47 protein-coding genes and 1 tRNA gene are annotated in these 57,671 nt (G+C 63.8%); 22 read left to right on the top strand and 26 right to left on the bottom strand.

The genetic code is table 11. The features are described 5' to 3' along the window. Nucleotides 1-77 precede the first annotated feature (77 nt). The 4 genes from HMPREF3157_RS04260 to HMPREF3157_RS04245 form a co-directional block, all read right to left on the bottom strand. The gene (locus HMPREF3157_RS04260) at nt 78-2,042 is read right to left on the bottom strand and encodes an NAD(P)/FAD-dependent oxidoreductase (RefSeq protein ID WP_070435605.1); all 1,965 of its coding nucleotides are present in this window, start codon (nt 2,040-2,042) and stop codon (nt 78-80) included. A gap of 198 nt (nt 2,043-2,240) precedes the next feature. Then, nucleotides 2,241-2,316, bottom strand: a tRNA-Thr gene (locus HMPREF3157_RS04255). Nucleotides 2,317-2,354: 38 nt separating this feature from the next. After that, on the bottom strand, nt 2,355-3,167 hold the full coding sequence (locus HMPREF3157_RS04250) for a DsbA family protein (RefSeq protein WP_070435604.1): 813 nt from the start codon (nt 3,165-3,167) through the stop codon (nt 2,355-2,357). A 76-nt stretch (nt 3,168-3,243) separates the two neighbouring features. Then, on the bottom strand, nt 3,244-5,304 hold the full coding sequence (locus HMPREF3157_RS04245; RefSeq protein ID WP_070435619.1) for a protein kinase domain-containing protein: 2,061 nt from the start codon (nt 5,302-5,304) through the stop codon (nt 3,244-3,246). Nucleotides 5,305-5,448: 144 nt separating this feature from the next. On the opposite strand from HMPREF3157_RS04245, the gene HMPREF3157_RS04240 reads away from it, so the two are divergent. The 4 genes from HMPREF3157_RS04240 (at nt 5,449) to HMPREF3157_RS04225 (ending at nt 10,470) form a co-directional block, all read left to right on the top strand. Then, nucleotides 5,449-5,670, top strand: coding sequence for a heavy-metal-associated domain-containing protein (locus tag HMPREF3157_RS04240; RefSeq protein ID WP_016663815.1), 222 nt, complete (start codon nt 5,449-5,451; stop codon nt 5,668-5,670). Between the two features lie 46 nt (nt 5,671-5,716). Then, nucleotides 5,717-8,050, top strand: a complete 2,334-nt coding sequence (locus HMPREF3157_RS04235; RefSeq protein ID WP_070435603.1) for a heavy metal translocating P-type ATPase — start codon at nt 5,717-5,719, stop codon at nt 8,048-8,050. A 61-nt stretch (nt 8,051-8,111) separates the two neighbouring features. Next, nucleotides 8,112-8,777, top strand: coding sequence for an AIM24 family protein (locus HMPREF3157_RS04230; RefSeq protein ID WP_016663813.1), 666 nt, complete (start codon nt 8,112-8,114; stop codon nt 8,775-8,777). Between the two features lie 241 nt (nt 8,778-9,018). Next, on the top strand, nt 9,019-10,470 hold the full coding sequence (locus tag HMPREF3157_RS04225) for an FAD-dependent oxidoreductase (protein WP_016663812.1): 1,452 nt from the start codon (nt 9,019-9,021) through the stop codon (nt 10,468-10,470). Between the two features lie 18 nt (nt 10,471-10,488). Here the strand turns inward: HMPREF3157_RS04225 and HMPREF3157_RS04220 are convergent, their stop codons facing one another. Then, a complete protein-coding gene (locus HMPREF3157_RS04220; protein ID WP_034371851.1) occupies nt 10,489-11,700 on the bottom strand; it encodes a pyridoxal phosphate-dependent aminotransferase in 1,212 nt (403 codons plus the stop codon). A gap of 196 nt (nt 11,701-11,896) precedes the next feature. Here HMPREF3157_RS04220 and HMPREF3157_RS04215 point away from each other — a divergent pair, with 196 nt between their 5' ends. Next, the gene (locus HMPREF3157_RS04215; protein WP_083288050.1) at nt 11,897-14,215 is read left to right on the top strand and encodes an alpha-galactosidase; all 2,319 of its coding nucleotides are present in this window, start codon (nt 11,897-11,899) and stop codon (nt 14,213-14,215) included. 130 nt (nt 14,216-14,345) lie between these two features. Then, nucleotides 14,346-16,391: a M3 family metallopeptidase gene (locus tag HMPREF3157_RS04210; RefSeq protein WP_034371848.1), complete on the top strand. Its 2,046-nt coding sequence runs from the start codon at nt 14,346-14,348 to the stop codon at nt 16,389-16,391. Nucleotides 16,392-16,394: 3 nt separating this feature from the next. On the opposite strand, the gene HMPREF3157_RS04205 is transcribed toward HMPREF3157_RS04210, so the two are convergent. Continuing rightward, nucleotides 16,395-17,003 (bottom strand): DUF4126 domain-containing protein, encoded by a 609-nt coding sequence (locus HMPREF3157_RS04205; RefSeq protein ID WP_070435602.1) that lies wholly within the window; start codon nt 17,001-17,003, stop codon nt 16,395-16,397. Nucleotides 17,004-17,111: 108 nt separating this feature from the next. Here HMPREF3157_RS04205 and HMPREF3157_RS04200 point away from each other — a divergent pair, with 108 nt between their 5' ends. From HMPREF3157_RS04200 to HMPREF3157_RS10395, 6 genes are all read left to right on the top strand, one after another. Further along, nucleotides 17,112-17,759, top strand: coding sequence for a hypothetical protein (locus HMPREF3157_RS04200; RefSeq protein ID WP_016663807.1), 648 nt, complete (start codon nt 17,112-17,114; stop codon nt 17,757-17,759). A gap of 209 nt (nt 17,760-17,968) precedes the next feature. After that, a complete protein-coding gene (locus HMPREF3157_RS10515) occupies nt 17,969-18,598 on the top strand; it encodes a DUF47 domain-containing protein (protein WP_034371845.1) in 630 nt (209 codons plus the stop codon). Continuing rightward, on the top strand, nt 18,598-19,665 hold the full coding sequence (locus HMPREF3157_RS04190; RefSeq protein WP_034371842.1) for an inorganic phosphate transporter: 1,068 nt from the start codon (nt 18,598-18,600) through the stop codon (nt 19,663-19,665). The genes HMPREF3157_RS10515 and HMPREF3157_RS04190 overlap by 1 nt, the downstream gene beginning before the upstream one ends. Nucleotides 19,666-19,768: 103 nt before the next feature. Further along, on the top strand, nt 19,769-20,617 hold the full coding sequence (locus HMPREF3157_RS04185) for a hypothetical protein (protein ID WP_034371841.1): 849 nt from the start codon (nt 19,769-19,771) through the stop codon (nt 20,615-20,617). A gap of 39 nt (nt 20,618-20,656) precedes the next feature. After that, a complete protein-coding gene (gene pgm / locus HMPREF3157_RS04180) occupies nt 20,657-22,297 on the top strand; it encodes a phosphoglucomutase (alpha-D-glucose-1,6-bisphosphate-dependent) (protein ID WP_070435601.1) in 1,641 nt (546 codons plus the stop codon). A 227-nt stretch (nt 22,298-22,524) separates the two neighbouring features. After that, on the top strand, nt 22,525-23,814 hold the full coding sequence (locus tag HMPREF3157_RS10395; RefSeq protein WP_141740615.1) for a hypothetical protein: 1,290 nt from the start codon (nt 22,525-22,527) through the stop codon (nt 23,812-23,814). Nucleotides 23,815-23,866: 52 nt separating this feature from the next. On the opposite strand, the gene HMPREF3157_RS04170 is transcribed toward HMPREF3157_RS10395, so the two are convergent. Further along, a complete protein-coding gene (locus HMPREF3157_RS04170; RefSeq protein ID WP_101686629.1) occupies nt 23,867-24,394 on the bottom strand; it encodes an arsenate reductase/protein-tyrosine-phosphatase family protein in 528 nt (175 codons plus the stop codon). Nucleotides 24,395-24,513: 119 nt separating this feature from the next. Here HMPREF3157_RS04170 and HMPREF3157_RS04165 point away from each other — a divergent pair, with 119 nt between their 5' ends. Both HMPREF3157_RS04165 and HMPREF3157_RS04160 read left to right on the top strand, forming a co-directional pair. Further along, nucleotides 24,514-25,758 (top strand): App1 family protein, encoded by a 1,245-nt coding sequence (locus HMPREF3157_RS04165; RefSeq protein WP_016663800.1) that lies wholly within the window; start codon nt 24,514-24,516, stop codon nt 25,756-25,758. A 25-nt stretch (nt 25,759-25,783) separates the two neighbouring features. Then, nucleotides 25,784-26,383: a hypothetical protein gene (locus tag HMPREF3157_RS04160; RefSeq protein WP_016663799.1), complete on the top strand. Its 600-nt coding sequence runs from the start codon at nt 25,784-25,786 to the stop codon at nt 26,381-26,383. A gap of 53 nt (nt 26,384-26,436) precedes the next feature. On the opposite strand, the gene HMPREF3157_RS04155 is transcribed toward HMPREF3157_RS04160, so the two are convergent. Genes HMPREF3157_RS04155 through HMPREF3157_RS04145 form a run of 3 tightly spaced genes read right to left on the bottom strand, consistent with a single transcriptional unit; the run spans nt 26,437 to nt 29,182 of the window. After that, complete coding sequence (locus HMPREF3157_RS04155) at nt 26,437-27,219, bottom strand: amino acid ABC transporter ATP-binding protein (protein ID WP_034371826.1); 783 nt, start codon at nt 27,217-27,219, stop codon at nt 26,437-26,439. A gap of 50 nt (nt 27,220-27,269) precedes the next feature. Further along, nucleotides 27,270-28,223: an amino acid ABC transporter permease gene (locus HMPREF3157_RS04150; protein WP_070435599.1), complete on the bottom strand. Its 954-nt coding sequence runs from the start codon at nt 28,221-28,223 to the stop codon at nt 27,270-27,272. Then, entirely contained in the window at nt 28,220-29,182 is a 963-nt protein-coding gene (locus HMPREF3157_RS04145; protein WP_070435598.1) for an ABC transporter substrate-binding protein, read from the bottom strand. Before HMPREF3157_RS04145 ends, HMPREF3157_RS04150 begins: the two co-directional genes overlap by 4 nt. 127 nt (nt 29,183-29,309) lie before the next feature. Between HMPREF3157_RS04145 and HMPREF3157_RS04140 the strand changes: the two genes are divergently transcribed. Next, on the top strand, nt 29,310-30,431 hold the full coding sequence (locus HMPREF3157_RS04140; protein WP_070435597.1) for an aldo/keto reductase: 1,122 nt from the start codon (nt 29,310-29,312) through the stop codon (nt 30,429-30,431). A 4-nt stretch (nt 30,432-30,435) separates the two neighbouring features. Here the strand turns inward: HMPREF3157_RS04140 and HMPREF3157_RS04135 are convergent, their stop codons facing one another. Both HMPREF3157_RS04135 and HMPREF3157_RS04130 read right to left on the bottom strand, forming a co-directional pair. Next, nucleotides 30,436-32,430, bottom strand: coding sequence for an ABC transporter ATP-binding protein (locus tag HMPREF3157_RS04135; protein ID WP_070435596.1), 1,995 nt, complete (start codon nt 32,428-32,430; stop codon nt 30,436-30,438). Continuing rightward, entirely contained in the window at nt 32,427-34,160 is a 1,734-nt protein-coding gene (locus tag HMPREF3157_RS04130; RefSeq protein ID WP_070435617.1) for an ABC transporter ATP-binding protein, read from the bottom strand. The genes HMPREF3157_RS04135 and HMPREF3157_RS04130 overlap by 4 nt, the downstream gene beginning before the upstream one ends. A 199-nt stretch (nt 34,161-34,359) precedes the next feature. Between HMPREF3157_RS04130 and HMPREF3157_RS04125 the strand changes: the two genes are divergently transcribed. Next, nucleotides 34,360-34,989, top strand: coding sequence for a DUF6318 family protein (locus HMPREF3157_RS04125; protein WP_016663792.1), 630 nt, complete (start codon nt 34,360-34,362; stop codon nt 34,987-34,989). 9 nt (nt 34,990-34,998) lie between these two features. Here the strand turns inward: HMPREF3157_RS04125 and HMPREF3157_RS04120 are convergent, their stop codons facing one another. Together HMPREF3157_RS04120 and HMPREF3157_RS04115 are read right to left on the bottom strand one after the other, a co-directional pair. Next, complete coding sequence (locus tag HMPREF3157_RS04120) at nt 34,999-35,832, bottom strand: class I SAM-dependent methyltransferase (RefSeq protein ID WP_040386444.1); 834 nt, start codon at nt 35,830-35,832, stop codon at nt 34,999-35,001. Nucleotides 35,833-35,963: 131 nt separating this feature from the next. Further along, nucleotides 35,964-36,329: a VOC family protein gene (locus HMPREF3157_RS04115; protein WP_016663790.1), complete on the bottom strand. Its 366-nt coding sequence runs from the start codon at nt 36,327-36,329 to the stop codon at nt 35,964-35,966. Between the two features lie 88 nt (nt 36,330-36,417). Here HMPREF3157_RS04115 and HMPREF3157_RS04110 point away from each other — a divergent pair, with 88 nt between their 5' ends. After that, nucleotides 36,418-37,401 carry a helix-turn-helix transcriptional regulator gene (locus HMPREF3157_RS04110; RefSeq protein WP_016663789.1) on the top strand — a complete coding sequence of 328 codons (984 nt, stop codon included), beginning with the start codon at nt 36,418-36,420 and terminating at the stop codon, nt 37,399-37,401. Here HMPREF3157_RS04110 and HMPREF3157_RS04105 read toward each other — a convergent pair. From HMPREF3157_RS04105 to HMPREF3157_RS04095, 3 genes are all read right to left on the bottom strand, one after another. Beyond that, the gene (locus HMPREF3157_RS04105) at nt 37,398-37,904 is read right to left on the bottom strand and encodes a DUF456 domain-containing protein (protein WP_016663788.1); all 507 of its coding nucleotides are present in this window, start codon (nt 37,902-37,904) and stop codon (nt 37,398-37,400) included. The genes HMPREF3157_RS04110 and HMPREF3157_RS04105 overlap by 4 nt on opposite strands. Nucleotides 37,905-37,995: 91 nt before the next feature. Continuing rightward, the gene (locus HMPREF3157_RS04100; protein ID WP_070435616.1) at nt 37,996-41,109 is read right to left on the bottom strand and encodes an AAA family ATPase; all 3,114 of its coding nucleotides are present in this window, start codon (nt 41,107-41,109) and stop codon (nt 37,996-37,998) included. A 4-nt stretch (nt 41,110-41,113) separates the two neighbouring features. Then, complete coding sequence (locus HMPREF3157_RS04095; RefSeq protein WP_016663786.1) at nt 41,114-42,307, bottom strand: exonuclease SbcCD subunit D; 1,194 nt, start codon at nt 42,305-42,307, stop codon at nt 41,114-41,116. A 42-nt stretch (nt 42,308-42,349) separates the two neighbouring features. Between HMPREF3157_RS04095 and HMPREF3157_RS04090 the strand changes: the two genes are divergently transcribed. From HMPREF3157_RS04090 to HMPREF3157_RS10510, 3 genes are all read left to right on the top strand, one after another. Further along, on the top strand, nt 42,350-42,820 hold the full coding sequence (locus tag HMPREF3157_RS04090; RefSeq protein ID WP_016663785.1) for a VanZ family protein: 471 nt from the start codon (nt 42,350-42,352) through the stop codon (nt 42,818-42,820). Nucleotides 42,821-42,950: 130 nt separating this feature from the next. After that, nucleotides 42,951-44,360 (top strand): NAD(P)/FAD-dependent oxidoreductase, encoded by a 1,410-nt coding sequence (locus tag HMPREF3157_RS04085; RefSeq protein WP_016663784.1) that lies wholly within the window; start codon nt 42,951-42,953, stop codon nt 44,358-44,360. A 137-nt stretch (nt 44,361-44,497) separates the two neighbouring features. Next, nucleotides 44,498-45,697 carry a hypothetical protein gene (locus tag HMPREF3157_RS10510; protein ID WP_016663783.1) on the top strand — a complete coding sequence of 400 codons (1,200 nt, stop codon included), beginning with the start codon at nt 44,498-44,500 and terminating at the stop codon, nt 45,695-45,697. Here HMPREF3157_RS10510 and HMPREF3157_RS04075 read toward each other — a convergent pair. The 9 genes from HMPREF3157_RS04075 to recR all read right to left on the bottom strand — a co-directional run bounded on the left by HMPREF3157_RS04075 (nt 45,694) and on the right by recR (nt 55,270). Beyond that, nucleotides 45,694-46,599, bottom strand: a complete 906-nt coding sequence (locus HMPREF3157_RS04075; RefSeq protein ID WP_016663782.1) for an SDR family oxidoreductase — start codon at nt 46,597-46,599, stop codon at nt 45,694-45,696. The genes HMPREF3157_RS10510 and HMPREF3157_RS04075 overlap by 4 nt on opposite strands. A 9-nt stretch (nt 46,600-46,608) precedes the next feature. Further along, nucleotides 46,609-47,628: a dTDP-glucose 4,6-dehydratase gene (gene rfbB, locus HMPREF3157_RS04070; RefSeq protein WP_016663781.1), complete on the bottom strand. Its 1,020-nt coding sequence runs from the start codon at nt 47,626-47,628 to the stop codon at nt 46,609-46,611. A gap of 36 nt (nt 47,629-47,664) precedes the next feature. Further along, complete coding sequence (locus HMPREF3157_RS04065; RefSeq protein WP_016663780.1) at nt 47,665-48,999, bottom strand: UDP-glucose dehydrogenase family protein; 1,335 nt, start codon at nt 48,997-48,999, stop codon at nt 47,665-47,667. Nucleotides 49,000-49,190: 191 nt separating this feature from the next. Next, complete coding sequence (locus HMPREF3157_RS04060) at nt 49,191-49,535, bottom strand: PRC-barrel domain-containing protein (RefSeq protein WP_070435595.1); 345 nt, start codon at nt 49,533-49,535, stop codon at nt 49,191-49,193. A 5-nt stretch (nt 49,536-49,540) separates the two neighbouring features. Further along, on the bottom strand, nt 49,541-50,209 hold the full coding sequence (locus tag HMPREF3157_RS04055; protein WP_070435594.1) for a TetR/AcrR family transcriptional regulator: 669 nt from the start codon (nt 50,207-50,209) through the stop codon (nt 49,541-49,543). Nucleotides 50,210-50,394: 185 nt separating this feature from the next. Then, nucleotides 50,395-51,465, bottom strand: a complete 1,071-nt coding sequence (locus HMPREF3157_RS04050) for an aspartate-semialdehyde dehydrogenase (protein WP_083288048.1) — start codon at nt 51,463-51,465, stop codon at nt 50,395-50,397. Between the two features lie 22 nt (nt 51,466-51,487). Further along, nucleotides 51,488-52,852, bottom strand: a complete 1,365-nt coding sequence (locus tag HMPREF3157_RS04045; RefSeq protein WP_070435593.1) for an aspartate kinase — start codon at nt 52,850-52,852, stop codon at nt 51,488-51,490. A 111-nt stretch (nt 52,853-52,963) separates the two neighbouring features. Beyond that, complete coding sequence (locus HMPREF3157_RS04040) at nt 52,964-54,667, bottom strand: hypothetical protein (protein WP_016663775.1); 1,704 nt, start codon at nt 54,665-54,667, stop codon at nt 52,964-52,966. Nucleotides 54,668-54,676: 9 nt separating this feature from the next. Next, complete coding sequence (gene recR / locus HMPREF3157_RS04035; RefSeq protein ID WP_016663774.1) at nt 54,677-55,270, bottom strand: recombination mediator RecR; 594 nt, start codon at nt 55,268-55,270, stop codon at nt 54,677-54,679. 78 nt (nt 55,271-55,348) lie between these two features. On the opposite strand from recR, the gene HMPREF3157_RS04030 reads away from it, so the two are divergent. Both HMPREF3157_RS04030 and HMPREF3157_RS04025 read left to right on the top strand, forming a co-directional pair. Then, nucleotides 55,349-55,924, top strand: a complete 576-nt coding sequence (locus HMPREF3157_RS04030; protein ID WP_070435592.1) for a GyrI-like domain-containing protein — start codon at nt 55,349-55,351, stop codon at nt 55,922-55,924. A gap of 9 nt (nt 55,925-55,933) precedes the next feature. Next, nucleotides 55,934-57,442, top strand: coding sequence for an amidase (locus tag HMPREF3157_RS04025; RefSeq protein ID WP_070435591.1), 1,509 nt, complete (start codon nt 55,934-55,936; stop codon nt 57,440-57,442). The last annotated feature ends 229 nt before the right edge of the window (nt 57,443-57,671 follow it).

The raw sequence follows: 57,671 nt of genomic DNA, 5'->3' as shown, positions 1-57,671 counted from the left end.
GGCGCCGCCTCAGCAGCGCCCCCATCGTTGAGCGAGACTCTCGGAGCCCAGTGCAATAGACCCCGAGAATCAGTAAATCAGGCCTCGAGGCCCACGCGGTATCCCGTAGCCACCGCCTGAGCAACCTTCGCCACCTTCGACACGTCACCCGCGGTACGGAACTCGGTTCCCGCAGCCTCGAGCTCGGAGGCGAGCGCATTCTCGCTGCGCATACCGATCGCGAGCACCACGGTCTCGGCATCGACGGTGAGCTGGGAACCGTCGGCCTCGAACACCGCGCCCGAGCCGGTCACCTCCACGAGACGGTGCCCCGTGTTCATGGGGACGCCGGCCTTCTTGAGCTTCGAGGTGACCGAGATGAGGTTCATGTGGAACGCCCCAGCCCCGAGCTCCGGCGCCATCTCGTACACGGCGACCTCGCCACCGTTTGCCGCAATTAGCTCAGCAGTTTCGAGGCCGGTCATGCCGGACCCCACGACAATCGCGCGGCCCGCGACCTCGCGAGTACCTCCCAGAACGTCGATCGCATCCACAACATTGTCGCCATCGATGCCGGGAATGTTCGGCACGATTGGGGCTGCGCCGGTCGCGACGATCACGGCGTCAGCACCGAACGCACGCACGTCCTCGACCCCGAAACGAGTCGACAGCCGCACGTCAACGCCGGCCTTCTCGAGACGGTGGGTGTAGTTCTCGACGAGCCAGCCCATCGGGTCCTTGCCGGGCGGGTTGGTGCCGGGCACGACCTGACCGCCGAGGGTGTCCATCGCCTCGACGAGGGTGACTTTCGCGCCGCGCTTCGCGAGTGTTTCGGCAGCTTCACAGCCCGCAGGGCCGCCACCGATCACGAGAGCCGTGCGGCCTTCGGCATTGCGCTCTGGTTCGATCGGGAACTCCGATTCGAACCCACAGCGCGGGTTGACGGCGCATTCGACATGGCCGCCAGAGAAGAGCGCCTCGAAGCAGTACATGCAGCCGATGCAGCGGGTGATGTCCGCGTCACGACCTTCGATGGCCTTGATGCCCCACTGCGGGTCGGCAAGCCACGAGCGGCCCATCGCGATGAGGTCCACGAGGCCATCGTTGAGCATCTTTTCGGCCTGCTCCGGCTCACGAACAATCGACACACCCATGACCGGAATCTTCACGGCGTCGCGCACGGCACGAATCATCGGGTCGCGCCAGTTGCGTGGCGTGTTCACGGGTTCGATGACGGTCACGCCGGTCTCGTACGTGCCCGACGACACCGAAATCAGGTCGGCACCGTGCTCCTCGCACACCTTGGCGATCCGCACGCCGTCAGCAACCTCGTTACCTACACCGGGCATGCCGATCAAGTCATAGCACTGTGAAATCGAAAGTCGCACCGAGATCGGGAAGTCGGGGCCCACAACCTCGCGCACGCCATCGAGAATCTCCACGAGGAAACGGCAGCGATTCTCGAACGAACCGCCGTACTCGTCCTCGCGCTTATTGGTGCGAGGCGAGAGGAACTCGTCGATAAGGTAACCGTGAGCGCCGTGGATCTCCACGCCGTCAGCACCGGCTTCCTTCGCGCGGCGCGCGCCGTTGATGAAGTCCTGCACGAGGCTCTTCACTTCCTCGTTTTCAAGGGCGCGCACGGGGGCCTTGGTGAGCTCGGATCGCACGGCGGAGGGTCCGACGGTGACCTGCCCCTTATTGAGCTGGGGAAGGCCCTGGTTGCCGGGGTGCTGGAGCTGGAGGAAAATCTTCGAGCCTCGCGCGTGAACGGCCTCGATCGCTTCGGCGAGCTGCGGAACGAGTTCGTCACGTGTCACGGATAGCTGGTTTGGGGTGCCGGGACCGTGCTCGTCATTCACGCGGGTGATCTCGGTGATGAGGAGGCCACAGCCACCTTCGGCGCGCTCGAGCCAGTACTTGAGTAGGCGCGGGCCAACGGTGCCGTCGGCGTTCGCGAGGTCACTCCCCATCGGGGTCATCACGAGGCGGTTGGGGATCTCGACAGTGTTGACGGTGAATGGGGTGGCAAGTGTGCGCACGGTCTGCGGTGCGGCGGTCATGGGAGTCCTTCGCTGTGTGTTGAGAACCACTACTTGCTTGTGACCCACACTACGCTCCTAAATTCTTAGGCGCGGGGACCTTCGGGGGCTTCGCGTGCTCCCGAATATGTCCTGGCAGCACTCACAGTCGTTATGGCCAGAGCACACGAAAAAAACCCCGGCCTGACGACTCGAAGTCGCCCCGACCTGGGATTTCCTTGGAGCTGAAGATGGGGCTCGAACCCACGACCTGCTGTTTACAAGACAGCTGCTCTACCAACTGAGCTACTTCAGCATTGCGGCGCTCGCACTAGTGTAGCGTGCGCCGCGAGTTTAGTTACCCGAATCGCTTGCGCCACCGGCGTCGCTCGCACCGGGTGTACCCGAGGCGGCCACGGCTTTCTTAAGCGCACCGGGGGTCTGCCAGGCGCCGTCGGATCCCCATTCTTTGCCATTGATGAGCACGGCCGGGGTTGCCGGCGAGAGTTTCGCGCCGGCGGGTTCGAGCACGTCTGTCGCGTAGCGGCGGAATTTCTGATCCTTGATGCACGAGAGGGTGCCGTCCTTCGCTCCGGCCTGTTTGGCGTACGTGACGAGCTCTCTGTCGCTCAGGCCGGGGCCACCCTCTGCCGGTTGGTTGGCGAAGAGGAGTTCGTGGAACTTCAGGAACACCTCGGGCGAATCCTCGAAGGTACACACTGCGGCTCCGCCGGCGCGTGCGGAGTACTCCGTTGTGGACATCTTCTTGGAGAGGAAAGTGCGCACGTGGAAGTTCACGGTCGCATCGCCGCTCTCGATCATCTCGTGGAGGTCGGCGCTGTTGATCTGTTCGAAGTTGCCACAGAACGGGCACATGTAGTCGAACACGACGTCAACGACGGGCTTCGTATCGTCGGCCTTGAAGGCGAGAGTGGGCTCTTCCTTGCTGATAGAAGCTGGCTGGTTCAGCTCGAGTTCCGGTTCGGGAGCATTCGCCTGATAGATGAGGTAGCCGAGTCCAGCGACGAGTGCGAGTGCCACGACGACGATGGCGGCGATGATCGCCATGCGGGCGCGCTTTTGACGGCTCAGCTCTTTTTCGCGTTGTTTGCGAAGCTCGATACGCTGCGCTTCGCGCACGTCCTGCGCTGACGGCTTCTCGGCCATTAATCCTCCGGAGGGGTCGAATGCGGTAAACGGCGAATCGCCGCGTGCCAGCTTAGAGGATACGCGCGTGGATGCCTCATTTCCTCCAGGGCGAGATGTCTTCGAGGCGGAATTCACCCACGTACGGGAAGTAGTCGATGTGTCCGCCGCGCGAGGCAATCGTGAAGCACACTGCTGCGATGAGCACGAGGAGAACGGCGGCGAAGATCGCGGTCCACAGCCCGCTTGGTGCGGCTGCGTGCAAAAGACGGTGGCTGCCGTAACGCGTCGTGCGTGAGCCGATGCCCCACCACAGCGACAGGGTCGTAACGCCCACGAGCACTCCCGCGTACACGGCGTAGTGCACCTCGAAGCGCGCGAGCCACACGAGTAGGGCGTCGGTCGCGAGCAGAACGCCGGCCGTGACGATTACGGGGATGAGCGCTTGAAGGAGCGCCTCGAGAAGGGCACCGAAGAATCGCGGTACTGCCAAGAGCGCTATCGAAGCGGTGATCCCACCCGAGCCTTTCCCTCTGTCCTGGCCTTTTTCCTGCGCGATCCATGAACGCTGCCACGTTCTTGCAAGGGCTGTCATCAGCACGAGCAGGATGAGCGCGGCGAGCGGCACGAGTGCGCCGAAGGCGGTGAAGAGCGCCATGCCGAGCAGCACGAGCGCTGTGCGGCGCTTGGGCTCGCGCAAGTGGTAGGGCAGGGGCTGCAGCGGCATCGCGTATGGCTGCGCGCCGGGGGCCGGAGGGTACTGCGCCGCGGGGAAAGGGCCCTGCGGACCAGGGGCTGGCATGGGAGCCTGCGGCACCGGTGCCGACGCTTGCCACGTCGGCATCGCACCCGCGTGCGGCGCGACGGGCGGTGCGGCAGGGGTCGAGATGGGGGCGAATCGGGCCGTGGGAGTTTCGTCGAGAACAGGCATGACTTGGGTGGGTTCCTCGTTGGAGACATCCCATTCATCCGTGTCGTCCCATTCATCGGTGGCGTCGTGAATTACGCCGGTGCTCTCCTCCTCTCCCCCTCCTGGCCTCGGGGGGCTGTACGGAGGTAGGGGCGCCGTTGCCTCAGCTGCGCAAGCTGCTGCAGCCGATGGTGCCGCGGCGCTCGAGCCTGACGTCCCGGCGCCGATTGGGCCATCGAGTGTGCTGCTTTCACCTGTCTCAATCCGAGAAGTCGGGAGCTCTGCGGGGGTCGAAGGGGAAGACGGGGACGAGGAGGTTGGGTCGTAGTTCCCATACACCCATGCATCCACATCGTGCTCGAGTGCCTCGATGAGCTTCTCCGGCGGCGTGCGATCGCCAGGCTCAGGGGCAAACGCGCCCTTGAACCATTCAATGCACGGCTCCGGCAGCCCTTCGAGGTCGGGGCCAGCCATCGTGGCGAGGTTGTAGACCGTGCCGAGTCGCCCCTTGCCGAAGGGCGGGAAGCCGGTCGCGGCGTGGGCGAGCATTGCAGCCCAGGCCCACCAGTCGGCAGCGGCGTCGACGATGTTGTTGCTGATCACCTCAGGGGCAAGGTAGGAGATCGTGCCCATCATGAGCCCCGTCGAGGTCATGCGGGACTCTTCGGCAGCTTGGGCGATGCCGAAGTCGATAATGACCGGATCGACTGGATCGATGTCGAAGTCGAAGTGCGAGCCGTTACCGGTGCGAAGCATGATGTTGCTTGGTTTGAGGTCGCGGTGCACGATCCCCTTCTCGTGAACGTCAAGAAGGGCCTTGCCGAGCGGCAAGCCGATTTCGCGTACGCATCGCAGCGGAAGGTGCCCCCAGTCGTCAATGACTTTCTGGAAGGTGGGGCCCGAGATGTACTCGGTGACGAGGAAGGCGACGTCGAGGTCGAATTCGGCATCGAGCACGCGGGAAACATTCGGGTGATTGACGCGTTGCAGCGCGCGCATCTCTCGGCTGAGTCGGGCACGGGCGCGCTCGTCGCCGGCAATTTCGGGTCGAAGCACCTTGAGGGCAACGTCGAGTCCGGCCGCATCGGTTGCGCGGTAGACGATTCCCATTCCCCCGCTGCCGATCCGTTCATGAATGGCATAGCCCGAGTCGACGAGCATCTCACGAAGGTGCGATTCGTAGAAACTGGGGCGGCGCTGGGGTGTGCGCGCGCCGAAGTTGCCGCCTGGATTCGTGGGGGTACTCATGCGCCCCATGCTACCGATCCCCTCAGGCGGAGCCCTGAAGTTGTCACCCCCTTGAATCTAATACCCCTAGGGGGTATATTGGATGCTGTGGCGCCCACCGCGACCACACGAACCAGGACCATCACAAACATCAAGGAGCACACCATGACCACCTCGACCTTCAAGATCACGGGCCTCACGTGCGGCCACTGCGTCAATGCCGTTAAAGAAGAGGTCGGCGAACTCGCTGGCGTTGAGAGCGCCGAAGTCGAACTCGTCAAGGGCGGCGAATCGACCCTCACGATCCAGGCAGATCGCGCCCTCACCAAGGCCGACATCGCCCCCGCAATCGAGGAAGCCGGCGAAAGCTACGCCATCGTCGGATAACTCCTCCCCATCCTGAACCCGGCCGCACCACACCCCGAAGGACCCCATGAGCAGCACTGAAACCCACACCGCACCGCGCACCGTTACCCTCGATGTCACCGGCATGACGTGCGCGAGCTGCGTCGCGCGCGTGGAGAAGAAGCTGCGGCGCGTGGGCGATGTCGACGCGGTCGTCAACCTCGCACTCGAACGCGCGAGCGTGCAGGTGAGCGACCCGTCGATCACCGATGCGCAGCTCGTCGAAGCCGTCGAAAAGGGCGGCTATGGGGCTCACGTGCGGGAGGCGGCAGCCGAAAGCACATCGATCCACGGCCCCGACACAAGCGCCGAGGAGCGCGCCGCGCGCGACAAGCGCGACACGCTAATCCGCACGGTCCTCGCAGCAATCCTCTCGGCGCCAATTTTCCTCATCTCAATGATCCCGGCGTTGCAGTTCCCCGGCTGGCAGTGGGCGATGCTCATTCTCGCGACGCCGGTCGTGTTCTACTGCGGCGCGCCATTTCACCGTGCGACCTGGGTGAACATCAAGCACGGCGGCTTCACGATGGACACCCTCGTCACGATGGGAACGTTTGCCGCGTACCTGTGGTCGATCTGGGCCCTTCTCTTCGGCGGCGCAGGCGAAATCGGCATGACGATGGACATGAGCCTCGGCGCCGCTTTCAGCCGGAACCAACACGGTGCGCACGAAATCTACTTCGAATCGGCAGCGGTCATCACGACCCTCGTGCTCGCGGGGCGCTACGCGCAGGCCCGCGCCATCCACCAGTCGAGCGCAGCCATCCGTTCGCTGCTTGACCTCGGCGCGAAGAATGCCACCATTGTGGAGCTTCAGTCCGACGGCAGCACCGCCGAAGTTGAGGTTCCCATCGGCGCGGTGCAGGTCGGCGATGTTTTCGTCGTGAGGCCCGGGGAGAAGGTCGCGACAGACGGCGTGGTCCTTGAGGGTGCCTCAGCCATCGACCGCTCGATGCTCACGGGAGAAAGTATCCCCGAGGACGTCGCGCCCGGAACCGAGGTCACGGGCGCAACGGTCAACACCACGGGCCGGCTCCTTGTGCGCGCTACGCGCGTGGGCGCCGACACCGAGCTCGCCCACATCGCGAAAATGGTCGAGGATGCGCAAGCTTCCAAAGCTCCCGTGCAGCAGCTCGTTGACAAGGTCTCGAGCATCTTCGTGCCCGTCGTCATCGTGCTCGCAGTCCTCACGCTCGTCGCGTGGCTCGCACTCGGGGGCACCACGGAACAGGCATTCACCGCGGCCGTCGCCGTTCTGATCATCGCATGCCCGTGTGCGCTCGGCCTCGCAACCCCCACGGCCATCATGGTGGGCACGGGCCGTGGCGCCGAACTCGGTATCCTCATTCGCTCGGCAAGCACGCTCGAGAGCTCTCGCGACATCGCAACGATCGTTCTCGACAAGACCGGCACTCTCACGAGCGGCGCGATGCGTGTGCACTCCGTGACACCCGCCGAAGGCTGGAGCGAAGCAAACGTCCGCGCGCTCGCGGGTACCGCCGAATCGGGTTCGGAACACCCCATCGCGCGCGCGATCGTGGAAGCGGCCGGCGGCAGCAGCGATGCCCTCACACTCGAGGATGCGCGGGCTCACGTCGGCCGAGGCCTCACGGCGCGCGTGAGCGGGTCGCTCGGGGGAATAACGGGGCCGTGGGAGGTTGAGATTACCGCGGCATCCGACGCTGGCCAGGCAAGCGCCGGAACCGAAAATCCCACCGTGCCCAGCCTGCCCGCCCCTCTCGCCGCTTCCCTCCGCGAAGCCGAGCAGGCGGGTCACACGACCTCCATCGTGCGCGTCAACGGCGAGATTGCGGGGCTCGTGCGCGTGAGCGACACCGTGAAGCCCGAAGCGACGAAGGTCGTTGAGGAGATTCGCGCGCTCGGCATCGAGCCCGTCATGGCGACCGGCGACAACCCTGCCGCGGCCGAGCACATTGCGCGCGAAGTCGGCATCGAGAAGGTTCACGCCTCGCTTACCCCCGCGGCAAAACTCGACCTCGTGAAGTCCCTTCGCGGCGAAGGGGCAAGCGTCGCGATGGTTGGCGATGGCATTAATGACACGGCGGCCCTCGCCGAAGCCGATCTTGGCTTCGCGATGGGCACCGGCACCGATGCCGCGATGAACTCGGGCGACATCGTGCTCACGGGCGGCGATATCGCGCAGATTCCCACCGCGATCCGCCTTTCGCGGGCGAGCGTGCGCACGATCCGCTGGAACCTCTTCTGGGCATTCATCTACAACGTCATCGCCATTCCGCTCGCGATGCTCGGGCTCCTTGGCCCCGTGATCGCGGCCGCGGCCATGGCCTTCTCCAGCGTTTTCGTGGTGAGCAATTCGCTGCGGCTCAAGCGGTTCCAATAACAATTGTTCTGTTCTCATGATCTCCAGGAAAATAGGAGTCAGCTCGCCCTAGGGTGAAGCCATGAGATCTGAACTCTTTTCACCCGAACACCAGGAAGTCCAGACCAACGACCGCTGGGCTCTCCAGTCCAAGCGAATGCTGCGCTGCCGTCTCAATCCCGGCGCACCCGAAATCGTCTCCTCCTCCGGGGCCATGGTCGCCTACCAGGGCGAGATGAAGTTCAAGTACCAGGGTTCTGGCGGCGGCATGAAGCTCGTCAAGAAGCTGGCCACCGGCGAGGGCGCCAACATGATGCGCACCACCGGCAACGGCGAAATCTTCTTCGCCAAGAACGGCTCGCAGATCTTCCTCATCCAGCTCGAAGGAGAAGCCCTCTCCCTCAACACCTCGAAGATGCTCGCTTTCGACTCGAGCATCGAGTGGGACATCAAGATGATCGGCGGCGGCCTCGGCGCGGGCCTCGTCGCGGGCGGCTTCACGAACCTGTTCCTCCAGGGACACGGCATGGTCGCGATCGCCTCGCACGGTGAGCCGCTCCTGCTCGACTGCTCGCAGCAGCCCACGTATGTGGATCCGCAGGCCGTCGTGTGCTGGTCGGCAAACCTCCAGCCGCAGATCAAGAACGATTTTAATGCCGGTGCACTCATTGGCCGCGGCTCGGGCGAAGCCTTCCAGCTGGCCTTCCACGGCCCCGGTTTTGTGGTTGTGCAGCCGGCCGAATACTAAAAACCCCATCCACTCTTGAGGGTCTAGAAAGGCGGCCCGGCACGCCCCGCGACGGGGGCGCCGAGCCGCCTTTCTACACCCTCGGTTTTCCTTCGTGGAGGGCCCGACGGCACCTGAGCGCTCGTCGGGCCGCACGCTGCTCACACTTTCTCGCCCAAGACGAGCTTTAACGCTAGGCTCGAGTATCGAAAAGCCCGAAGTGCACACGCACCGGGCATACCCGCCGAGCTCAAGGACCTCCGTGACCAGCACCTTCACCGACATCCCGTTCCGCATCGCCGTGATTGGCTCCGGCCCGGCCGGCGTGTACGCGGCGGAGACGTTCAACAAGACGCCGCACGTCAAGAAGGGCCGGCTCGCAATCGAGGTCGATATTTTCGATGCGCTACCCACACCGTTCGGCCTCATTCGCTACGGAGTCGCCCCCGACCATCCGCGCATCAAGGGCATCACGACAGCACTTCACCGCATCCTCGACCGTCGCGACATGCGCTTCTTCGGCAACGTCGCATTCGGCACGGATCTGACCCTCGAGGACCTGCGCGAACGCTACGACGCGATCATTTTCGCCACGGGAGCACTCAAGGACGCCCAACTCGACATCCCCGGGATCGACCTCGAGGGTAGCTTCGGCGCTGCCGACTTCGTCGCGTGGTACGACTCGAACCCCGATTACCCGCGCGAATGGCGACTCGATGCCGAATCCGTTGCCGTGATCGGTAACGGCAACGTCGCGCTCGATGTCTCGCGAATGCTCGCCAAAAGCGCCGACGAGCTCCTTGCGACCGAGATCGCCGACAACGTCTACGAAGGCCTCAAAGCCTCACAGATCACCGACGTGCATGTATTTGGCCGCCGCGGCCCCGCCCAGGTGAAGTTCTCCCCGCTCGAAACGCGCGAGCTCGCCCATCCGAAAGGCGTGCAGGTCATCCTCGACGAGCGCGATTTCGCGCAGATCAGCGACGAGGAATGGGAGCGCATCCGCGCCGATAAGCGCATCGATCAGGTCGTGAGCACGTTCGAGGGCTGGCTCGAAGCGCAGAAGGAGCTCGAGGCGAGCGGCGCTGAGCCCACGGACCGCGATGGCGGCGAGGTCAAGCGTCGGCTCCACCTCCATTTCTGGCACCGGCCCGTCGAAGTGGTCGGCGAGGACGGCCGCGTGACGGGCATGCGATTCGAGCGCACCCGGATCGCCGACGACGGCATGCTCGAGGGCACCGGCGAGATTGTCGAGTACGACGTCCAGCAGGTCTACCGCGCCGTCGGCTATTTCGGCTCGGAGTTGCCCGGGGTTCCCTATGACCCGGTGCGCGGCGTTATCCACAACGACGAGGGCCGTGTCACGACCGCCGAGGGCGCTGTTGTGCCCGCGTGCTACGCGAACGGCTGGATCAAGCGTGGGCCCGTTGGGCTGATCGGTGCCACGAAATCGGACGCAATCGAGACCGTCACCCACATGATCGAAGACATCGAGGAAGGCGTGCTCGAGCCGTGCCCGGATCGCGACCCCGACTCGATTGTTCGCCTGCTCGATGAGCGCGGCATCCGCTACGTCGATTGGGACGGGTGGCTGCGCCTTCACGACCACGAGATCCAGGCGGGTGCGAAGCGGAAGGATTCCGACGGTAACGCACGCCCATCGCTCAAGGAGATCGACCGCGAGCAGATGATCCGGATCGCGCGCGGCGAATAACCGGCGCGCCACACGCTGCTAGCGGCGGATGCTCGCGAGGTAGTCGGCGATACGGTCGATCGCGTTCTCGAGCACGTCCACGTCGGGCAGGGTCACGACGCGGAAGTGGTCGTGTGTGGGGATGTTGAATCCCGTGCCTTTTGTGATGAGGATTTTCTTTTGGCGAAGCAGGCCGAGTGCGAATTCTTCGTCGTCCTCGATCTTGTACATGTCGAGGTCGATCTTCGGGAACATGTAGAGCGCCCCCTTCGCCTTGTTGACGCTTACGCCGGGGATCCGTGCAAGAGCCTCGTAGGCGACATCGCGCTGCTCACGCAGCCGGCCACCTGGGGCCACGAGGTCATTGATCGTTTGATAGCCGCCGAGCGCCGTGGGGATCACGTGCTGCGCGGGAGCATTGGCGCATAGGCGCATGTTCGAGAGCATGTCGAGGCCTTCGATGAAGCCTTTGGCATGCTCTTTCGGCCCGTACAGCACCATCCAGCCGGCACGGAAACCCGCGACCCGGTAGGCCTTGGACAGGCCGTTGTAGGTGATCGTGAAGAGGTCGGGGGCGAGCGAGGCGATCGAGGTGTGGGTCGCGTCGTCGTAGAGGATCTTGTCGTAGATCTCGTCGGCGAGGATCATGAGCCCGTGCTTGCGGGCGATGTCGACTATGCCTGTGAGGTTCTCTTTCGTGTACACCGCACCGGTGGGGTTATTGGGGTTGATGACGACGATGGCTTTGGTGCGGGGCGTGACCTTGTCGGAGATGTCTGTAAGGTCGGGCAACCAGTCGTTGTCTTCATCGAGGCGGTAGTGCACGGGAGTCCCGCCTGCGAGGGTGACACACGCGGTCCACAGCGGGTAGTCGGGCATGGGGATGAGCACCTCGTCGCCGTCGTTGACGAGTGCTTGAGCGGTGAGCTGGATCAGCTCGCTCACTCCGTTGCCGAGGTAGATGTCGTCGAGGTGGAGCCCTGGCAGGCCGCGGGTCTGGTAGTGCTGGGCGACGGCGCGACGGGCCGCGACGATGCCTTTGGAATCGGTGTAGCCCTGGGAGACATGAGCCTGGCGGATGAAGTCGACGAGGATCTCGTCGGGCGTTTCGAAGCCGAACGGCGCGGGGTTGCCGATGTTGAGCTTGAGAATGCGGTGCCCCTCGTTCTCCATGCGCGCAGCCTCGTCGAGGACCGGCCCGCGGATGTCGTAGAGGACGTTCTGTAGCTTCGCCGCCTGCGTGAATTCCATGGGCTGAGTGTACTCCCTACCCTCCGCGGTCAATCTCCACACGCTCTGCGCTTCCTCGACCCCGACACCGGACCAGGATCCCCGAGGCTGCCCCTGCCCGTCATCTTCTCCGCCCTGACTGCGGAGGTAGACGCGGGTTTATTTTGGTGCGAAAATAAGTGGGTCACGGACGCCCCAAGCACAAAGGATCTCCTTCATGCCACTCGCCCGCACCGCCCACGCCACCGCTGCTTCGCGTTCTTTCCGCGCGTTCCGCTCCTGTGCCACTCGCGCTCTCGAAACCGAGCGCGCGCTCTATCTGAGTCGCGCGGGGGTGGGCATCGTCCTCGACCTGACCGAGGGCCGCATGCCCGCGGTCGCCTATTGGGGCTCCGACCTCGGCGACCTCACGCGCGACGAGCTCGACCTCATCCTTGATGCTGCAACGGTCGCCCCGAACCAGAACGCCCTCGACATTCCCCCACGCACGGGCCTCCTCCCCCAGGATGCCGACGGTTGGCTCGGCGAGCCCGGCCTCCTTGGCGGGCGCGACAACGGCTCCGGCTTCGCTCCGCGACTCGGCCTTGTGGCGCACACGCTACGGCAGAACGCGCCCGACGGTTCCGGAGAAAAAGACGTCCTCTCCCTCACGCTCGAGGATGCCGCCCTCGGTCTCGAAGTCGTGCTCACCCTCGAACTACTGAACTCTGGGCTCGTGCGCATGCGCGGCACGCTCACCAATCGCGGGGAGGGAAACTACCGGCTGCAGTCGTTCACGATGGCGCTCCCGGTGCCGTCGGAAGCGAACGAAATCCTTGATTTTGCTGGCCGCTGGACCCGCGAGCGCGAACCTCAGCGCTTGCCGGTGCGCGTGGGCCAGCACCTTCGCGAGAACCGCCGCGGGCGCACCGGGGCCGATTCGGCGTTCCTCATGCACGTGGGCGAGCGAGGCTTCACCTACTCGTCCGGCGAGGTATGGGCGCTGCACACGGGCTTTTCGGGCCAGCACCGCCACGTCGTGGAGCGTACGAGTGCGGGAGAGACAATCCTGGCGGGCGGCGAAGGGCTGTTCGCCGGCGAGGTCGTGCTCGCGCACGGCGAGAGCTACGAGTCGCCTGACGTCTACGCGAGCCACGGCGTGGGCCTCGACGAGGTCGCGCAGCGCTTCCACGCGTGGCTGCGCTCGCGCGAGAACCACGTGGACACGAACCGCCCCGTCACCTTGAACGTGTGGGAAGCCGTCTACTTCGATCATGACCTCGACCGCCTCAAGGATCTCGCGGATCGCGCCGCGAAGCTCGGTGTTGAGCGCTACGTGCTCGACGATGGCTGGTTTGGCGATCGCCGTGACGACTACGCGGGCCTCGGCGACTGGGTTGTCAGCACGGACGTGTGGCCGAACGGGCTCACGCCGCTCATCGAGCACGTCAAGGGCCACGGCATGCAGTTTGGCCTGTGGTTCGAGCCGGAAATGGTCAACGAGGACTCGGCAGTGGCGCGCGAGCATCCCGAGTGGATCATGGGCACGACGATGCAGCGGTTGCCCGAGCAGTCGCGTCACCAGCAGGTCCTCAACCTCGCGATTCCCGAGGCGTACGCGCATGTGCGCGATCAGATGGTCCAGGTCCTCGAGGCCAACGACATCGACTACATCAAGTGGGATCACAATCGCGACCTCATTGAGGCGGGCTTTCGCGAGACCGGCCAGCCCGCGACTCACGCGCAGACCCTCGCCACCTATCGTCTCCTCGATGAGCTGAAGGAGCGCTTCCCGGGCCTCGAGATCGAATCGTGCTCATCGGGTGGTGCACGCGTTGACCTCGGCGTTCTTGAGCGCACGGACCGCGTGTGGGTATCGGACTGCATCGATCCGCTCGAACGCCAAATGATGAACCGCTGGACGAACCAGCTGATCCCCCTGGAGCTCATGGGCTCGCACGTCGCCTCGGGCGCCTCCCACACGACTGGCCGCCTCCACTCGATCGGCTACCGCGCCGCGACCGCGCTTTTCGGGCATTTCGGCATCGAATGGGATCTGAGGCTTGCCACCGACGAGGAGATGGCGGAGCTTCGCGAGTGGGTGCAGCTCTATAAGGACGAGCGCGATCTTCTTTTCACGGGCGATCGGGTGCGCGTGGATCTCGGGGACGACTCGGTCGCGCTCCACGGCGTCGTCGCGCGCGATGCCTCCCGAGCACTCTTTGCCTTCACGGCTCTCTCACGAAGCGACGCCAACCAGACGGGCCGCCTCTACTTCCCGGGTCTCGACGACGATGCGCGCTACAGGCTCGAGGTTCTCGTGCCGGGAGCGAAGCCCTCGGGTTACGTCCCCTCGCCCGTCATGAGCAGCGCTTCGGGAATCCTCGCGCCCACGCCGGGCAATGCGCGCGAATACGAGCGGCTCAACGCCGAATTCAAAGCGCGTGGAGTCACGGAACAGGTGCTGAGCGGTAGAACGTGGGCGAGCGTCGGAATGACCACCCCGATCCTGAACCCTGAAAACACGGTGCTGCTGCGCCTCACGCGCGTGAACTGACGGCCGCCACACTCCACGTCTTCCCCTTCACGCGTCCGCCCCACCTGGCTGTATCCGGTGGGGCGGACGGAGGCGTTTTGGACTGTGGTACACCGGTGCGGGGCGGGTAGGCGTTCGGTACGGTTACCGCATGAGTGAAGAAGCAACAGCGACGTCCAATCCGCTCCTCGAGGCCTCAAGCCTCCCCTACAACCTTCCCGACTTCGCCGCGATCCGCGACGAACACTACCTGCCCGCGATCGAGCAGGGCATTCGCGAAGCGCGCGAGGCCTACGCTTCGATCGCGAACGACACCTCGGAGCCCACCTTCGAGAACGTCGTCGCGGTGCTCGATCAACCGAGCCGCACCCTGAACCGCGCCGCGACCGTGTTCTACAACATCGCGAGCGCCGACGGCACCGAACCGCTCCTTGAGATCGAGTCGAAGGTGTCTGAGCTCCTCACGGAGCTCGATAACGAGCTGCACCTCAACCCGCAGATCTTCGAACGCCTCAACGCCGTGTACGAGGCCCGCGAGGAGGCGGGGCTCGACGCCGAACAGGTGCGACTCACGGAGAAGTTCCATCAGCGTTTCACGCTCGCGGGCGCGGCCCTGAGCGAGGAGCAGCGCGAGGAGCTCGCGAAGCTCAACCTCGAAATTTCCAAGGCGCAAACGGAGTTCAGCCAGCAGGTCACGCGGGACATGAATGCCGCGGCTCTTCACCTCACGAGCGAGGAGGAACTGGCGGGGCTGAGCGAGGATTCAAAGGCCGCCGCGGCGCGCGCCGCGAAGGAAGCCGGCCGCGAAGGTTGGCTGCTCACCTTTATTCTCCCGACGAACCAGCCGGCGCTCAGTTCCCTCACGAACCGCGACGTGCGCAAGCGCCTCTACGAAGCAAGCGTCGAGCGCGGCGACCGCACGTGGCAGATGGCCGCAGAGATCGCGGCGCTGCGCGCCCGCAAGGCGGCGATGCTCGGCTTCGAGGATTTCGCCTCGCTCGCCGTTGCCGACCGCACGGCCCGGACCGCCGCGGCCGTCGATGAACTGTTCGCGAAGACGAGCGCACCCGCGATGGCGAACGCCAACCGCGAGGCCGAAAAGATCGCGGTCCGCGCAAAACAGGATGGCATCGACACTCTCGAGCCGTGGGACTGGGCCTTCTACAGCGACAAGGTCAAGGCCGAAGAGTTCAGCGTGGATACCGCGGCACTTCGCCCCTACTTCGCGCTTGATCGCGTTGTTGAGGACGGCGTGTTCTACGCCGCCGAAAGACTCTATGGCATTACCTTTAAGCGCCGCGAAGACCTCGTGGGTTATCATCCCGAGGTCAAGGTCTGGGAGGTCTTCGACGCGAGCGGCGAGGGGCTCGGCCTGTTCCTCGGCGACTACTTCACGCGCGAGACGAAGCGCGGTGGCGCGTGGATGAACAACATTGTCGATCAGTCGCTCGCGGAGGGCACGAAGCCCGTCGTCGTCAACAACCTCAACATCAGCGCACCCGCCGATGGCGATGTGGCGCTCGTGTCCCTCGACGAAGTGAGCACGCTCTTCCACGAGTTCGGCCACGCCCTCCACGGCCTCTTCTCGAACGTCGCGTATGAGACCCTCTCGGGCCTCAGCGTCGAGCGCGACATCGTCGAGTACCCGAGCCAGGTCAACGAGATGTGGATGTTCCACCCGGAGATCCTGCCGAACTACGCCAAGCACGTCGAAACCGGAGAGGTCGTGCCGCAGGAGCTCATCGATGCCGTGACCGCCTCACAGCAGTGGGGCGAGGGCTTCGGCACGGTCGAGTATCTGCGCGCCGCCGCACTCGACTGGGCGTGGCACCGCCTCCCCGCCTCCCTCGAGGCCGAGCCGATCGAGGATCCGGTCGTGTTCGAGCAGGCCTCGCTCGAGGACGCGGGTCTCATGCATCCGCTCGTCGAGTCGCGCTACCGCACGAGCTATCTCAACCACACGTTCTCGGGCGGCTACGCGGCCGGCTACTACTCATACCTGTGGGCTGAGGTGTTCGACGCGGACACGGTCGCCTGGTACGAAGAGAACGGCGGGCTCACGCGCGAAAACGGCGACAAGTTCCGCGCCTACGTGCTCTCGATCGGCGCAACGCGCCCAATCCCCGAAGCCTTCAAGGATATGACGGGTCGCGAGGCCCAGTACGAGCCGCTGCTCAAGCGGCGCGGTCTGATCTAGTCGCTAGTTCACGTCAGGGGCGGCGCCTTCGGGTGTCGCCCCTTTCGTTGCAGCACGGCGTCCACGCCATCGACGCACGAACCGCACGAGCACGACGATCGCGACCACCGCCGCGATCAGGATGAACACCGCGGCGATGCCCGCAAGGATCGGCAGCAGCACCGCGAAAATCGCGAGGATCACGGCAGCAATATCCTCGATCACGCTTACGACCACGTTCGAGACAGGCTCGGGAGAGACGTTGACCGCCGCGCGAGTCGCAGCTTTCGCGCCGTGCGTGCCAAGTGCCGCAAACGTGCCCACAGCCGCGTAGACCACCGCGGTCGTCGTATCCGTCTCCCCACCAAGCAGGAAGCCGATCGCGCCGCCGGCCACGGGCCGCACGACGGTGTTGATGCCATCCCACACCGAATCGAGAAACTGCACCTTATCCGCGAAAAAATCCACGATCACGAGAATCGCGGCGATCACCAGAACGTCGGTGCGCTGCATCACCTGGGGAATCTCCTGCACCTCGAGAAAGCGCCCCGCGAGGCCGAGCACGAGCAGCATGAGGTACGGGCGCACTCCGCTCACCACGCCGGAGCTAAGGGTCATCATGAAGGCTTCCACGGCGTCTCCTTCGGGTGGGGCCAAGGGGGTGGGGTCCGACGGTGGCCGGCAACCGTCGGAACTACCGTACCCAAAGGCGGTGTGAACCGTCGCGGGTAGGGTTGACGCATGGCACAGTTTAGGCGTCCAGCATCTCTGTCCCCCCAGCGTCAAGAGGCGATCGAAGGAGGTGTCGATCCTGCCCTCAAGAATCAGGCGGCGCACGAGAGCGCCGCGGCGCTCCTGCGGGAGACGCGCGAAAATGCCCGACCCGAGGTTGTCGAGCGCGTGCTGAAACTTGTTGAGCGGGAGGGTCTCGAGGATCTCGCTGCGCTGTGGTCCGGGGCGGAACCGGCCTCGCTTCCGGGCGCCCTGTGGCGACTGTACGTCCTGCACACGTGGGTTCAGCGCGATACCGACGAGGTTCGGCGCCTGTTCGAGCTTGGCCAATCCACGGCGCCGGGCCTCACCTACCTCGTAGGGTTTAGCGATCCGCCCACGATCGATTCGATGCGCGTGACGCTCGATGCGATTCTCTCGGGCGCATTCACGGGCGATCTTTCGGTGGCGCTCTCGCGCGCGGCGGCCGTCGCGATGCTCGCCGCTTACGGATCGGCCCACGCCGCCGACTCCCCCGCCTCTCGCACCGAACTCGCGCGTTCATTCGGGACCCCCGCGACGCCCGAGGAGCTCACCAAGCGCGCCGATCGTCTCCTCAAAACCGGCGAGGCACTCAACGAGGCAGCCCGATCAGCAGCGGCCGGCACGCTCGCGTAGCAGCCAATTCGTGGGGTTGAAGCACATACCCCCTTCACTGTTAGGCTTGTGTGCGCGCCGGGCCGCGGTGGCCCCGGGCTCCAACATTTGCCGCTACGAGCGGCCTTCGCGCCGACAGGCGCCCCCGGTCCGGCGCTTCACCCCTCTTCGTGAGGTGTTCGACCCTCTCCACGCCCAATTTCGTTACGTTCGAGCGGTACCCTGAGGCCATGCCGCTGTTTTCCCCTCCTCGCGAAAAGTCCGTGTATCACATCTTCACGGACCTCGCGCAATGCGTACAGGTCAGCGCAGAGACTCTAGCGGAGAGTCTCGCCCTCGAAGGAGAGGGTCGGTCCTCGGCATTCGACCGCCTCCAAACGCACATGATCGATGCGGCCGAGCTGAACCACAGGATCGCGAACAGGCTCGCCACAAGTCTCATCACGCCTTTCCAGGCCGATGCCCTTCACGGCGTCGCCGCCGCCATGAAACTGTGCGTCAACGAAATGGAACGCACGGCTGATCTCACCTTGAGGCTCAAGATTGACAAGCTTCCGAAGCGGCTTCTCGAGATTCTCTCGATCATTGAACGCGCATCAGAACTCGTCGTGCAATGCGCGTGGAAGCTCGAGAACCCGAAGCAGCTTTCCGGCTTCGACGAGGATATGCGGCGACTCACGACCCACGCTTCCGAGCATTCCCGCACCGCAATCGCCGAGTTATGGGACGACTGTTCCACCCCTTCGAGCTTTCCCACAGCCGCGCGCTCGCGCGAAGTGATCGGCGCGCTCGAGCGCGTACTACTCGCGTTCCAGGACCTTTCGCGCTGCGTCGATTTGCTGCGCGTCAAGGACGTCTGATGCTCGCCTGGAGCATCGTTGCACTCTCGGGCCTGTGGGCGTCCGTCAATGGAGCCCAGGACGCCTCGAACGCGGTCACAACCACGATTGTGACGCGCGTGCTCCCAGAGAGACTTGCCCTCGCCTACGCGGCGATCATGAACGGCGCCGGCGCGATGTTTGGCCTCGTGAGCGTTGCGTTTCTGCATCTCTCACTCGTGAGAGTCGTGGGTGTTCCCGAAGCCCTGTTTGATGAGCCTCGTACTCTTGGACTCGCGCTCGCGTGTGGTCTTTCGACCGCAATCGTATGCCTCCTGATCGGGTGGTGGCGCGGTATCCCCCTTTCGGGTTGGGTGACGACCCTCGCGTCACTCGTGGGCGCCTTCGCGGGAGCGCTTGCCGACGTGCGCCAGCTCGGCGGTATCGCCTTGCTCTTCATCCCCGTATTCATCGGGCCGCTTCTCGGCTTCGCGTTGAGCTTCCTTCTCACGCGCGCCGTGAGTGGGCTGCAATCCAAGCGCCGTCTCACGGCAGAAACGGTGCGTTGGACGCAAACCCTTACCGCGGGGCTCGTCGCTTTCGGCCACGGACTCAGCAACATTCGACTCCCGCTCGGAATCGTCGTTGTCGCGTTCGCAGGACTTGGCGAGCAAGGAACGCTCGGTTCGCACCCGCCGGGTCCTGAGTCCGACGGCTCCCTCGGTCACCTCCTTTCTTCTCACGCGGGCATGTCCGCGCTTCCGCTGTGGATCGCGGTGTTGCTTTCAAGTGCGATGGCGCTCGGCACGTTTATGGGTGGGCGCGAGATCGTTCGCACTCTTGGCCGACGCCTGACTGACCTCACGGTGAGTCAGGGTCTCGCAGCGGAAACGTCGACCGCCGCGCTGCTCTACACCGTGAGCGTGTGGCTCGGATTCCCGATGTCGTCGTCGTTCACGATCGTAGGATCGATCGTTGGATCCTCGCTCGCGACCTCGAAGAAGTCTGTCGCATGGCAGGTCTTCGGGCGCATCGCCCTGTGGTGGATACTGACGCCCCTCGCTTGTGCGGGGCTCGCGTGGGGCACGGTTGTGCTCGCCCTCCCCTAAACGCTTGCCTGCGTTTCCACATTGCTGCAAGGGCAACCTTGTAGGCTATGCGTGCAGAGCGTCACGCCCGTGATCGCGGTCCCTACTTCATACGGAGGCACACGTGTCCGATCCCTTCAACGGCAATGATCGCCCGCGCCCCACATACGGGCAGAGCGCAAACGAAGCATCCGGCCAGTACTCCCCCTATGGCCAACCGAGCGCCCCCGAGGCGCAGGGGTCGAACCAGTACCAGAGCTCACCGCAGTACTCGCAGAACGGTCAGCAGTATCAGCAGCAGAGCCAGCAGTACTCGCAGCCTCAATACACGCCCCAGGCGCCGCAGGGGGCCTTTGGCGGCTATGGCACCCCTCAGAACTATGGAGGCGCAGCACTCAAGCCGAAGCAGAAGCCTATCGGAATTGTGCTCACGCTCATCGGCGTTGCGTTCCTTGTTATTTCGCTCATCCTTGGCGGGATTGCGATATGGCGCACGGGTGCTGGTCTCATGGATGAGATAGGCGACCTCAGCTCGCTCGAAAAGACCAACAGCAAGTTCGAGGGTGGCAAAGCCACGTATGACTTTGAGGTCGACGGCTTCGAGGTTCTGGCCCTCTACATCCCGGAAGCCGATAAAGACAACGCCACCTGTAAGGCCGTCCTCGAAGACGGCACTGAACTCGAAGCTCAGACAGATGCGTCGGATAGCGACTCCCTCGACATCAACGGCCAAAAGTACGTGCCGTACAAGGACTCGTTCCTCGCTAACAATGTCAGTGGCAAGGGCACGCTCACGTGCGAGAACGTCAGCGCTGCCGTCTCCGTCATCGGCCCGATCAACCCGATCAACATGGTTGGTGGCGGCATCGGCTGGGGCATCGGCGCACTTGTTACTGGTCTCATCGGCGGCCTTCTCTTCTTTGTTGGTGTCGTCGTCATGATTGTTCGCGCGATCGGCCGCAGCAGGAACTAAAAGCGCCCGTGAGGGCACAAAGGCACTAAGGAGTTTTCCATGGTTCACGAACGGGCGGGGAAGCTTCCGCTTCCTTCCGACCTGATCGATCCGTCGAAGGTTGTCGACGCCTACTATTCGCTGCATCCCGATGCCGAAAATCCGGATCAGGCGGTGAGCTTCGGAACCTCCGGGCACCGCGGGAGCTCTCTCGATACTGCGTTCAATGAGGACCACATCGCAGCCACGACGCAGGCGATCGTGGAGTACCGTGCGGGACAGGGCATTCGCGGCCCGCTCTTCATGGGGCGCGATACCCACGTATTGAGCAAGCCCGCGTTCGACACCGCCCTCGAGGTGCTCGTGGGCAACGACGTCACCGTGCTCATTGACTCGAGCGATGGGTACACGCCTACGCCGGCTGTTTCACACGCGATTCTCGTGCACAATCGCGGCAAGAGCGCGAGCGATGAGTCGCGCGCCGATGGCATCGTCGTAACGCCGAGCCACAACCCCCCACGCGACGGCGGCTTCAAGTACAACCCGCCGCATGGCGGCCCCGCGGGCACCGACGCGACGTCCTGGATCGCTAATCGTGCGAACGAGATCCTCGCGGGCGGGCTTCGCGAGGTACGCCGCGTCAGTGCGGCGAAGGCGGTTGAGGGCGCCGGGCGCTACGACTTCACGACGACTTACGTCGAGGACCTTCCTTCCGTTGTGAACCTCGAGGCTATCGCGAAAGCAGGGGTGCGAATCGGCGCCGATCCTCTCGGTGGCGCGGCCGTTGAATACTGGGCCCGCATCGCCGAGCGTCACGGGCTCGACCTCACGGTTGTCAACCCCGAGGTCGATCCGACGTTCTCGTTCATGACCCTTGATGCCGACGGCATCATCCGCATGGACTGTTCGAGCCCGTGGGCAATGGCCTCGGTTCTCGAGCAGCGCGAAAAGTTTGATATCGCAACGGGTAACGATACGGATTCTGATCGCCACGGCATCGTCACGCCACAGGGCGGTCTCATGAACCCCAACCACTACCTCGCGGTTGCCATCACCTACCTGTTCAATAACCGCCCCGAATGGCCGAGCAACGCCAAGATCGGCAAGACCCTCGTCTCGAGTTCCCTCATTGACCGCGTCGGCGCAAAGATCCGCCGCGAGGTGCTCGAGGTTCCCGTGGGCTTCAAGTGGTTCGTGCCCGGCCTGCTCGACTCGTCAGTGGGCTTCGGCGGAGAGGAAAGCGCGGGGGCATCGTTCCTGCGCATGAACGGCGATGTGTGGACGACCGACAAGGACGGCATCATCCTCGCCCTGCTCGCCTCGGAAATCACGGCCGTCACGGGCAAAAACCCGCACGAGCATCTTTGCGACCTCGTTGAGGAATTCGGGGCGAGCGCCTACGCGCGAATCTCCGCACCGGCCGATCGCGAGGCGAAGGCGAAACTCAAGAACCTCTCTCCCGAGGCTGTCAGTGCCACGAGCGTCGCAGGCGAAGAGATCACGGCGATCATGACGAGTGCCCCTTCGGGTGATCCGATCGGTGGTCTCAAGGTCACGACTGAGAACGCATGGTTCGCGGCGCGCCCCTCGGGCACCGAGGACATCTACAAGATCTACGCCGAATCTTTCAAGGGCGAAGATCACCTCAAGAACGTCCAGGCCGCAGCCAAGGACGTTGTCGATGCCGCTTTGAACGAATAAGCCCTTCTCAGCGCCTCTTTTTCAGAGAATCGGGAGTGTCCGGGTGAACGGGCACTCCCGATTTCGCGACGAAGCGATGACGATTTATGCACCAATCGGTCCAGTTTTTATTACAAAACGATAACAGGGGTGACATACACACTTACTGGCGCGTACCCTAGTCACCGTTGCGCGATTCTCGCGCCGCCATTTTCGCGCTCTACATCGCTCTTTCCCGGGGAGACTGCATGTCCATTTCACGAACCGGCGCGCGCCGCACAGCGCACCACGCGCCGGCACGCAGTTTCCAGTCCCGACATCGCCGCCGTGCCGCGCGCGTGGGCGCGATCGCGTTGGCACTTTCACTGTCGGGAATCCCGGCAGCGCCTCTAGCCTTCGCGGCGGGCGATTCTACGCAACCGTCGGCACCTTCTGCCTCTGACAGCCCCACGAGCGGCGCTGAGCCGGCTGAGCCCGATGCCCCCAAGTGCGTTGTGCCGGGTGAGGAATACTTCTTCTTCGCGGGCTTCCGCTGGGTGAAGTGGTGGATTGAGCACCCGGGTGAGGATCCGTGCTTTCTCTGGCCCCCCGCGCCCGAGCCCGAACCAGAACCGTCACCGGATCCCACGGAAGAACCCGCCCCGGAGCCAGCACCCACTGCGGACCCCACGGAGCAGCCAGCCCCGGAGCCGGAACCCACCCCGGAGCCAAAACCGACCGTAGACCCCACGGACGCACCGCTGCCCGAGCCCGAACCAGAACCGTCACCGGATCCCACGGAACAACCCACCCCTGAACCGGCACCCACCGCAGACCCCACGGACACACCAACGCCAGAACCCACGCCCAAACCAGAACCATCACCGGACCCCACGGAACAACCCACCCCGGAGCCAGCACCCACCCCGGAACCGTCGGCGGAGCCCGCCCCACAGCCGAACCTGGAGCCCGCTCCTGCACCGTCGGAAGCGCCGGCACCCGCGCCTGCATCGGAGCCCTCCCCTCAGCCGAGCCCTAAGCCTGAGCCTGAGTCTGAGCAACTTCCTACGGACGCCCCGGCCGTCGCCTCCTCACCGCACGAGCGCCCCGAGTCTCTTGCACCGGATCTCGCGCCCGAGCACACCACTGAATCCGAAATCAATGCCGGGTCCGCACCGGCGGCCGAACCCCCACTCGACTCCCCCGCGCCGCTGCTCGTGCCCGAACAAGAGACTTCGGGACTCGCTCTCGCGCCGGCTCCGACGAGCCAACACACCGAGATCCCCGACCTCACCGTTCCCACGACCGAGGAATCGCAAACCGCCCCACCTGGCGTTCGCCTCAACCCCACGCAGGCCCCCACCGACGGTTCAACTCCGCCAGCAGATGACGTTCTCGGTGCCGACGAAGAGAAGGTCGACACGATTCTTTCCGTGTGGACCAACCCCGATGGCAGCGCCCTCGGCACACTCAAAACCATCCTCGCGAGTACGGTCGCGGTAGGCGTTGGTGTTGCCGGCGGTCTTGGTGCCCTCACGCTCAGGGCGCGCGCAAAGTGACCGTAGGGGCCCGCGAGTCAGCCTTGTTCAGGCAAGGGCAGCGCGATCCGGCCTAGGCGATCTCGCCGCGCTCACGAAGGCGCGACTTGATGAATAGCAGGATCGACGGGACCGCTCGCTCCATCTTGAGCACGGTGCGGTCGAAAAACTTCTGGCTCTCGTAGAACGGATCGGGAACCTCGAGATCCTCGGGTTCAGCAACTGCCGGTTTCGCCGGATCGAATTCGCCCCACATGTGAAGCGTGGGCGGCTCGACGCCTTCGGGAATCGCCTCGAGTTTGCGCGTCATTTCCGCGAGGTGTTTCGTGCTCATCGTGAGCACGAGGTCCCATTCGCCGAGCTGGTGGACGGGAACGGTGCGGGCTGCATGCGCATCCGGGCTATAGCCAGCGCGCTCGAGGGCAACGACGATGCGATCGTCCATGGGGAACCCTTCGGATTCGTACGTGGTTCCCGCGCTTTCAACCTCGACAAGACCCGCGAGCCCGGCCTGCTCGAGGCCAGTCTTGAGCATGACGGCGGCCGCGGGCGAACGGCAGATGTTCGCCGTGCACACTGTCAACACTCGGTACTTGCTCACGCCCCTATCTTGCCGCATTTTTGGCGCGAGCGTTAAGGGTCGTACCCGGCGCGTCTACTAGGATGGGGAGGCTCCCACCGGGGGCCTTTGCCGCGATCTGAAGTGCATGGAGGTGCGCGTTGGGTTCATACGCGTTCTCGCGACTGGATCGTCCCCACTGGTCGGCGCGCCTCGAAGATAAAAAGAACACCGCAATCGCCCGTGTGTTGCGCGCCCTCGGCTACGAAGCGCGCATCCAGCCGTATACCGCGTACGGCTCCCCCACAAAAGTACGCGTGCTCGGGCGCGTTCTCTTCGCGGGCGCCGGTACGCGCCCGGATCATTTCGATCCTCCGGTCTACGACATGCGCTCGCTTGCGCGGCGCGGCTTTCGGAATTTCACGTCGCAGATCGACCCGCACGTTCGAGTTACGGTCACCGTGAGCACCGCCAAGGGCCCACAGGTCTTTGAGACGTACGCTGACCGCTCCGGCATTATCGACGAGATCATTGGCGTAGAGCTCGCCCCCGGCATCCACGAGCTCTCCCTCAGCACCGATGGTACAAACACCGTCACGGCGAACGTCCACGTTTTCGATGATGAGGCGCAAGAAATCGCGGTTGTCAGCGACATCGACGACACGGTCCTCATCACGCTCCTGCCCCGCCCCCTCATCGCCGGGTGGAACGCCTTCGTGATCTCCCAGGCCTCCCGCCGCATCGTTCCCGGAATGGCCGTTTTCTACCAGCAGCTTCGCCGCCACTACGGTGAGAACACCCCGTTCATATACCTCTCGACGGGAGCGTGGAACGTCGCGCCCGTGCTCGAACGCTTCCTCTTCAAGAACGGGTACCCTGCCGGCCCGCTTCTCCTCACCGACTGGGGCCCCACCAACACGGGCTTCTTCCGCTCGGGCACACGCCACAAGCTCACGACTCTCGCCGCCCTGCGCGAGATGTTCCCGAACACGCGCTGGCTCCTCGTGGGCGACGACGGTCAGCACGACCCCTCGATCTACGGAAGCGTGGTCGATGAACATCCGGAATCGGTCGCCGCGGTAGCTATCCGCGAACTCACCGACAACGAGCAGGACCTCGCTCACGGCGCCGAACGCCCCCTCGCGTCGATCGGTGCCCTCGGGCGCGCCCTCGTGGATGCCGTACCGAAGGTGTGGCGCAGCACGATTGGCCTAAAGGGTTCCGACGATCGCCCGGCATCCGTCGGGCCTTCCTCAAACGGTACTGCCAGCGCCAGCTCCACGCACGCGCCCGGGACTGCTCTCGAGAGCGTGCACGAGCGCCAAGGGGTGCCGTGGGTCAGCGCACCCGATGGTTTTGGCCTTATTCGGGCGGCACGCGCGATCGGGATCCTCGGCCACCACTAAAATCAGGGTGGAGAGAGGGGCAGGCATGGGCGAGAGAACCTTTACCGTCCGCTACAACGATGGCGGTCTCGCCGACGCCGCGAGTCCGCGCGAGGCGCGCACCCGCCGCTACTGGCAGGCCCTCCTCGCGTTTTGTGCGCGGCACGTGACCGCGCTCGTTACGCTCCTCATCGCGGGAGTTCTCGCGGACATCGCCTTGAAGAAGGCGTTCGGAATCCACATCTTTTTCATTTCACTCGTCTCCTCGGGAACGGTTTTTGCACTCCTCGGGTACGTGTTCTACCGAGACGGTCGCAACCTCTACGATCGAGTGTTTCTTTCGCGTCGCGAGAACCCGCCCAGTCCACCCTTGGCGCCAACGGGCGCGGAGGCCTACGAGTGGGGTCGTGCGATCGACGGTGTCGGACTGTGGATTGACCCCGAATATCTCGGCCTCGTCGCAGACCCGGGACGCTACGAGACCTACCCGTGGAGCGATGTGCGTCTCGACAAGGCCACGTTTCGCGGGATTGGCAGGAGCGATTTGATCGTTCACTTGCCTCACCGCCACTTGCGCTACAGCGGCGACAAGCTTGGAGTGACCGCGGCAGACATCATCGCGCGCGCCTCGAGCCTCGCGCGCTAGAGCACAAGTGCCGAGGCTCCCTCTCGCGTAGTCACAGGGGTGTCGCGCCGCCCCTACAGCACGCTCGCGAGGAATGCCTTGAGCCGCTCCGAGCGCGGGTTATCGAGGATCTCGCTCGGCGACCCAGCCTCGACCGCCTTACCGCCGTCCATGAATACGACGTGGTCGGCAACCTCGCGCGCGAAGGCGATCTCGTGCGTCACGACGACCATGGTCTGGCCCTCGGCCGCAAGATCCTTGAGGACCTGGAGCACTTCGGCAACGAGTTCGGGGTCAAGTGCCGATGTCGGCTCGTCGAACAGCATGATCTCGGGCTCCATCGCGAGGGCCCGCGCGATTGCGACGCGCTGCTGCTGCCCGCCTGAGAGCTCGCTCGGATAGTGGTCGGCGCGGTCGCCGAGCCCCACGCGCTTCAGAAGCTCGAGTGCCTGTGCCCGGGCCTCGGCTTTCGACATGCCCCGCACGTGGATTGGGGCTTCGCTCACGTTCTCGAGGGCCGTCATGTGAGGGAACAGGTTGAAGCGCTGGAACACCATCGAGATGCGGGAGCGCTGCGCGGCGATGTCCTTTTCGGAAAGTTTTTGCCAGCGACCGTCGGCAAGCGGTTCCGGACCGTACCCTTGCAGCTCTCCGTCGATCAGGACTTTCCCGCCCGTGGGTTCCTCGAGTTGGTTGATGCAGCGAAGGAGCGTGGATTTACCCGAGCCCGAGGGGCCGATGAGCACGCACACGTCCCCGTCGCCTACCTCGAGGTCAACCCCCCGTAGGACGTGCAGGTCCCCGAATGCCTTATGGATGTTCTCGAGCCGAACCTTCGGCGCTACCGCCATAGTCATGTCCCCTTCCTCGCCACTGTTTTCTGTTCTTGCCACATGTGCCTCTGCGCTCACAGCTCAACCTCCGGCAGCGGGTCCTTCGGGGTTGTGCCGGCCGCGTTCACGGATGCCTGGCGCGAGGCTCGTTTGCCGGGGCGCACCGCGGCGCGATCGTCGAAGCCGCGCCCGAAGTAGCGCTCGATGTAGTACTGGCCCACCATGAGCACACTCGTCACGGCGAGGTACCACAGCGCTGCGACGATGAGCATCGGCACGGGCTTGAACAGAAGGTTCGCGATCGAGTTCGATGCGTAGGTGAGGTCGAGCGTGAACGGCACCGCGAGGACGAGCGAGGTCGTCTTGAGCATGCCGATCGTTTCGTTGCCAAGCGGCGGGATAATCACGCGCATGGCCTGCGGAAGCACGATCCTGCGCAGGATGAGCGAGTTCTTCATGCCGAGGGATTTCGCGGCCTCGCTTTGGCCACGCTCGACGCTCGTGAGGCCCGCGCGCATGATTTCCGCGAGGTAGGCGCCTTCGTTGAGGCCGAGTGCGACCGTGGCTGCCCAGAACGCGGTGAAGAAATCTCGCGTCGAGAAGCTGAAGAGTTCGGGCCCGAACGGCACACCGATCACGACCTTCGGGATGATCACCGTGATGAGGCCCCAGAAGACGAGCTGCGTGTAGACGGGCACGCCGCGGAACACAAAGATGTACGCCCATGAGACGCCGCGCAGGACGGGGTTGGAGCTCAAGCGCATGATCGCGGCGGTGAGGGCGATGATGGTGCCGATGATCATCGACACGAGCGTGAGCAGCAGGGTCCAACCAACGCCGCGAACGACCTTCACGTCGAAGAGGTAGGTGCCAACGACGTCCCATTCAAAGACCTCATTGCCTGCGGCGAAGACAATGAGCCACACGCTGAGGAGCGCGGTGATGACCGCGGCGATCCACGTTCCTGGCCTCGGGGCCCGCTTCGCGCGGATCCGGTTCGGGATCGGGGTATCGATACTCGTGTTCATGCCTTTTTGACCTCTGCTTTCTCGATCAGCCCTGCGTCGTTGCCCCACGCGCTCATGATGGTGCGCAGGGCTCCCGTGTCGATGAGGTGTTGCACAGCAGCGCGCAACGCTTCGGCGAGTTGATCCTCGCCCTTTTTGACGACGATCCCATTGAGTGCCGATTCCTCGACGTCGCCTACCTGTTCGAGGCTTCCGCGCGAACGCGCAATCGCGTAGCTCGTGACGGGTGAGTCGGCAATGAGCACATCGGCCTTACCGCCCGCGACGTTCGTGACGGCGTCTGAGTTATTGGCGTAGGCGAGGACGTCGACGGGGCGTTGGCCTTCGGCGCGGCACTGCTCATCGGCGGCGAGGGCGATTTCCTCCTGGTAGGAGCCAACCTGCACCGCGGGGCGTTTGCCGCACAGGTTGTGCGGGTCGATGGAGTAGGGGTTGCCTTTCTTGACCGCGTAGGAGATGCCGGCTTCGAAGTAGCTCACCATCGTCACGGTTTGGAGTCGTTCCTCGTTGATCGTGAAGCCGGAGATTCCCATGTCGTATTTGCTTCCCACCGCGGGGATGATCTGGGAGAACACCGCCGATTCGGTGCGGGTTTTGAGACCGAACACGATGCCGAGTGCAGTGAGCAGGTCGATGTCGTAGCCGACCGCCTTGCCGTTGCTAAGGAATTCGCCGGGCGCGTAGCTCAGTTCGGCACCGTTGACGAGTTCGCCTCGCGTGCGGATCTCTTCGGGAAGGAGTGCGGCGATGTCCTCCTGATACTCGATCCCGCTGAAGTCCACTTCGGGAATGAGGCTCGCTTCAGCCGCCAGCTCTTCGGAAGCGCGCGTGCACGCGCCGAGGCTCGGGACTAGGGCGCTTGCCACGAGGGCGGCGGGGAGGGCTCGCAGGAATGTGCGCCTGGAGGTTCCGACGGTTGCCGCACTGGCGTCGGACCCACATTCACCGGTTTGAATCATTTTGCAATCGTATGCATGGCTATGCGATTGACGCAAGGCGTCCACTGTGTGACATACAGCGGGGTCGAAAGCCTCGGTGACGGGCATTACACTGGAATCACAAGCATCTCTCGGCAAGGAGGCCACCATGAACGAGAGCACCCCCACCAGCCGCGCAACCATGAATGAAGAGAGCTACGCGCATTTCCGCCGGCTCGGCACTTCGGGGCTTCTGCTCCCGCCGATCTCCCTGGGGTTCTGGCACAACTTTGGACGCGAACGCTTCGAAGGCGGCTTTGAACACGACGTTCGTGAACGTCCCAAAGCAGACTTCTCGCGCCAGCGCGAGATCGTGCACTACGCGTTCGATCACGGCATCACCCACTTCGACCTCGCCAACAACTACGGCCCGCCCGCGGGCAGCGCCGAAGAAACCTTCGGTGAGATTCTCCGCAAAGACCTCGCAGCCCACCGCGATGAAATCCTCGTGACCACCAAGGCGGGCTTTCGCATGTGGCCCGGGCCGTACGGCGATGGCGGCAGCAGGAAGTACCTGCTCGCCTCACTCGATCAGTCACTCACGCGCCTCGGCCTCGACTACGTCGACATCTTCTACCACCATCGCCAAGACGACTCGACCCCGCTTGAGGAGTCGATGGGGGCACTCGCGCACGCCGTCAAGAGCGGCAAGGCGCTCTACGCAGGCATCTCAAACTATTCTCCCGAAAAAACCCGCGAGGCTGCAACGATGCTGCGCACGATGGGTGTTCCGCTCCTTGTCAACCAGGCGAGCTACTCGATGCTCACCCGCACCTCCGAGGAGAGCCCGAGCGGTCATGCGGAAGATTCGCTCCTTGGCGTATGCGAGCGGCTCGGCATCGGGGTCGTCGCGTTCTCTCCGCTCTCGCAAGGGCTGCTCACGAACCGCTACCTCACGGGCATTCCCGAGAAATCACGCGCCGCGCAGAACGTGTTCCTCGGGGAAGACGTCGCGAAGGACCCCCGCTACCTCGAGAAGGTTCGCGCGCTCAGCCGCGTCGCCGACGACCGCGGGCAGAGCCTCGCACAAATGGCCCTCGCATGGGTTCTGCGCAAGCGCGTCGTGACATCCGCGATCGTCGGAGCGTCGAGCGTGCAGCAGCTGCGCGCGAACATCGCCGCTGCACGAACCATCGTGCGCGCGGGCGAGAGCGTTCCGGCAACACACTTCAGCGACGAGGAGATCTCGAGGATCGATGCGATCCTCGCCGATCCCGTTCCGGAGGACTGAGCATCTAACCGTCCTGGGCGGAAGCCTGCAGCTCCTGCCCGGGACTGCTCTCACTCTCGCTGCTCGCACCCTCGAACTGCGAGCGATACAGGCGCGCGTAGGCGCCGCCCGCCGCGAGAAGTTCCTCGTGATTGCCCTGCTCGACGATATCGCCGTGCTCCATCACGAGAATCAGATCAGCATCGCGAATAGTCGAGAGGCGGTGCGCGATCACGAACGACGTGCGGCCCTCGCGCAGAGTATTCATCGCGTTCTGCACGAGCACCTCGGTGCGCGTATCCACGCTCGAGGTCGCCTCGTCGAGAATAAGAAGCTCGGGCCGCGCGAGGAAGGCACGCGCGATCGTGAGAAGCTGCTTTTCACCGGCAGACACACTCGAACCTTCGTCGTCGATGATCGTGTCGTAGCCCTCCGGAAGCTGCTGCACGAAGTCATGCACGTGAGTAGCCTTGGCGGCCTCAAGCACCTCCTCGTCGCTCGCATCGAGGCGACCGTAGCGGATGTTCTCGCGGATCGTGCCTTTGAAAAGCCACGTATCCTGCAGCACCATCCCGGTGCGGCTGCGCAACTCATCGCGCGTCATCTTGCGCGTATCCACGCCGTCAATCGTGATCGTGCCACCATCGATCTCGTAGAAGCGCATGATGAGGTTGACGAGAGTCGTTTTGCCCGCCCCCGTGGGGCCCACGATCGCAACAGTCATCCCGGGGCTCGCCACGAGTGACAAATCAGAAATGAGAGGCTTCTCGGGCGAATAGGAAAAGCGCACGTGCTCGAACCGCACCTCGCCACGACCAGGTGATGCGGCCTCGGGTTTGGGCCGGCGAGCGTCGGACCCCTCCCCCGGGCTCTCCGGGACCTGCTCCTCGGCATCCAAAAACTCGAAGATACGCTCGGCCGATGCAACGCCCGACTGAAGCTGTGTGGCCATCGACGCAAGCTGCGACACGGGCTGCGTGAACTGGCGCGAATACTGGATGAAGGCCTGCACATCTCCGAGCGTGAGCTGCCCCGAGACGACCTTGAGGCCGCCCACGAGCGCCACTGCCGCGTAGGACAGGTTCCCCGCAAACATCATGAACGGCATGATGAGCGAGCTGACCACCTGCGCACCAAAACTCGCGCGATACATCTCGGCGTTCTTCTTCTCGAAGCTCGCGCGCAGATCGTCCTGGCGACCAAAAACCGACACGATCTCGTGGCCGGAGAACGCTTCCTCAACCTCCGAGTTCACCTCGCCCGTCGCATCCCACTGCTCCCCAAAGAGTTTCTGGGCGCGCTTGCCGATCACCGCGGTAATCACGAGCGCAAGGGGGATCACGATGAGCGCCACGAGCGTGAGAATCGGCGAGATCACGAGCATCATGATGATCGTGCCAATCACCGTGAGGCCCGAGGTGATAATGCCGCCGAGAGTGTTGTTGAGGGTGTTTTGCAGGTTATCCACGTCGTTTGTCACGCGCGACAAGAGGTCGCCGCGGCGACGCGAATCGAAGTAGCTGAGAGGCACGCGGTGCAACTTCTCTTCGACGTCGCGGCGCAGCCGGTAGATGCTGCGGTACACCACGCGGATAAGCATGCGCGTTTCGAGCCACGTGAAGAATGCCGCGAGCACGTACAGGATCGTGACGGTGAGCAGCACCGTGTTGAGCGCACCGAAGTCGATCCCGTGACCGGGATTCAGGTCCATGCCCGAGACCATGTCCGCAAGCTGCTCTTGTCCACTCGCGCGCATTCCGGCGACGACCTGTTCCTTCGTGACGCCAGCCGGCAACCGCTTCGAGACGACGCCGTTGAAGATGATGTCGGTCGCGCGGCCGAGAATCTTCGGGCCGATCACGCTCAGGATCACCGAGAGGACGCCGATCGCCATCGCGCCGAGCAACATCGTCTTTTCGACCATGAGTTCGCGAAGGAGCCGCTTCAGCGACGGCCCGAAGTTGCGCGATTTTTGACCGGGGCGCAGGCCCCGCTCGCTCTGCTTCTTGTCCTCGCTCATTGCTTCGCCTCTTCCTCAAACTCTGAAGCCGCACCCTGCGAGGCCACAATCTCCTGATAGGTCTCGTTCGTCGCGAGGAGCTCCTCGTGCGTACCGCGCCCGACTATCCGTCCGTGATCGAGCACGAGGATCACATCGGCGCTCGTGATGGTCGATACGCGCTGGGCGACGATCACCATGAGTGCCTCGCGTGTTTCGGGCTTCAGGGCCGAGCGCAACCGAGCATCGGTCTGCAGGTCGAGCGCGCTGAAGGAGTCGTCGAAAAGGTAAATGTCGGGCTTCGACAGGAGCGCCCGCGCGATCGAGAGGCGCTGGCGCTGACCGCCCGACACGTTTGAGCCGCCCTGGGCGATCGGGGAATCGAGCCCCTCGGGCATCTCGGCAACGAAGTCGCGGGCCTGCGCAATCGTGAGGGCATGCCACACCTCTTCGTCGCTCGCCTCCGGTCGACCAAACCTCACATTTGAGGCGACCGTTCCGCTAAAAAGATACGGGCGTTGCGGCACGTAACCGAGGCGACCGTGAAGCAACTCAGGCGCCGCCTCACGCACATCCACGCCGTTGACCTTGACGGCGCCGTCCGTCACGTCGAAGAGCCGCGAGATGAGGCCGAGTAGCGTGGTTTTGCCCGAGCCTGTTCCGCCGATGATCGCCACCGTTTGCCCCGCGTGGGCCTTGAACGAAATGCCCTCGAGCACGGGGCGTTCCGCGCCCGGATACGCGAACGTGACGTCGTCGAATTCAAGCTCGGCGCGCTCGCTTACACGCGGGTCCCCCGGTTGAACGGCGACCTCAGGAGCAGGAAGCGCCACCGAAGTATGCGTATCGAGCACCTCCGTGATGCGCTCTGCGGAGACCATCGCACGCGGAATCATCATCGTCATGAACGTCGCCATCATGACCGCAATGAGGATCTGGATGAGGTAGGAAATAAACGCGACGATCGAACCGACCTGCATCTCGCCGCGGTCGATTGGGCCTGCCGCCGCGAGCAGCACGAGCACCGAGCTGAACGACAGCAGAAACATGATGATCGGGTTGATGAACGCGATCAGATGCCCCACCCGTCGATTGATCTGTGTGAAGCGCTCGTTCGACACCTCGAAACGGTCCCGCTCGTAGGGCTCACGCACGAATGCACGCACCACGCGAATACCCGTGATCTGTTCGCGAAGAATGAGATTCAGCTCGTCAATCCTCTCCTGCATCTCTCGGAACAGGGGCGCCGCACGCAGCACGATGACACCGATCGCGATGAGCATGAGCGGCACCATGACCGCGATCAGCCACGCAAGCTGCGCCTCTTGCTGGAGCGCGAGAACGGCCCCGCCGATGCCGGTGATCGGCGCGGACACGAGGAACATGAGGCCAAAGAACGACAGGTTCTGAAGCTGTTGCACATCGTTCGTGTTGCGCGTAATAAGCGAGGCAGGAGTGAAATGGCTGATTTCCTTCGCGCTGAAGGACTGCACGCGATCGAACACATCGGAGCGCACGTCCCGCGCAAGCCTCATCGCCACCCGACCCGCGAAGTAGTTCGCGGCGCAGAGGGCGAGAATATTGGCAAAGCTCACGAGGAGCATCCAGCCGGCAAGGCGCCAAATCGCGTCGATATCACCCTTGGCGATGCCGAGATCGATGATGTCAGCCTTGAGCGTGGGCAGGTAGAGGGCGGCAAGCTGCGCCGCGGCTTCGAACATCACGACGAGCACGAGAGAAAACCACGACATTGTCGCGTAGCGCCACAGGAGTCTCAGGAGGGTCACGAGAGAGAAGAACCTTTCGTGCTCGTGCGGGTAAGGAGAGGCCGACGCCTGCCACGCCCGCAGTGACAATGCCCAAAGAATACAACCGATGCTGTTTCGCGACTATGGTGATCGCTCTCGACCGATTCTGCCGTGCACCGAGGGGCTGTATTAGCCTTGAGCGGTGAGTAAAACGACCCAGCGCATCGTCGTCCTGATCTTCGCTCTTGCCCTCATCATCCCCGCGGGGCTCGTGGGGATCGGGCAGTTCACGCAGAATGATCAGGGCGGTCGGCAGGTGGCCGACTCCGCGCAAGACACGCGCGCAAAGGTCGATCCCGCGACCCAGCCAAAGCCGACGAACACCACGGAACCATCGCGCGCGGACTTCCCGGGTATCGACGACGAAACCGAGGCGGGAGCAAAAGCAGCCACCACATATCTCTTTGCCGTGTACGCCTACATGATCGGCACCGGTGACACGAGCGCGTGGCGCGAACTCATGGACCCGTCGTGCGAGGAGTGCATGCGCTTTGCTGACAATGCGGAGCAACTTCACGCCGCGGGAGGCTGGATCGTGGGCGGCGAGATCACCCTCAGCGACGAGAAGGTGACGCTCACGAAGGGCAACGGTGCGAGTGATGGAGCCTCGACGACTGCGAAGGTCGACGCGACGTTCCACGAGGCCGCCGCAAAGCTCATCGATGACCCGACGCGCGAGCCCGCAACGCGCGGGGCGTCGCAGGGGAAGTTTTCCGTAGGTCTTCGTTTCGTTGACGGCCACTGGCGCGTGACGTCGATGGCGGTTGGTTAAGACAGCCGGCTAGGCGGGCCTGTACAGAAAGAGATCCGTGCGGTACGGCATCGCGACCCGGCTGCCGGGGTTGTAGCCGAGGTGCTCGTGGAGGTACCAGTCGAGATTGTCGAGGACCTTCGCTCGGGTTTTTTCCGAAGCGGTGAGATAGTAGCTGCGGGTCGTTGCAAGCCGTACGAAGTCCCACGTGGGGCGCTCATCTACCCAGTGTTCGACGTGCCGCTTCACAAGCTCGAGTCCCTCACCCACATCGGGGAGAAAACCTTCGCGTTGCACGTCGCCCGCGTGCGCAATCCGCGAATATCGATGCACCCACGGCACGCTCACATCGAGCGTGTTCCACACGAGAGCGAGCACTCCCCCGGGTGCAAGAATCCTCCGAACTTCGGCGCTCACCGCGCCCGTCTCAAACCAGTGCCACGCTTGCGCGGCAGTCACGATGTCTGCGCTTCCCGCCTCAAGAGTGGTGGCCTCTGCCGGCGCCACGCACGCCTCGAACCGCTGCGCCATTTGGCTCGCGACCGCTTGCGTGCGCGCCACTTCAAGCATCGACTCGCTCGTATCGAGCGCAGTGACGCGACAGCCTCGCTCAGCGAGCGCGAGCGAAAGCTTTCCCGTTCCGGCCCCTAGGTCAACCACGCGGGGGCGTGCAGCGGTTCCGATGGCTGCCACGATCAGGTCGAGAGCTTCAGCCGGGTACCCGGGCCTCAGCTCGTCGTAGCCGTCGCCCTCGCCTAGAAATCCCTTCGCGAGTTCCTCTTTGCGTTCCCGCGAGCCATAGCGCGGTTCATCCCGGCCCGAAATGTTGGGGATCGGGCCGGGAGTGCTTCGCCTGTCGTTCATGGTCACGAAAGACCACCCTAGCCGCGGCTCTTGATGCTCCGCGTGATGGTCTGCAGATTTAGCAAGGTTAACGGCACAACCGCCACACGGCGGCGAGCTCGTGCCCGCCGCCGATGGCGCCTCCATTCGGGCTAGTCGACGGGGCTGACCCGCACGAGGTTGTGGTCGGGGTCGGCTATCACGAAGGTGCGACCAAAGACGTCGTCGTGCGGTTCCTCGATCACGTGCACTCCTTTCGCGACCCATTCCTCGTAGACGTCGTCGATGGCAGAGGCGGGACCGGGAATCATGAGCCCGATTTCGTTCGTGCGCGGTGTCGCTGATGCGAGATTTTCGTCGTGACCGGTCCAGATTGCGAAAAGCACGCCGGGCGCGACCTCAAAAGCGACGTACCGCGGGCTGGTGAAGGTGGGTTCGATTTCGAACAGGCGACTATAGAAATCGGTGGATCGCTCGACGTCGCTGACGTAGGTCAGAAACAGATTTGGAGCCGGCATGGATCTCTCCTTATGTCAGTGGATCAGGGAGCCCCATATAATCAGGCATAGACGACACCTGCTGTCATGTTTTCTTTAAGGATTGGGAATGAAGTCGTCCCGCTTGTTGTCCATCCTGCTGCTACTGCAAACCCACGAACGAATGACCAGTCAAGAACTGGCTCGTCGTCTTGAGGTATCTTCACGCACGATCCTGCGTGACATCACGGCGTTGTCGGCTGCTGGGGTGCCGATCTACACCGAGCGGGGCCGGGGTGGAGCCATCGTGCTGGATCACCGGGCCCGGCTCGACGTCTCACGCCTCGATCCAAATGAACTGCAGCTGCTATCCGTCGCAGGACTAGATGAGGGTCTTCTTGAGCAGATCGGGCTCCATGCTGTACATGTCAGAACCCAGCAGAAGCTGACCGCTGTTGCGGCGCGTAAGCAAACCTCCGCCGCTCTGCCCTTGCCCGAGGTGCTCCACGTCGACCCCTCTGGATGGCTCACGGCCGAGCAGGAACTCGACGTGGCCGACCTTCTCACCGCTGCTCGAAATAGACAACGCATCCGCCTCCGATATCGACGCAGCGGCGAGAGCAGCGGGCAGTGGGTTGTCGCGGACCCTTACGGTCTCGTGAACAAAGCCGGATCCTGGTATCTAGTGGCTGACGTCGCCTCACAACCCCGCATGTTTAACACCAGCCGCATTGAGACCCGCGAGCTACTTACGGATTCCGCAGTGCTACGACCGGACTGCGATCTGCGCTCAGTGTGGCAAGAATTGCTGACCAGTTTTCAGTCGGCGCCTGGTATCGAGGTGCACGCACAGCTGCGCTCGACCCGCCTAGATCTGGCCCGACGAATCCTTAGAGGGCGAATGATCCGTATCGACGGCTCCGAGGACGAGTGGACTCATATCGTCGTCCACTATCCAGACGTTGAATCGGTTCGGCAGCTCCTCCAATTCGGAGACCACATTCGGATCTTAAGACCAGCCGCAGCGGTGGTTCGATTCCGCGAGATCGCGGCCCAGATCGTGCAGTTTCACTCAGCACAAAGCACTGCCGATCATCGCCGCCGCGATCGCTAACCAGCCCTCGAGAAGAGGTGGATGCCAAGCGCGACGATGAACACTGTTCCGCTCGCCATCGCGAGCAGGAGTTCTACGAGAATGCCAATCCCGAGGGTTTTCAAGGTGGAGAGCGTCGAGTTGAGGGCGTCGTGGAACTCGCGCTTGCGGCTCAGCTCTACGAGGAAGAAGCCGAGAATGAACCCGATGAGGAGGCCCGGGCCGGGAATGAGGAACAGGCCGAGGATCGCGCAGCCGATCGCGACGAAGATCGCCCACGTGGGCACTTCGCTCTGTTTGAGCTTCCGCCCAGTGAGCACGTAGCTGCTCGCCATGCCCGCGATCGAAAACATCGCCACCAGCGCGAACGCAACCCAGCCCGTCCAGCCGCCGATCCCTATGGCCCATACGAGCATTCCGGTAAGGATGAGGAACGACCCGGGAAGCACGGGCAGCACGATGCCCGTGATACCTACCGCGAAGGCGAGCGCGGCGATGATTGTCACGATGATGTCCACGGGCACGGTGTTCTCCTTAGTGCGTGGCGGGCAAGGGGCAATTTGGACGCCGCTGGCGGAGACTTCAGTCTATAGAGATTCGCGCAGGCACCGCTCGCTACACACTCACGCTGATGCGCGAGGTACCGTCGGACTTTCTTTCCACGTGCACCTTCTCCGCGATCTGTGTTTTGAGTTCGGCGACGTGGGAGATGATTCCCACCGTGCGACCGTGGGCGGCAAGTTGGCGGATCTCGGCGATCACACCCTCGAGTTTTTCCGGGTCGAGCGTGCCGAAGCCTTCGTCGATAAAGAGGGTGTTCATCTGCACCCCGCCGTTTTCTCCGCTCACGACGTCGGCGAGGCCGAGCGCGAGTGCGAGTGACACGTAGAAGGTTTCACCACCCGAGAGGGTCGAGGGCGAGCGAGAGGAATCATTGCGCAAGTCGAGCATGTCGAGGTCGAGCCCAACGTGCTTGCGGCCTGCTTTTTCGGGTTGGGCAAGGCGGATCTCGTAGATCCCACCCGAGAGAGTCGATAGCCGCGCATTCGCGGCCTCGATGACCTTCTCGAAGCGGCGCATGACCGCGAACGTCGACAGGGTGAGACGTGCTTTCGCATCGCTCGAGTTGCCCGTCGCGATATTCGCGAGGTGAAGTATTTCGCTTTGGCGCGCCGAGCGTTTCTCGTGCGCGGTGGCAAGAGCCGTGAAATCTGTGCGTGCGCGTTTCACGCGCTCGAGCTCTTTCGCGCGAGTCGCGTGGGTTCCCGCGGCTTCCGTGTGTGCATCGCGGGTCTCGCGCACGCGCGCTGCCGCGGTCTCGAGCGCCGCGGCTGCATCTCGCTGGGCTTCTTCGCTCGCATCAATGCCCTCGAGACGGCCGTCCGCGCGGGCATCCTCGATGAGCGCGGTGAGCGAAGAATGCTCCTTCACGGTGTCCTCGAGCGATTGTCTACGGTCGGGGGCAAGACGCGCCTGCGCCACTTTCTCTATGGTTTCGAAGCCGCTGCCCTCGAGAGACTCGTTGAGGTGCGTTTGAGCCCGCTCGTGCGCAGAACGAGCCTCCAGGGCTTTGTCGAGCAGTTTCGCGTGCGCGCGAGCATCCTTACCCTCCGTTAGAAGCGCGAGGCGTAGCGCCGCGATGCTCCCGTGCGAGTCTTCGTGGGCCGAAAGCTCCTGTGCAATAGCCGCGCGGGTCTCGGTTAGAGCTTTCTCGAGGTGCTGAGCTTCGAGGGCGGCACGCTCGGCGGCGAGCGCCTCCTCGTGCGCTTCACGTTCGAGCGAGGCCGTTCGCTCGTCGAACCGCGAGATCTCCGTTTTCACTCGCTCACGCTCGCCCTCGGCTTCGCGCGCAAGCTCCTCCTCGCGGGCAAGCGCAACACCCTCGCTCCTCAAGCGTTCGATGAGTTCAGGAAGCTGCTCCTGGAACTTCGCGAGATCCCCCTCGACGCTCTCCCCCCACGCCCGCTCGAGCGCATCGAGGTGGAGTGCCTTGGTGGCGGCAGCCGATGCCCGTGCCTCGCTCAGGCCCTGTTCGGCCTCCACTCGCGCGCGTTCGGCCGCCGCAGTGCGCTCTTGGCTCACGAGCTCATCGTCGGTGTGCGCGGGTGCCGGGTGCTCACACGCCCCGCACACGGGGCATGCCTGGCCGTCCTCGAGGTCCGCCGCGAGCTCGAAGGCGATCGCGTCGAGGCGTTTGCGCCGAAGACGTGCCTCTTCCTCGCTTGCACGCTTGAGAGCCGCGAGCATGTCGCGTTCATGCTGCGCGCGCGACGAGTAGGTTTCGAGGGTCGTGCTCGCCTCCTTCGCGGTGCGCTCGCGCGCGGCATGGGACTCGCGCCTTTCTATGAGGGCCCCGAGGCTCGAGGCCCGCTCGGTTGCCTCGCGAAGCTTCTCGGCGAGCACTTCACGTTCCGACGGCCGCTCGTTCAACAGCGTCGCCTTCTCTTTCGACGCTTCCGCCGCCCTTTCAGCCTCGCGAGCGGCCTCTTTCACCTCGGTCGCACGTCGAGGTAGCGCTGCTTCCTCCTTTTCGAGGCTCGCGAGCGCAGCGGCCGCTCCCAGTGCGCTTTCGCTTCGCTGATGGTTCTTGTCGCTTAGCGCCCCCCACTGGGAGACTTGCCCACGTTCGGCTTCGGGAAGTGCCGTCGCGGCGGCGTCCAGCGCTGCCGCCGCGCTCTTTTCATGCGCGTGGGCGTAGAACGGTTTTTCGGCACGTTCGTGAGAGGCAAGGCTTTCGCGGGCTTTGCGCGCCGCCCCTTCAATCGATGCCCGTTTCTTCTCGTGGGCGTCGAGCTGGGCTTTGCGAGCGAGCAGATCGTGGCGTTCGGTGGCTTTCTTCGCGGCTTCCGCCGCCTCGTTCGAGGCTGCCTTCGCTATGTCCAGGATGCGCATGGCTTCGCGAGCGGCGGCTTCGGAGGAATTCTCGAGCTCCTCGCCAATAGCCCTGGCACGCTCGAGACCCGCCGGGGTGAAATCCCGGGTATCGGTGAGCGCCTGCATGCGCTGCTCATCGCTGACCGATGCCGCCTCGAGGACCCGCTGGAGGGCCGCGCCGAGTTCCGCTTTTGAGGCGTCGACGTCACGTTGAGCCTCGCGTCTGAGTTCGCCGAATGATTGTTCGATCTGCTCGTACAGCTGAGTCTGGAAGATCCGTTCGAGCACAGTCTTGCGTTCACTCGTGTCAGCTTTGAGAAAGCGGGCGAACTCGCCCTGAGGAAGCACGACTGTTTGGGTGAACTGCGCGTGCGTGAGGCCGAGCAGTTCCTGAATCTCCCGGCCAACGTCGGCCGGTCGGTTGGCGATCGGCTCGATCTCTTCCGCGCGTTCGGTGCCAGCGATCGCCTCACCTAGCGCTTCGGGCGAGGCTAGCCGCCAGAGCTTCGCGCTCTGGTTCTCATGCACGGGAGCGCCTTTTCCACGCAGTCGAGCGCGCTCGTAGGCGGGGGTGCGCCGCACGCGGTAGATCCCTCGTGGAACCTCGAAAAAGAGGTCCACGACGCTCGGGTGCGTATTGGGCATGAAGTCGCTTCGCACTCGCGCATCGCTCGAGCCGCCGCCCGCAACATTGCCGTAGAGGGCAAAGACGATCGCATCGATGATGGTGGACTTTCCAGAACCCGTGGCGCCCTCGAGGAGAAAGAGGCCGCTCGCGCCGAGCGCATCGAAATCGAGTTCGACTTTCTCCCTAAACGGCCCGATGCCCTCAAAACTCAGGTGGTGAAGTTTCATGGATTCAGGAAGCCTTTCGCTGTGCGTGCGACTCCGTGAGATCGGCACGTGCGCGCGCATCGGCGAGCACCTGCTCGATGATGTCTCGTTGCACGGCGCTCGGTTCGGCACCCGTGACGTAGTCGAAGAATTCCGAGATGACCTCCGTCGGTGAAGCCTCGCGCGTCACAACCGGCGCGGCACTAGATTCCGTTTCGCGTGTGGAGCGGAACTCCGTAAAAAGGAGATGTGGAAGCGCCGCGCTCAGGACCTGCTGAAGGTGCGCGGGGCGAGTTTCCTCCCGCACGATCGCGTGGACCCAATCCTCCGAATAGTTCGGGGCACTATCGAGAATCTCTTTGAGAGAGCCGTCCAGTTCGATGAGTCGGCGGCGCACGGGGGTGGGAATACGTTCCACCTCGACCAACCCCGAGGAGTCCATCTCGACAAGAAGAACGGCTTTGGTGTGGTGACGCTCCGAGAACGAGAAGGCCAGAGGGCTTCCCGAGTACCACGCGACGGGCCGCTCGCCAGGGACAAGCGCACTCATGTTTTGGCAGCCGTGGAGGTGGCCGAGCGCGACGTAGTCGACCCCCGCAAACACGCCACCGGGAACAGACGCCACACCACCCACGCTCAGGTCGCGTTCGGAATCCGAGCCGTCCCCGCCCGCAACGAAGGTGTGGGCAAGCACGACGCTTCGCGGATGCCCGAGAATCTCGAGTTTTGCACGGACTCGATCCATCGCCTGCACCGTAACGTCTTCGTGCGTGCGAGGAAGCGGGTCCCCACCCTTGGGAGCGAGGCTGTAGCGCGCAAGATCCGGATCAAGGAAGGGCAGCCCGAAAAAGAGCACCTCACCGTGCTCATCGGCAACCGAAACCGGGTGCTCGATCCCTTCGACATCCGCGAGAATGTGAATGCCGGGCCGCATGAGTTTTGCGCCAAAGCCGAGCCGCACCGCCGAATCGTGGTTGCCTGGCGTGAGGATCACCGTGGTTTCTTCCGCGAGCGCTGCGAGCGACTCGTGCAGAAGCTCAACCGCCTCGACGGGCGGGACCGAGCGATCGTAGATATCGCCGGCGATCACGAGAGCGTGCGCTCCGGTTTCACGGACCTTCGCCAGAAGGAAATCCTGGAACTCCCGCTGGTATTCGTGCAGGTTCTCACCGTGCAAGGTGCGCCCGAGGTGCCAATCCGACGTGTGAAGAATTTTCATGCTTTCACTCTAAGAGGAGGGTGGGACATTTAAACTCACCTCATGACGTCTGCGCCTTTTTTCGCCTTCGTAGCCGCCCTCGCAAATGCCGTGTTCTTTCTGCCCAAAGTTCCCGAAGCCGCCGAGCCGGTTGCCTTCCTCCCCGGCGCGGATAAATTGGGACACATCCTCGTGTTTGCTTTCACGACCTGGGCGTTTTCACGACTTCTATGTCTCGAAGACTCGCGGGCTCTCTCGTGGTCCCCTCGTGCTGAGAGTGGCGCGCACCAGCGTGGGAACACGAGGCTCGAGACAGTTTTCGGGGTCGTGAAGGTCCGACACTTGCTCGTTCTCATTGCCGTCCTCCTCCTGTGGGGCGCCGCGATCGAAGTCCTGCAATCGTTCATGCCCGCGCGCTCAGCAGATGTCACCGACGCGCTTGCCGACGCATGCGGAATCGCCCTCGGAGTCGGAGCGCTGTGGATCGAACTCGCGCTCGCCCAGCGGTCCCGCACCCGCCGCACCGCAGGATAACGACTGCGACATGATCGCGAGCCTCACGACAGTCGCGCGGCTCACAGGATGTGGAGCTTTCTTTCACGTCACCGATTTACCGTTATGGGCGGCCATAGCCGAGTCGCATCACTGAAGGACCAGATCGTTCATGCCCCTGCTCCCCGCGTTCTATCGCAAGACCGTGCCCGCCAAAGATGGCGCAAGTTGGCCCCATGTCGTGGTCGTTGGCGGCGGCTTCGCCGGCGCCCACCTCGTGCTTGCCCTGCGCGATGCTCGCGTGCGGGTCACGCTCATCGATCGGAACGTGTACAAGACTTTCCAGCCGCTCCTCTATCAGGTTGCGACCGCGGGCCTCAACTCTGGCGACGTCACGATGTTCCTGCGCGGGCTCTCCCTCCACGCCCCCAACATGCGCTTTCGCCAGGGAGAGGTCACGGGGATTGACACCGACGATCAGGTCGTGAAGCTTTCCGACGGAGGCTCGGTGCGCTACGACCACCTCGTTTTGGCAAATGGCGCCACCACGAACTATTTCGGCACCCCGGGCGCGGAAGAGTTCGCGATGCCGATGTACACCCGCTCGCAGGCTCTCGAGATCCGCGAGCGGATCTTCGCGGAGCTCGAGCGTGCCACGCAGCTCACGGAGATGAGCTTCACCGACCGCCTCGCCATTTCGATTGTGGGCGGTGGCCCCACGGGCGTGGAAATCGCGGGGGCACTCGCTGATTTCCGCATTAGCGAGCTCGATGTGCTCTACCCCGAGGTGGACCCGGGAACGCTCGAGATTTCCCTTATTCAACGCGGCGATGAGCTCCTCAAAGCCTTCGAGCCTCAGCATCGCGAGTATGCGGCGCGCGAGCTTGAAAAGCGCGGCGTGACGCTGCGTCTTGGCCAGGGTGTCGAGGAGGTCGGCTACGACTTTGTGCGCCTCGCCGACGGCAGCTACGTCGAATCAGACATCACGATCTGGGCCGCCGGCGTGAGCGTGTCGACGTCCGTCAACGCGTGGGGTTTCCCGCAGGGGCGCGGGGGGCGAATCGATGTCGATCCCACCCTTCGCGTCAAGGGCTATGACAACGTGTGGGCCGCGGGTGATATCGCCGGTGGCGATGATCCACAGCCGCAACTCGCCCAACCCGCCGTGCAAATGGGCCAGCACGTGGCCCGCGCGATCAAGGCCCTCGTCGACGGCGATGAGGACGCTGCACACAAACCGTTCCACTACAACGACCTGGGGGCGATGGCGACGATCGGTCGGCGTGCCGCTATCGCGGAACTGCCCGGAGGCGTGAATCTCCAGGGCTCGATCGGGTGGCTCGCATGGCTGGGCGTGCACGTCTCGAAGTTGCTCGGTACACGCAATCGCCGTTCGGTTGCCGCGAACCTCCTGTATCTCTACAACGGCACGGGCATTTCCCGTGTGCCGAACCCGGTCGTGGGTGACGTGGATTCGCTCGGAGCTCGCAGGGCCTTTCGGGAAAATGCGCCGATTCGCCGGTTCGGCTACCAGGCCGGCAAACGGTTCAAGGATCCGGGCAGGCCGCGCATGCGCCGCTAGGGTGATGCCCCGGGTTTTACACGGGTTTTAAGCGCGCTACACGCTTAACGGTTGTTTCGTGGCCTATCGTGAGGTGGAGCGCGGTGAATCTTCCGCGTGGAATCTCTATCGCTCGCCTGACCACGAGGACGCACCCCATGGCCCAGCCCCGCACGACTGCGCTTCGCCGCCGCCTGAGCGGTGTCGTCGCAGGAGCGAGTGTGCTTGCCTCGGTACTGGCGATCTCGGGTACGGTGCCGTTTGAGACAGTGAGCGCTTTTGCTGTCGACACCACCTGCACACCGGGAACCGTCACCCTTTCCGAAGCAAAGGTCGAAAAGGGAAAGGCGTTTACGGCACTCGTATGCGGCCTCAAGGAAGGCACGCAGGTGCGAGGCGAATACCGCCACGCCGATCCAGCCGTCGAACTCGAAGCGACCGCAACCCCCACCGAAGGTAATCCGGTCGAGCTCCCGCCGCTCGGTTATTCGCGTGACACCGCGATTGTGGACGCCAACGGGCGTGCAAGAGTAACCTTCGTCATCGCGGAGCCCGGAAACTACATGGTCACTGTCGCCCCACTCAAGGGCGGCACGAAGTCCAGTGCGCAGGTCACCGTCACCGAGCCGGCTGAGCCCACGCCAACCCCGACTCCTGAACCGACGCCAAAGCCCGATCCCACCGATCCCACCGATCAGCCCTCGCCTAGCCCGACGCCGAAGCCGGAGCCAAGCCCTACGGATCAACCTGACCCAACCCCCACGCCGACGCCGGATCCCAAACCAACTGCGGAGCCTACCGCCACCCCGAAGCCGGATCCCACGGAGAAACCTGCACCTTCACCAACGGAACCGGCGTCCCCATCCTCGTCAGCGCGCCCTTCCCCGCGCCCTGAAACGGAAGCGCCGCTCCCCGCCGATCCGGGCGACAGCCCCGGCAGCACCGAACCCTCGACGACGCCCTCGCGCGAACAAACGGGTGAGCCCGAAGGATCCTCAACCGAGGCTGGCGGATCGAGGTTCGTGCGCTCTCACCCCTCCGCCATGTCCCGTATTCCTCAGCGAAGCGGCTACGGACGCTCAGCCGACTTCGGCGCCGTGGGAAGCGACTATTCGAAACTCAGCCACCACGGCACGAGTGGCAACGGCGATGCTGGCGGCATCGTCAGACCAGGCCCAACCCCGAGCCCGACGCCCGGTCAGCCTCAAGAGGAGCCGACGGAGGGCTCCACCCAGCTCATCACCGATCCCTCGCGGCAGCCGCTTGGCCTATCGGTCGCATGGCTCATCGGCGGCGTGATTGCGGGCCTCGGCCTCGCGGCTACGGGCGCGATCGTGCTAATGCGCCGCAATAGCTAGGCCAGGTACGCGGCGAGCGCCTCGAACTGATCGCGCGGGTGAAAGCCCGCCTCGGTAATTTTGCTCAGGTCGAGCGCGGAATTGATGGGGCGAAGCGCGATGCCCTTGTGTGTATCGAGGTATTCGGCACTTGAGACGCTTTGAACGTTCTCCGGGTCGTGCCCCGTGAGCTCGTAGACTCTCTGCGCGATCTCGAACCACGAGGTGATATCGCCTGAGTTCGTCACGTTGTAGGTGCCGAACGGCACCCGGGCGCGCAGCACAAAATCGATCGCACGCGCGATTTCATCCGTAAAGGTCAAACGCCCAAACTGGTCGTTGACGACCGAGGGCGACTCGCCATTAACGGCGTGTTCACGCATCGTCGCAACAAAATTCTTGCCCTCGCCGACAACCCAGCTCGTCCGGAGAATGTAGTGCGTATCGAGGGTCGAGACCGCGGCATCACCGGCCGCTTTCGTCTGTCCGTAGACGCCGAGCGGGGCGAAGCCTTCCTCCTCCGTGTGGAACGCGACCGAACCATCGAAGACGTAGTCACTCGAGATGTGCACGAGCACGGCACCCGCCTCACGCGCGGCCGAGACCAAAAGTGCAACCCCCTTGGCGTTCACCGCCCATGCTTCTCGGCGCCCCTCGGCACTTTCCGCGCCGTCTTTATCGGTATAGCCCGCGGCGTTCACGATCACACTGTAGGGCGAGAAATCAAAAGCGGCGATTGAGTCATGGGCGCCGACATCGAGGACCTCGCGGTCCACGAAATCAACATCGTCGCGACCGAGCCACAGCCCCTGGAGAGCTCGCCCTAGCTGTCCCGCGGCACCCACCACGAGGGTACGCTCGGGCGAGGAGGCCGCTTCTTGCCATTCGCGTTCGGCAGGCGGGGATGCAAAGTCGTGGGACACGGGCATTCCTTACTGTTCGTTTTTCGCGTATGTCGCTTCAGTTGCGGCCTTTGAGGCGCGCCACCACTGTTCGTTCTCGCGATACCACTCAATCGTCTCGCGGATACCGGCATCAAAGTCGCGGTGGCGAGGGCGCCACCCGAGTTCGTCCTCAAGCTTGCGTGCGTCGAGCGCGTAGCGCACGTCGTGCCCGGGCCGGTCGGCCACAAAGTCGATGTCGTCTCCGTCGCGCCCGAAGGCCTCGAGAATGACCCGCGCAACCTCGCGGTTGCTTCTCTCGCACTTCGCACCCACCAGGTACGTCTCACCGATGCGGCCCCGCTCGAGGATAGCAAGAACGGCCGAAGAGTGGTCGTCAACATGAATCCAATCGCGAACGTTCGCGCCGTCACCGAAGAGCCGCGGCCGCACTCCATCAAGAAGATTCGTGATTTGTCGGGGAATGAACTTCTCAACGTGCTGGCGAGGCCCGTAGTTATTCGAGCAAATCGAGATGGTTGCCCGTAACCCGAAGCTGCGTGTCCAGGCGCGTACGAGAAGATCGCTCGAGGCTTTCGTCGCGCTATAGGGAGAGCTTGGCCGGTAAGGGGATTCTTCCGTGAACCGCCGATCATCCTCGAGCGGTAGATCGCCGTAGACCTCGTCGGTAGAGACGTGGTGGAGACGCACGCCGAACTCGCGCACCGCTTCAAGCAGGGCAAAAGTGCCCACAATGTTCGAGCGCACGAACACGGTCGGGTCGCTCAGCGATCGATCGTTGTGGGACTCGGCAGCAAAGTGCACAACCGCATCCGTTTCAGGATCGAGGCTTTCGACAAGCGCACGAGTGGCTTCACGATCAGCGACATCGCCAACAACGAGACGCACGCGATCCTGGGGAAGACCCTCGAGGTTTGCCTCATTCCCCGCGTACGTCAAAGCATCAAGAACTGTCACCGAATAATCGGTGTGCGTGACGACATAGTGCACGAAATTCGAACCGACGAATCCCGCGCCACCGGTCACGATCAAGTGTGCAGCACCACCCATAGCTGCTAGTGTGCCACGATGACGAGCGCCAGACTGTTAGGCGAGTCTCCCGGCCCTCTCCCCACGCCCCAGCGCCATGATCGTAAAGCCCGCCTCGCGCCAGCGGGCCAGATCGAAGACCCCGCGTCCGTCGATCACCGCACGCTCGGCCACGAGCTCCGCGACACGAGCAGGATCAAGGTCGCGGTACACCTGCCACTCCGTCGCGAGGATGAGCAAGCGCGCGCCGCTCATCGCCTCCTCGAGATCGTCCACGAGGGTCAACTCCTCGTAGCGGCCTCGCACGACCGCGAGAGCCTGCGGATCCGTGATCCGCACATCAGCACCGTGGCGCGCGAGGGAAAGGGCGATGTCGATCGCGGGCGAATCACGCACGTCATCGCTATAGGGCTTGAATGCCGCGCCGAGAACCGTGATGGGCACCCCCGTGAGGTCCCCGTTGAAATACTCGAGGGCGAGCTCCACGGGGCGCGCGCGACGCTTCTGATTGATGCGATCGACGTTGCGGAGAAATTCGAAGGACTCCCCCACACCGTGCTCCTCCGCACTCGCAATGAAGGCCCGCACGTCTTTAGGGAGACAGCCGCCGCCGAAGCCGATGCCGGCTTTGAGGAAGCGTCGGCCAATGCGCTCGTCAAGACCGATCGCCTCGGCAACCTCGACAACGTCGGCGCCCGTCGCCTCACACATCTCCGCGACCGCGTTGACGAAACTGATCTTCGTTGCGAGGAACGCATTCGCGCTCACCTTCACGAGCTCGGCGCTCTCGTACCCGTACACAAGGCGGGGCGTCCCGGCCTCGAGGATCGAGGCGTACACCTCGTCGAGATGCGTGATGGAAAACTTCTGCTCCTCGTGCACGCCGTATACGAGGCGATCCGGGCCGAGCGTATCTTTCACCGCGTACCCCTCGCGCAAAAACTCCGGATTCCACGCGAGTTCGACGTTCGGAAGATCCGCAAATGCCTCGCTGAGGCCGCGCGCTGTCCCAACGGGCACGGTCGATTTGCCCACCACAAGGATCCTGTCGCGCGTCGATCCGGCGAGAATTTCCCTCAGGCCCTTGCGTACAGCATGGAGAGCGGCGAGATCCGCGGAGCCGTCGGACCCCTGCGGCGTACCCACGCACACAAAGTGCACGTCGCACTCGCGCACATCCGCGAGATCCGTCGAGAAATGGAGATTTCCGCGCTCGAGAGCTGCGGAGAGTTTTTCGGGGAAACTGGGCTCGAAAAATGGCGCTTCACCGCGCTCAAGCTTGGCGATCCTCTCGGTATCCACATCGATCCCCACGACATCGTGCCCCAGTTCCGCCATGCATACCGCGTGAACTGCACCAAGATATCCGAGCCCAATAACCGAGATTTTCATATATATCCTTGTGACGAAGAAGTAAGCGAATCTTTGACGGCGAAAAACCGTCATTGATTCGACCCTACCGACCGCACACTCACACCCCGGCCCGGGTTACCGAGAATTCACCGCGTACTTTCAGCCGTTCACGCGCCCGTTAACAACGTCTGGTTTCCGACGGTCGCCGCGACCACTCGCCCCCACACGGATCAATCGTGCGGCGACGAGTGCGGGTCAGCGATCACGGCCGACTCGTAGTATTCGCGCAACTGCTCTTCCTGCGCGAACGTCAAATGGCCGAGCCCATTCGCGCGCGGGGCATCCTCGAGAATTTCGCGCCGAACCGCGGTTCTGGGGCCGCTTTCATCAAGGTCAATATATTCGTAAGGAATATAAATTTCACGCGTGCTAAAAGGCCCCAGTGCAAGCGTCACAAAAGAGATTTTTTGAGTGCGATCATTGAGGAAAATTTCGCACACTTTACCGAGGCGCACGCCGGAGGCATCGCGCACGAGAGCGTTGCGGAGTCGATCAAGCTCAACCTCGGTCGCCATACACGCTACTTTCTGCTCGTCGGGGTAAACGGATCGGCTTCGCGCAGCGGGATCACAAACATGCGCAAGAAAATCGAAAGGTCATGGTCATAGAGGCCATCGCCCATGAGGGCATCGCGCATGAAGACCCCCGTCCACATCGCGACGATCGAGCGGGCAATCCACTCGGGGCTCGCACCTTCGTCGAGCCAGCCCTTTTCTTCGTACATCTCAAAGAGGGCGGTGAGCTTCTCTTCTGCCATCGTCTGCATTCCCACGATCGCTTCGTGACCGGGGTGATCTTTTTCGACAGCCTCGGCCCTTACGACGGCGAACATGACGGACTGGTACTGGCGCACCGCATCCCAGTCACGAATCGCCGCAGGCTCTTGCGCCGTCTCGACGAAGTCATCGATGAGCTCTTCAAAATGGTGTGCCGCGCGCTCGAGGACCGCCTGGAGCAAGGTTTCCTTACGGGAAAAATGATGGAGCATACCCGGGTGGGAGATTCCCACACGCTCGGAAATATCGCGAAGCGACGTGCCACGGTAGCCGTACGTGGAGAACAGGAGCGTCGCTTCCTCGAGGATGACCTCGCGGGTGCGCTCTCCGCGCGCCCGCGTGAGGTTGACTCTGGCGCCGCGATCCGGCGATGGATCGGCCGTGCGACGGGCTGCTCGGCGATCGGGGGTCATGGGCAACACTCCTAGGCTCTGTGACGGCGCTTGAGCCTTGTGGCTGCTACGCACGCTCGCCCGCACAACGCTGTAGGGCCACGACCTGCATGTACGCTAAGTTACCGCGATGAACATGGGGTGGATTCACGGGCGAATACCAATATTTCCAGCAGTTACTCCCAGTATGTCACAGCTTCGAGGCTTCAGCCCGCAAGCCGCTCGCATATCTGCACCGCGTTGAGGGCCGCGCCCTTGCGAAGATTGTCCGAAGACACGAAGAAGACAAGCCCGCGACCGTCCGGAACCGCCTGATCGCTGCGGAACCGCCCCACGAATGTACCGTCGCGCCCTGCAGCAAGGCGCGACGTAGGCACATCAACGAGCTCGACGCCCACCTGGGCCCGGACCGCTTCCTCGGCTTCGTCCACGGTGATCGGCCGTTCAAACTCAGCGTGGATGCTGAGCGAATGCCCCGTGAACACCCCGATTCGCACGCACGTGCCCGACACACGGAGGTCCGGAAGATCGAGAATGCGCCGGGACTCATTGCGGAGTTTTTGCTCTTCATCGGTCTCGAGCGAGCCGTCGTCCACAAGCGCCCCCGCGACCGGGACCGCGTTGAACGCGATCGGAGCTGGATACACGCACGGCGCCGGCTCAGCATCGACTCGACCATCGAGGGCAAGCGACTCAAGGTCACGCACGTGGGCGCGCGTTTGGCTCGCAAGCTCGTCGACGCCTTTGAGACCGCTGCCGGACACGGCCTGGTAGGTCGCAACCGTGAGCCGCTCGAGCCCGGCGCGCTCGTGAAGCGCCTTGAGGGTGGGCATCGCCGCCATCGTCGTGCAGTTCGGGTTCGCGATAATGCCTTTCGGCGCTTTCTCAGCACACTCTCCGTTCACTTCGGCGACAACGAGCGGGACTTCCGGGTCCTTGCGCCACGCGGAACTGTTGTCGATCACGGTTGCACCGGCACGCGCAAACACGGGAGCGAGGCGCTTCGAGGTCGCACCACCCGCGCTGAACAACGCGATATCGACCGTATTGCTCTCCCCCTCGAGCACTGCGGTTTCGGCGTTTTCTACCACGAGGTCCTCGCCATTGACACGCATACGGGTACCCGCCGAACGCTCGGACGCAAAAAGGCGGATTCGCGAGTGCCGCACGCGACGCTCTTCGAGAAGCGTGAGCATGACACGGCCCACCTGGCCCGTTGCGCCCACGACAGCAATGACCGGCCCCGACGGGTCCTTGTCCATAACCTTTTCGCCCATTGCCCTCTCCTTTCGGTCGCGCTCAGCGACCCGTTCCGGCGTAAATGATGGCTTCGCCCTCGCCGTCGAGGCCGAAAGCCGTGTGGAGCACGCGCACAGCCTGGTCGAGCTCGTCGACGCGAGTCACGACGCTGATGCGGATCTCCGAGGTCGAAATCATCGAGATATTGATCCCCGCGTTCGACAGCGCGCGGAACGCCGTCGCGGACACGCCTGGGTTCGACTTCATGCCCGCGCCAATGATCGAGACCTTGCCGATCTGGCTGGTGTACCGCAATTCGCGGTAGCCGATCTCGCTTCGCGCTGCCTCGAGCGCACGAGTGGCAGCCTCGGCGTGCGCCTCGGGAATTGTGAACGAAATCGCGACTGTATCGTCGACCGTTGAGACATTCTGGACGATCATGTCGACATGCGCGCCGACGGACGCGACGAGTTCGAAAATTGCCGCGGCTTTCCCGGGCGTATCGGGGACCTCGACGAGGGTCACCATACCCTCACTGCGGTCGTGGGCGATGCCCGTGATCATCGGGGCCTCATGGCCCCCTTCTGTCAGGAATGCCACGGGGGCCTCCTCCTTCGTAGCTGAAACGTCGCAGGCGCCCGCGAGTGCGCCAAGGCGGGTAAGGTCGGGGTCGATCGGGAAGTCCCGGTGGGGATCCTCGCAAATCACGGTGCCGATGCGGCCGCTGTGGCTCGAACGCACGTGGAGTGGAACCTCGAAACGACGCGCGTATTCGACACATCGAAGGGCGAGAATCTTCGCTCCGGCGGCGGCCATTTCCAGCATCTCCTCGGAGCTGATCTCGGGGATGCGGCATGCGCTCGACACGATGCGCGGATCGGCGGTAAAGATGCCATCCACGTCGCTATAGATCTCGCACACGTCTGCTTCGAGCGCTGCCGCGAGGGCGACGGCGGTGGTGTCGCTCCCGCCGCGACCGAGAGTCGTGATTTCCTTCGTCGTGCGCGACACCCCTTGAAAGCCCGCGACGATGGCGACGTGACCGTTGTCGAGCGCGCTGCGGATACGCCCGGGGGTCACGTCAATGATGTGGGCGCCGCCGTGAAGCTCGTCGGTAATCATGCCCGCCTGCGAGCCCGTGTATGCCCGCGCGCTCACGCCGTTGGCGTTGAGGGCCATCGAGAGCACCGCCATCGAGATGCGTTCGCCCGCCGTGAGCAGCATGTCGAGTTCGCGGGCGGGCGGCTGCGCGGTCACTTCTTGAGCGAGGTCGATGAGTTCATCGGTCATGTCCCCCATCGCCGAGACGACGACCACGACTTCGTGGCCCGCCTTCGCGTACAAGGCGATGCGCGCGGCGACGCGCTTGATCGCGGCGGCATCCTCAACGGAGGATCCGCCAAATTTTTGTACGACAAGCGCCATGGGCGAGCTTCCCTTTCGCGCGCGGGGTTACCGCGGTAGTGGCATGAATGCGGGGTGGTGCCATTGTGACAGGCGAGGCCGCGGGGATGAGTGCAGCGCGCCCGTTGCGTCTCACACTGTGAGGCGTCCCGCGTGAAGCTCCTCGAGACTCTCCGGGATATCGTGCTCGCCTTTGATCGTGGGAGGCTCGACCGTGGCGGGCGTCACCTGTTCTTCGCCGAGCCCAAAGTCGGGCAACACACCGGTTCTCGAGGCCGCCTTGGCGATTTGCTCGAGCGTCGCGTCTTTCGGTAGACCAAGTTTCATCGCCTGACGTTCGCGCAGAGCCGCCCTCACGCGCGGATCGTCCGCGAGATCCGTCCGTGTGCCGCGCTGAGGTGCAATGGCTGAGAACGGCACCTCTCTGCGCATGTACCAGCCCGCAGGGCCGTAAACGATCGTGCGCAGGTCAATCGCCATCGCGCGGTAGGTGGCGATCATCCCCAATGCGCTCGCCGCGAATCCCGAGATCCCAAGAACCCAGAGGTGCACTGGGCCCGCGAGGGCTGCGTCACCGGTCACCTGGAGCACGACGAGCAACGCGATGAGGCACACGGCTTCCACTGCGGCGAGACCAAGGGTTGTCACCCACACGACGCCCCGCTCCCATCGATTCACGGCCATGCGCTCAGTAATCGTGGGATAGGTGCGCTGATCCCGGACCCCCCGTTTTGATGGCGGTATGAGGTGGAACAGGGAGAGCACGAGCGGTGGCAGCCATGCGAAGGCGCCCAGCCACGCAATGAGCAGGATGAGTGCCGCGATGCGCGTCGTGAGGGAAAAATCCGTCGCGCCGGAGACGTCGCCAACGCCGCCATCGAACGTAAAAAGTTGCCCGAAATCGGCAAAGTAGTAAAACGGCACAACCAGCACAGCAACGGTCAGGACCTGCCACCAGCGGTACCGGGCGATAGTGCGGAACGACTGCGCCACGACGCGCGGGTTTGCGATGAACCTATTGCGCGGCAGGTGCCGACGATCCTGCGCGAATAGAACGCGCGTGTAGTGACCGTAGTTGTCCGTGCCAATCGCAGCCTGGCGCCTCATTTCCAGCTCGCCGAGTCCCGGCAGCTTCAGCGGGTTTGATGCACGCGCGAGTCCAGCCGCGAGAGGCGCGCTCAACAGTGCGATCACAAGCATCTGGAGGTACCCCGACACGACGATGTAAGAAAAGTCGGCGAGGATGAAGGTGTTACCGGGAAGCGCGGTAAGGATCATCGATAGGACGATCACTGCGAGCTCGGGGCACAGGATCCACTTCGCAAACGACCAGCCGATCGCCCTTCGAAACTCCTTCTCCGTGAGGTACTCGCGGGGGCGTAGCCGCGCAACCGACCGCAGACCGAGCGCTGCCGCCCCCAGACCGGCGAGCGCGCCTAAGGGCGCCGACCCAAAAGCTATGAACAGCACGACACCCGGTGACGCGCCGAGTCCGTTGAGGAGCGATGCCACGAACGATGGCTCGGCAATCGCGAAAATCGGCAAAAACAAAAACAGCGGGGTCAGCGAACCGAGAAACACCATCGCGAGCGCTCCCCAACTGACAAACCCCACAATTGCCATCCACACCCAAATCTTCCGGCCCGTGGCCGCGCGCATCGACCGCGCGGATTCGCACAAGACTTCCTCGGGAAGGTCGACGACGTCGTCTCCCGTGGGCAGCCTTTCCGGCTCGGGCAAGTCGAGCAGTGGCGGAAGTGACTGCGCCGAAGGCCCGGCGAGCGTCGGAATCCCCATGCCCTGGCCCGGCCTTCCCGGGTGAGTGCCCTGCACCATCGAAACCCCCTAGAAAGTGCGCCGCCCCGCGAACGCGCGGCCAAGAGTCATCTCATCAGCGTAATCAAGGTCCCCGCCGACCGGAAGGCCCGAGGCCAGACGCGTGACCTCGACTCCGGAATCCGCAAGCGTGCGCGCGATGTAGGTGCTCGTCGCCTCGCCCTGAACGTTCGGGTCCAGCGCAAGGATCACTTCGGTGATGCCTCCTTGCGAGACGCGATCCTGAAGTTCCTGAATACGCAGGTCCGCCGGGCCGACTCCCCCGATTGGGTCGATCGCGCCGCCGAGCACGTGGTAGCGACCCCGATACTCGCGAAGCCGCTCGATCGCAAAAACATCGCGGGGCTCCTCCACAACGCACAGGAGCTCACCGTTGCGACGCTCGTCGAGGCAGATCGCACAGCGTTCTTCCTCTGCGATATTGCCGCACACCTCGCAAAAGCGGATGCGCTTTTTCACCTCGGTGAGGGTCGAGGCCAGCCGTTCGATCGACGCGCTCTCCGCACCGAGCACGTAAAACGCGATGCGCTGCGCCGACTTGGGGCCCACCCCGGGGAGCATCCCGAGTTCGTCGATCAGATCCTGCACGATTCCCTGAAACACACCTAAACTCTATGGCACGGGTGAGACAAATAAACTCGTAAACTCGCCCCACGCCCGTTCTCAACGCGAAAGCACACCATGACCATCCACACGACTCCCGGCGGAAGCGATGTCGAAAACGGCCGCGGCTACACGACACTCACCGTGCTCGATCAGCCCTCCGTGCCGCTCGCCGCCGTCCGCGTCAACGACCTTGCGATGGACGCGCTCGGAGACTATGCGAGCGTGGTTGCTGATGCTCTGCCCGCGGCGCTCGAGCGCGAAGGCGCCGAGATCACCGGGCACCTGGTTGTCGTGTTTTACCGCGTTGGCGGCATCGACAGCGCTCACGCGAAGAGCGATGTCGCTATCGGTTTCCCGATCGAACGTCCGCTTTCGAGGGATATCGACGTGAGGTCCGACGCTTGCCCGGGCGAGACCACACTCCACGCAAGTACCGTCACCCTCCCCGAGGGGCGCATCGCAGCTCTTTCGCACAACGGCCCCTACAGCACGCGCGACGACTCGTGGAATGCCCTGCTCACAACTCTCACGGACCGCGGGCTCGAGCCCACGCCGCCGTTTTGGGAAGTGTCGATTCCCGTTGCCGAGCAGGACACGGTCGTGACAACCTCACGCACCGATCTTTTCGCACCGCTTGCCCCGCTGAACTAGGAGCGGGCCATGCGTGCGGACGATCTAGACGACCCCCTCGATTTCAGCGCCGTTCGACTCGCGCGGGCCTACCGCGACGGAGAGCTCACGCCGAGCGTCCACGTCGAGCGCGCACTCGAGCGCGCCCATGAACGCGGCGCGAAGGTCGGGGCGTTTTCGTGTGTCACCGACGATCGTGCCCGCACGCAAGCCGAGCGCGCCGAGGAGATGCTGCTCGCAGAACGCTCTGCGGGCAAAACGCCAGCGCCTTTCCTCGCCGGCATTCCCCTACCGATCAAAGACCTCGTCGAAGTCGAAGGGCTGCCATTCGAGGCCGGCTCCCCCGCTCTCGCAGGAAGCATATCGACTCGCACCGATGGCATCGCCGAGGATCTCATCGCCGCCGGCACCCTCACGCTCGGGAAAACCACGACGAGCGAGTTCGGGATGAGCGTGTTTAGCGAATCGCCACTCGGAGCGGCCCGCACTCCGTGGGATGTGCGGCGCACCGCAGGCGGTTCGAGCGGCGGCGCCGGTGCAGCCGTCGCGTGCGGCATCGCGCCACTCGCCCACGGCAACGACGCCGGCGGAAGCGTGCGTGTGCCCGCTGCCTGCAATGGCGTCCTCGGCATGGTGACCTCGCGTGGAACGGTAAGCGCCGGACCACACGGCCTCGACGGGCCGGGACTCGCGCGCCACGGAATGCTCGCGCGCACGGTCGCGGATCTCGCCCTCGGCATCGATCTCATCGCCCACGCACGGCCAGGCGATTCATTCGCTGGCACGCGGCCCACACGGGGCGCGGGCTGCGGCGCAACCTCTTCAGTCGAGGCGTCGCTCGCTGCGCTCGATGCGCGAAAGGTTTCACCGCTCAGGATCGGTGTGCTCACCTCGCCCATGGTCGCCGAGGTAGAGCTCGCGGCCTCCTCTCTCGAAGCCGTCGAGCGTGCCCGCTCGCTGCTCGAGGCCCTCGGGCACACAACCATCGAGATCCCCGCACCGATGACACCGAAGGATTGGCAAACGTTCATGCCCGTGTGGGCTGTGGGAGCAGCGTCGATTCCGCTGCCGTACGGTCCGGCCGGGAGCGCCGAAGCCCGCGCCGGGGAGGAGGCAGCGGGCGTTGGAGCACTCACGCGCTGGCTACGCGGCATCGGCGCCGAGGTCACCGGACTTGAGTACGCCGCCGCCATCGCGCGCATCCAGGAACTTACGCGACGCATGGCCGAGGCGTGGGAGAGCTTCGACGCGATCCTCACGCCGATGCTGTCCGAGCCGCCCGTGCTCGCGGATCGCATCCCCGACGACCCGCGCGAGGACTTCGATTTTCAATCGCGCTTCACACCGTTCACGAGCGTGTGGAATATGAATGGGTTCGCCGCCATGAGCGTGCCACTGCATCGCACAGTGGTCGACGGAATCGAACTGCCCGTAGGCGTCCACCTCGGGGGAACTCGGCCGGGAGCCGAGACCACTCTTCTCAGTATCGCCGCGCAGCTCGAGGCCCTCGACCCCTGGCCCCTACTCGTCGCGCCCTGAAAAGCCCAGGCGCGGCTCGCCCCTTCCGCCGCTCTCCTCGCCCGTGCCGTCACACTTCATGAAAAAACAGCCAGCACCAAGCCCTCACCGACCCCCAAGCCCACAATTTCTTCATACTCCGAGACGCGATCAGCGCCCAGAGTGAAGGGCCGACCCCAGAGCCGAGGCCAGAACAGCCCCTGCCGCCGCTCTCCTCGCCCGCACCGTCACACTTCATGAAAAAACAGCC

The sequence above is a fragment of the Dermabacter sp. HMSC06F07 genome (assembly GCF_001807345.1).
In the GTDB taxonomy this organism is placed as follows: domain Bacteria; phylum Actinomycetota; class Actinomycetes; order Actinomycetales; family Dermabacteraceae; genus Dermabacter; species Dermabacter hominis.
Note: the sequence above shows the minus strand (reverse complement) of the source record. Positions and strands in the feature narration are given on the sequence as shown.

Excerpts from the sequence above, each read along its gene's own strand:
- HMPREF3157_RS04260 (WP_070435605.1), bottom strand. The coding sequence starts at position 2,042 with ATGACCGCCGCACCGCAGACCGTGCGCACACTTGCCACCCCATTCACC.
- HMPREF3157_RS04250 (WP_070435604.1), bottom strand. The coding sequence starts at position 3,167 with ATGGCCGAGAAGCCGTCAGCGCAGGACGTGCGCGAAGCGCAGCGTATC.
- HMPREF3157_RS04245 (WP_070435619.1), bottom strand. The coding sequence starts at position 5,304 with ATGAGTACCCCCACGAATCCAGGCGGCAACTTCGGCGCGCGCACACCC.
- HMPREF3157_RS04240 (WP_016663815.1), top strand. The coding sequence starts at position 5,449 with ATGACCACCTCGACCTTCAAGATCACGGGCCTCACGTGCGGCCACTGC.
- HMPREF3157_RS04235 (WP_070435603.1), top strand. The coding sequence starts at position 5,717 with ATGAGCAGCACTGAAACCCACACCGCACCGCGCACCGTTACCCTCGAT.
- HMPREF3157_RS04230 (WP_016663813.1), top strand. The coding sequence starts at position 8,112 with ATGAGATCTGAACTCTTTTCACCCGAACACCAGGAAGTCCAGACCAAC.
- HMPREF3157_RS04220 (WP_034371851.1), bottom strand. The coding sequence starts at position 11,700 with ATGGAATTCACGCAGGCGGCGAAGCTACAGAACGTCCTCTACGACATC.
- HMPREF3157_RS04215 (WP_083288050.1), top strand. The coding sequence starts at position 11,897 with ATGCCACTCGCCCGCACCGCCCACGCCACCGCTGCTTCGCGTTCTTTC.
- HMPREF3157_RS04210 (WP_034371848.1), top strand. The coding sequence starts at position 14,346 with ATGAGTGAAGAAGCAACAGCGACGTCCAATCCGCTCCTCGAGGCCTCA.
- HMPREF3157_RS04200 (WP_016663807.1), top strand. The coding sequence starts at position 17,112 with ATGGCACAGTTTAGGCGTCCAGCATCTCTGTCCCCCCAGCGTCAAGAG.
- HMPREF3157_RS10515 (WP_034371845.1), top strand. The coding sequence starts at position 17,969 with ATGCCGCTGTTTTCCCCTCCTCGCGAAAAGTCCGTGTATCACATCTTC.
- HMPREF3157_RS04190 (WP_034371842.1), top strand. The coding sequence starts at position 18,598 with ATGCTCGCCTGGAGCATCGTTGCACTCTCGGGCCTGTGGGCGTCCGTC.
- pgm (WP_070435601.1), top strand. The coding sequence starts at position 20,657 with ATGGTTCACGAACGGGCGGGGAAGCTTCCGCTTCCTTCCGACCTGATC.
- HMPREF3157_RS10395 (WP_141740615.1), top strand. The coding sequence starts at position 22,525 with ATGTCCATTTCACGAACCGGCGCGCGCCGCACAGCGCACCACGCGCCG.
- HMPREF3157_RS04160 (WP_016663799.1), top strand. The coding sequence starts at position 25,784 with ATGGGCGAGAGAACCTTTACCGTCCGCTACAACGATGGCGGTCTCGCC.
- HMPREF3157_RS04155 (WP_034371826.1), bottom strand. The coding sequence starts at position 27,219 with ATGACTATGGCGGTAGCGCCGAAGGTTCGGCTCGAGAACATCCATAAG.
- HMPREF3157_RS04150 (WP_070435599.1), bottom strand. The coding sequence starts at position 28,223 with ATGAACACGAGTATCGATACCCCGATCCCGAACCGGATCCGCGCGAAG.
- HMPREF3157_RS04145 (WP_070435598.1), bottom strand. The coding sequence starts at position 29,182 with ATGATTCAAACCGGTGAATGTGGGTCCGACGCCAGTGCGGCAACCGTC.
- HMPREF3157_RS04140 (WP_070435597.1), top strand. The coding sequence starts at position 29,310 with ATGAACGAGAGCACCCCCACCAGCCGCGCAACCATGAATGAAGAGAGC.
- HMPREF3157_RS04135 (WP_070435596.1), bottom strand. The coding sequence starts at position 32,430 with ATGAGCGAGGACAAGAAGCAGAGCGAGCGGGGCCTGCGCCCCGGTCAA.
- HMPREF3157_RS04130 (WP_070435617.1), bottom strand. The coding sequence starts at position 34,160 with ATGTCGTGGTTTTCTCTCGTGCTCGTCGTGATGTTCGAAGCCGCGGCG.
- HMPREF3157_RS04120 (WP_040386444.1), bottom strand. The coding sequence starts at position 35,832 with ATGAACGACAGGCGAAGCACTCCCGGCCCGATCCCCAACATTTCGGGC.
- HMPREF3157_RS04115 (WP_016663790.1), bottom strand. The coding sequence starts at position 36,329 with ATGCCGGCTCCAAATCTGTTTCTGACCTACGTCAGCGACGTCGAGCGA.
- HMPREF3157_RS04110 (WP_016663789.1), top strand. The coding sequence starts at position 36,418 with ATGAAGTCGTCCCGCTTGTTGTCCATCCTGCTGCTACTGCAAACCCAC.
- HMPREF3157_RS04100 (WP_070435616.1), bottom strand. The coding sequence starts at position 41,109 with ATGAAACTTCACCACCTGAGTTTTGAGGGCATCGGGCCGTTTAGGGAG.
- HMPREF3157_RS04095 (WP_016663786.1), bottom strand. The coding sequence starts at position 42,307 with ATGAAAATTCTTCACACGTCGGATTGGCACCTCGGGCGCACCTTGCAC.
- HMPREF3157_RS04090 (WP_016663785.1), top strand. The coding sequence starts at position 42,350 with ATGACGTCTGCGCCTTTTTTCGCCTTCGTAGCCGCCCTCGCAAATGCC.
- HMPREF3157_RS04085 (WP_016663784.1), top strand. The coding sequence starts at position 42,951 with ATGCCCCTGCTCCCCGCGTTCTATCGCAAGACCGTGCCCGCCAAAGAT.
- HMPREF3157_RS10510 (WP_016663783.1), top strand. The coding sequence starts at position 44,498 with ATGGCCCAGCCCCGCACGACTGCGCTTCGCCGCCGCCTGAGCGGTGTC.
- rfbB (WP_016663781.1), bottom strand. The coding sequence starts at position 47,628 with ATGGGTGGTGCTGCACACTTGATCGTGACCGGTGGCGCGGGATTCGTC.
- HMPREF3157_RS04065 (WP_016663780.1), bottom strand. The coding sequence starts at position 48,999 with ATGAAAATCTCGGTTATTGGGCTCGGATATCTTGGTGCAGTTCACGCG.
- HMPREF3157_RS04060 (WP_070435595.1), bottom strand. The coding sequence starts at position 49,535 with ATGGCGACCGAGGTTGAGCTTGATCGACTCCGCAACGCTCTCGTGCGC.
- HMPREF3157_RS04055 (WP_070435594.1), bottom strand. The coding sequence starts at position 50,209 with ATGACCCCCGATCGCCGAGCAGCCCGTCGCACGGCCGATCCATCGCCG.
- HMPREF3157_RS04050 (WP_083288048.1), bottom strand. The coding sequence starts at position 51,465 with ATGGGCGAAAAGGTTATGGACAAGGACCCGTCGGGGCCGGTCATTGCT.
- HMPREF3157_RS04045 (WP_070435593.1), bottom strand. The coding sequence starts at position 52,852 with ATGGCGCTTGTCGTACAAAAATTTGGCGGATCCTCCGTTGAGGATGCC.
- HMPREF3157_RS04040 (WP_016663775.1), bottom strand. The coding sequence starts at position 54,667 with ATGGTGCAGGGCACTCACCCGGGAAGGCCGGGCCAGGGCATGGGGATT.
- HMPREF3157_RS04030 (WP_070435592.1), top strand. The coding sequence starts at position 55,349 with ATGACCATCCACACGACTCCCGGCGGAAGCGATGTCGAAAACGGCCGC.
- HMPREF3157_RS04025 (WP_070435591.1), top strand. The coding sequence starts at position 55,934 with ATGCGTGCGGACGATCTAGACGACCCCCTCGATTTCAGCGCCGTTCGA.